Annotated in this window: 53 protein-coding genes and 1 pseudogene (1 of these 54 cut by a window edge); 31 read left to right on the top strand and 23 right to left on the bottom strand. The window is 72.6% G+C overall.

Annotated elements, in window-relative coordinates:
- The 3 genes in view from ABZ321_RS47300 to ABZ321_RS47290 are tightly spaced (at most 21 nt apart) and all read left to right on the top strand, a layout consistent with a single transcriptional unit that may run on beyond the window.
- Positions 1–828, top strand: the 3' portion of a protein-coding gene (locus ABZ321_RS47300) for a glycosyltransferase family 2 protein (RefSeq protein WP_344512907.1). It extends 483 nt beyond the left edge of the window; only the last 828 of its 1,311 coding nucleotides appear in the window; the start codon falls outside the window, past its left edge; the stop codon is at positions 826–828.
- Positions 829–842: 14 nt separating this feature from the next.
- Positions 843–2,012, top strand: a complete 1,170-nt coding sequence (gene wecB, locus ABZ321_RS47295) for a UDP-N-acetylglucosamine 2-epimerase (non-hydrolyzing) (protein ID WP_354902941.1) — start codon at positions 843–845, stop codon at positions 2,010–2,012.
- Positions 2,013–2,033: 21 nt separating this feature from the next.
- On the top strand, positions 2,034–3,635 hold the full coding sequence (locus ABZ321_RS47290) for a polysaccharide deacetylase family protein (RefSeq protein WP_354902939.1): 1,602 nt from the start codon (positions 2,034–2,036) through the stop codon (positions 3,633–3,635).
- Between the two features lie 141 nt (positions 3,636–3,776).
- Here the strand turns inward: ABZ321_RS47290 and ABZ321_RS47285 are convergent, their stop codons facing one another.
- Positions 3,777–4,160, bottom strand: a complete 384-nt coding sequence (locus ABZ321_RS47285; protein WP_344512901.1) for a hypothetical protein — start codon at positions 4,158–4,160, stop codon at positions 3,777–3,779.
- A gap of 61 nt (positions 4,161–4,221) precedes the next feature.
- Here ABZ321_RS47285 and ABZ321_RS47280 point away from each other — a divergent pair, with 61 nt between their 5' ends.
- Entirely contained in the window at positions 4,222–5,535 is a 1,314-nt protein-coding gene (locus ABZ321_RS47280; RefSeq protein ID WP_354902936.1) for a hypothetical protein, read from the top strand.
- Complete coding sequence (locus tag ABZ321_RS47275; RefSeq protein ID WP_344512897.1) at positions 5,532–6,287, top strand: 3-ketoacyl-ACP reductase; 756 nt, start codon at positions 5,532–5,534, stop codon at positions 6,285–6,287. Before ABZ321_RS47280 ends, ABZ321_RS47275 begins: the two co-directional genes overlap by 4 nt.
- Here ABZ321_RS47275 and ABZ321_RS47270 read toward each other — a convergent pair.
- From ABZ321_RS47270 to ABZ321_RS47250, 5 genes are read right to left on the bottom strand one after another with little or no spacing between them, the layout of a single operon-like run.
- Entirely contained in the window at positions 6,247–7,647 is a 1,401-nt protein-coding gene (locus tag ABZ321_RS47270) for an MFS transporter (protein ID WP_344512895.1), read from the bottom strand. The genes ABZ321_RS47275 and ABZ321_RS47270 overlap by 41 nt on opposite strands.
- Before the next feature lie 48 nt (positions 7,648–7,695).
- A complete protein-coding gene (locus ABZ321_RS47265; RefSeq protein ID WP_344512893.1) occupies positions 7,696–8,409 on the bottom strand; it encodes an ABC transporter permease subunit in 714 nt (237 codons plus the stop codon).
- Positions 8,409–9,320 (bottom strand): ABC transporter ATP-binding protein, encoded by a 912-nt coding sequence (locus tag ABZ321_RS47260; protein ID WP_344512891.1) that lies wholly within the window; start codon positions 9,318–9,320, stop codon positions 8,409–8,411. The genes ABZ321_RS47265 and ABZ321_RS47260 overlap by 1 nt, the downstream gene beginning before the upstream one ends.
- A complete protein-coding gene (locus ABZ321_RS47255; RefSeq protein WP_344512889.1) occupies positions 9,320–10,189 on the bottom strand; it encodes an ABC transporter permease subunit in 870 nt (289 codons plus the stop codon). Before ABZ321_RS47255 ends, ABZ321_RS47260 begins: the two co-directional genes overlap by 1 nt.
- The gene (locus ABZ321_RS47250; protein WP_344512887.1) at positions 10,173–11,129 is read right to left on the bottom strand and encodes an ABC transporter ATP-binding protein; all 957 of its coding nucleotides are present in this window, start codon (positions 11,127–11,129) and stop codon (positions 10,173–10,175) included. Before ABZ321_RS47250 ends, ABZ321_RS47255 begins: the two co-directional genes overlap by 17 nt.
- A 165-nt stretch (positions 11,130–11,294) precedes the next feature.
- Here ABZ321_RS47250 and ABZ321_RS47245 point away from each other — a divergent pair, with 165 nt between their 5' ends.
- The 10 genes from ABZ321_RS47245 to ABZ321_RS47200 all read left to right on the top strand — a co-directional run bounded on the left by ABZ321_RS47245 (position 11,295) and on the right by ABZ321_RS47200 (position 20,492).
- Positions 11,295–12,332: a GGDEF domain-containing protein gene (locus ABZ321_RS47245; RefSeq protein ID WP_344512885.1), complete on the top strand. Its 1,038-nt coding sequence runs from the start codon at positions 11,295–11,297 to the stop codon at positions 12,330–12,332.
- Between the two features lie 234 nt (positions 12,333–12,566).
- Positions 12,567–12,824 (top strand): hypothetical protein, encoded by a 258-nt coding sequence (locus ABZ321_RS47240; RefSeq protein WP_344512883.1) that lies wholly within the window; start codon positions 12,567–12,569, stop codon positions 12,822–12,824.
- Between the two features lie 115 nt (positions 12,825–12,939).
- Positions 12,940–13,524 carry a membrane protein insertase YidC gene (gene yidC / locus ABZ321_RS47235; RefSeq protein ID WP_344512881.1) on the top strand — a complete coding sequence of 195 codons (585 nt, stop codon included), beginning with the start codon at positions 12,940–12,942 and terminating at the stop codon, positions 13,522–13,524.
- Positions 13,525–13,691: 167 nt separating this feature from the next.
- Positions 13,692–14,807, top strand: coding sequence for an inositol-3-phosphate synthase (locus ABZ321_RS47230; RefSeq protein WP_354902929.1), 1,116 nt, complete (start codon positions 13,692–13,694; stop codon positions 14,805–14,807).
- Positions 14,804–15,676 (top strand): SCO3242 family prenyltransferase, encoded by an 873-nt coding sequence (locus tag ABZ321_RS47225; RefSeq protein ID WP_344512877.1) that lies wholly within the window; start codon positions 14,804–14,806, stop codon positions 15,674–15,676. The genes ABZ321_RS47230 and ABZ321_RS47225 overlap by 4 nt, the downstream gene beginning before the upstream one ends.
- Positions 15,673–16,533 carry a sugar phosphate isomerase/epimerase family protein gene (locus tag ABZ321_RS47220; RefSeq protein WP_354902927.1) on the top strand — a complete coding sequence of 287 codons (861 nt, stop codon included), beginning with the start codon at positions 15,673–15,675 and terminating at the stop codon, positions 16,531–16,533. Before ABZ321_RS47225 ends, ABZ321_RS47220 begins: the two co-directional genes overlap by 4 nt.
- Positions 16,530–17,135 carry an EboA domain-containing protein gene (locus tag ABZ321_RS47215; RefSeq protein ID WP_344512873.1) on the top strand — a complete coding sequence of 202 codons (606 nt, stop codon included), beginning with the start codon at positions 16,530–16,532 and terminating at the stop codon, positions 17,133–17,135. Before ABZ321_RS47220 ends, ABZ321_RS47215 begins: the two co-directional genes overlap by 4 nt.
- Complete coding sequence (locus ABZ321_RS47210) at positions 17,135–17,986, top strand: TatD family hydrolase (protein ID WP_344512871.1); 852 nt, start codon at positions 17,135–17,137, stop codon at positions 17,984–17,986. The genes ABZ321_RS47215 and ABZ321_RS47210 overlap by 1 nt, the downstream gene beginning before the upstream one ends.
- A complete protein-coding gene (eboE, locus tag ABZ321_RS47205) occupies positions 17,986–19,122 on the top strand; it encodes a metabolite traffic protein EboE (RefSeq protein ID WP_344512962.1) in 1,137 nt (378 codons plus the stop codon). Before ABZ321_RS47210 ends, eboE begins: the two co-directional genes overlap by 1 nt.
- Positions 19,119–20,492: a nucleotide pyrophosphatase/phosphodiesterase family protein gene (locus ABZ321_RS47200; RefSeq protein ID WP_344512869.1), complete on the top strand. Its 1,374-nt coding sequence runs from the start codon at positions 19,119–19,121 to the stop codon at positions 20,490–20,492. Before eboE ends, ABZ321_RS47200 begins: the two co-directional genes overlap by 4 nt.
- Before the next feature lie 77 nt (positions 20,493–20,569).
- Here the strand turns inward: ABZ321_RS47200 and ABZ321_RS47195 are convergent, their stop codons facing one another.
- Both ABZ321_RS47195 and ABZ321_RS47190 read right to left on the bottom strand, forming a co-directional pair.
- Positions 20,570–21,487, bottom strand: coding sequence for a diacylglycerol kinase family protein (locus ABZ321_RS47195; RefSeq protein WP_354902921.1), 918 nt, complete (start codon positions 21,485–21,487; stop codon positions 20,570–20,572).
- A gap of 96 nt (positions 21,488–21,583) precedes the next feature.
- Positions 21,584–24,331 (bottom strand): AAA family ATPase, encoded by a 2,748-nt coding sequence (locus ABZ321_RS47190; protein WP_354902918.1) that lies wholly within the window; start codon positions 24,329–24,331, stop codon positions 21,584–21,586.
- A 740-nt stretch (positions 24,332–25,071) separates the two neighbouring features.
- Between ABZ321_RS47190 and ABZ321_RS47185 the strand changes: the two genes are divergently transcribed.
- The gene (locus ABZ321_RS47185) at positions 25,072–25,833 is read left to right on the top strand and encodes a DUF72 domain-containing protein (RefSeq protein ID WP_354902915.1); all 762 of its coding nucleotides are present in this window, start codon (positions 25,072–25,074) and stop codon (positions 25,831–25,833) included.
- Between the two features lie 298 nt (positions 25,834–26,131).
- Here the strand turns inward: ABZ321_RS47185 and ABZ321_RS47180 are convergent, their stop codons facing one another.
- Entirely contained in the window at positions 26,132–27,109 is a 978-nt protein-coding gene (locus ABZ321_RS47180) for a hypothetical protein (protein ID WP_344512859.1), read from the bottom strand.
- A 273-nt stretch (positions 27,110–27,382) separates the two neighbouring features.
- Here ABZ321_RS47180 and ABZ321_RS47175 point away from each other — a divergent pair, with 273 nt between their 5' ends.
- Entirely contained in the window at positions 27,383–27,841 is a 459-nt protein-coding gene (locus ABZ321_RS47175) for a MarR family transcriptional regulator (protein WP_344512857.1), read from the top strand.
- A 241-nt stretch (positions 27,842–28,082) separates the two neighbouring features.
- The gene (locus ABZ321_RS47170; protein ID WP_344512855.1) at positions 28,083–29,468 is read left to right on the top strand and encodes a serine/threonine-protein kinase; all 1,386 of its coding nucleotides are present in this window, start codon (positions 28,083–28,085) and stop codon (positions 29,466–29,468) included.
- Between the two features lie 116 nt (positions 29,469–29,584).
- Here ABZ321_RS47170 and ABZ321_RS47165 read toward each other — a convergent pair whose 3' ends face one another.
- From ABZ321_RS47165 to ABZ321_RS47155, 3 genes are read right to left on the bottom strand one after another with little or no spacing between them, the layout of a single operon-like run.
- Positions 29,585–30,403: a sugar phosphate isomerase/epimerase family protein gene (locus ABZ321_RS47165; protein WP_344512853.1), complete on the bottom strand. Its 819-nt coding sequence runs from the start codon at positions 30,401–30,403 to the stop codon at positions 29,585–29,587.
- Positions 30,400–31,563, bottom strand: a complete 1,164-nt coding sequence (locus ABZ321_RS47160; RefSeq protein WP_344512852.1) for a Gfo/Idh/MocA family oxidoreductase — start codon at positions 31,561–31,563, stop codon at positions 30,400–30,402. Before ABZ321_RS47160 ends, ABZ321_RS47165 begins: the two co-directional genes overlap by 4 nt.
- 8 nt (positions 31,564–31,571) lie before the next feature.
- A complete protein-coding gene (locus tag ABZ321_RS47155; protein WP_354902910.1) occupies positions 31,572–32,279 on the bottom strand; it encodes a cupin domain-containing protein in 708 nt (235 codons plus the stop codon).
- A gap of 86 nt (positions 32,280–32,365) precedes the next feature.
- On the opposite strand from ABZ321_RS47155, the gene ABZ321_RS47150 reads away from it, so the two are divergent.
- Positions 32,366–33,382: a LacI family DNA-binding transcriptional regulator gene (locus tag ABZ321_RS47150; RefSeq protein ID WP_344512848.1), complete on the top strand. Its 1,017-nt coding sequence runs from the start codon at positions 32,366–32,368 to the stop codon at positions 33,380–33,382.
- A gap of 86 nt (positions 33,383–33,468) precedes the next feature.
- Here the strand turns inward: ABZ321_RS47150 and ABZ321_RS47145 are convergent, their stop codons facing one another.
- Together ABZ321_RS47145 and ABZ321_RS47140 are read right to left on the bottom strand one after the other, a co-directional pair.
- Positions 33,469–34,200 carry an isocitrate lyase/phosphoenolpyruvate mutase family protein gene (locus ABZ321_RS47145; protein WP_354902907.1) on the bottom strand — a complete coding sequence of 244 codons (732 nt, stop codon included), beginning with the start codon at positions 34,198–34,200 and terminating at the stop codon, positions 33,469–33,471.
- Positions 34,193–35,113, bottom strand: coding sequence for a hypothetical protein (locus ABZ321_RS47140; RefSeq protein WP_354902904.1), 921 nt, complete (start codon positions 35,111–35,113; stop codon positions 34,193–34,195). The genes ABZ321_RS47145 and ABZ321_RS47140 overlap by 8 nt, the downstream gene beginning before the upstream one ends.
- Before the next feature lie 65 nt (positions 35,114–35,178).
- On the opposite strand from ABZ321_RS47140, the gene ABZ321_RS47135 reads away from it, so the two are divergent.
- From ABZ321_RS47135 to ABZ321_RS47115, 5 genes are all read left to right on the top strand, one after another.
- Positions 35,179–35,865: a winged helix-turn-helix domain-containing protein gene (locus ABZ321_RS47135; RefSeq protein WP_344512843.1), complete on the top strand. Its 687-nt coding sequence runs from the start codon at positions 35,179–35,181 to the stop codon at positions 35,863–35,865.
- A 47-nt stretch (positions 35,866–35,912) separates the two neighbouring features.
- On the top strand, positions 35,913–36,101 hold the full coding sequence (locus tag ABZ321_RS47130; protein ID WP_344512841.1) for a hypothetical protein: 189 nt from the start codon (positions 35,913–35,915) through the stop codon (positions 36,099–36,101).
- A gap of 92 nt (positions 36,102–36,193) precedes the next feature.
- On the top strand, positions 36,194–36,961 hold the full coding sequence (locus ABZ321_RS47125) for a crotonase/enoyl-CoA hydratase family protein (protein ID WP_354902901.1): 768 nt from the start codon (positions 36,194–36,196) through the stop codon (positions 36,959–36,961).
- 117 nt (positions 36,962–37,078) lie between these two features.
- Entirely contained in the window at positions 37,079–38,014 is a 936-nt protein-coding gene (locus ABZ321_RS47120) for a serine/threonine dehydratase (RefSeq protein ID WP_354902898.1), read from the top strand.
- Between the two features lie 10 nt (positions 38,015–38,024).
- Positions 38,025–38,576 carry a QsdR family transcriptional regulator gene (locus ABZ321_RS47115; RefSeq protein ID WP_344512835.1) on the top strand — a complete coding sequence of 184 codons (552 nt, stop codon included), beginning with the start codon at positions 38,025–38,027 and terminating at the stop codon, positions 38,574–38,576.
- On the opposite strand, the pseudogene ABZ321_RS47110 reads toward ABZ321_RS47115, so the two are convergent.
- A pseudogene (locus tag ABZ321_RS47110) lies at positions 38,556–39,673 on the bottom strand (alkaline phosphatase D family protein). The gene ABZ321_RS47115 and the pseudogene ABZ321_RS47110 sit on opposite strands and share 21 nt — an antisense overlap.
- Positions 39,674–39,828: 155 nt before the next feature.
- Here ABZ321_RS47110 and ABZ321_RS47105 point away from each other — a divergent pair.
- From ABZ321_RS47105 to ABZ321_RS47080, 6 genes are all read left to right on the top strand, one after another.
- Positions 39,829–40,515: a response regulator transcription factor gene (locus tag ABZ321_RS47105; protein ID WP_033363396.1), complete on the top strand. Its 687-nt coding sequence runs from the start codon at positions 39,829–39,831 to the stop codon at positions 40,513–40,515.
- Between the two features lie 38 nt (positions 40,516–40,553).
- On the top strand, positions 40,554–41,954 hold the full coding sequence (locus ABZ321_RS47100; protein WP_344512831.1) for a HAMP domain-containing sensor histidine kinase: 1,401 nt from the start codon (positions 40,554–40,556) through the stop codon (positions 41,952–41,954).
- A gap of 416 nt (positions 41,955–42,370) precedes the next feature.
- Positions 42,371–44,371: an RICIN domain-containing protein gene (locus tag ABZ321_RS47095; RefSeq protein WP_354902894.1), complete on the top strand. Its 2,001-nt coding sequence runs from the start codon at positions 42,371–42,373 to the stop codon at positions 44,369–44,371.
- A complete protein-coding gene (locus ABZ321_RS47090; RefSeq protein ID WP_354902892.1) occupies positions 44,368–44,976 on the top strand; it encodes a hypothetical protein in 609 nt (202 codons plus the stop codon). The genes ABZ321_RS47095 and ABZ321_RS47090 overlap by 4 nt, the downstream gene beginning before the upstream one ends.
- Before the next feature lie 121 nt (positions 44,977–45,097).
- The gene (locus ABZ321_RS47085) at positions 45,098–45,307 is read left to right on the top strand and encodes a hypothetical protein (RefSeq protein WP_344512825.1); all 210 of its coding nucleotides are present in this window, start codon (positions 45,098–45,100) and stop codon (positions 45,305–45,307) included.
- Between the two features lie 61 nt (positions 45,308–45,368).
- Positions 45,369–46,457, top strand: a complete 1,089-nt coding sequence (locus ABZ321_RS47080; protein ID WP_354902889.1) for a LacI family DNA-binding transcriptional regulator — start codon at positions 45,369–45,371, stop codon at positions 46,455–46,457.
- A gap of 230 nt (positions 46,458–46,687) precedes the next feature.
- Here ABZ321_RS47080 and ABZ321_RS47075 read toward each other — a convergent pair whose 3' ends face one another.
- The gene (locus ABZ321_RS47075) at positions 46,688–48,202 is read right to left on the bottom strand and encodes an MFS transporter (RefSeq protein WP_344512821.1); all 1,515 of its coding nucleotides are present in this window, start codon (positions 48,200–48,202) and stop codon (positions 46,688–46,690) included.
- 79 nt (positions 48,203–48,281) lie between these two features.
- Positions 48,282–48,854: a TetR/AcrR family transcriptional regulator gene (locus tag ABZ321_RS47070; RefSeq protein ID WP_344512819.1), complete on the bottom strand. Its 573-nt coding sequence runs from the start codon at positions 48,852–48,854 to the stop codon at positions 48,282–48,284.
- A 215-nt stretch (positions 48,855–49,069) separates the two neighbouring features.
- Between ABZ321_RS47070 and ABZ321_RS47065 the strand changes: the two genes are divergently transcribed.
- Complete coding sequence (locus ABZ321_RS47065; protein WP_354902887.1) at positions 49,070–49,912, top strand: hypothetical protein; 843 nt, start codon at positions 49,070–49,072, stop codon at positions 49,910–49,912.
- Here the strand turns inward: ABZ321_RS47065 and ABZ321_RS47060 are convergent.
- From ABZ321_RS47060 to ABZ321_RS47035, 6 genes are all read right to left on the bottom strand, one after another.
- Positions 49,905–50,171, bottom strand: a complete 267-nt coding sequence (locus tag ABZ321_RS47060; protein ID WP_344512815.1) for a GNAT family N-acetyltransferase — start codon at positions 50,169–50,171, stop codon at positions 49,905–49,907. The two genes, ABZ321_RS47065 and ABZ321_RS47060, sit on opposite strands and share 8 nt — an antisense overlap.
- Positions 50,172–51,152, bottom strand: a complete 981-nt coding sequence (locus ABZ321_RS47055) for a pirin family protein (protein ID WP_344512813.1) — start codon at positions 51,150–51,152, stop codon at positions 50,172–50,174.
- Between the two features lie 160 nt (positions 51,153–51,312).
- Positions 51,313–52,461, bottom strand: a complete 1,149-nt coding sequence (locus tag ABZ321_RS47050) for a glycoside hydrolase family 16 protein (RefSeq protein WP_354902883.1) — start codon at positions 52,459–52,461, stop codon at positions 51,313–51,315.
- The gene (locus ABZ321_RS47045; protein ID WP_354902880.1) at positions 52,461–53,708 is read right to left on the bottom strand and encodes a BNR-4 repeat-containing protein; all 1,248 of its coding nucleotides are present in this window, start codon (positions 53,706–53,708) and stop codon (positions 52,461–52,463) included. Before ABZ321_RS47045 ends, ABZ321_RS47050 begins: the two co-directional genes overlap by 1 nt.
- Positions 53,709–53,968: 260 nt before the next feature.
- Positions 53,969–54,553: a bifunctional 4-hydroxy-2-oxoglutarate aldolase/2-dehydro-3-deoxy-phosphogluconate aldolase gene (locus tag ABZ321_RS47040; protein WP_354902877.1), complete on the bottom strand. Its 585-nt coding sequence runs from the start codon at positions 54,551–54,553 to the stop codon at positions 53,969–53,971.
- Positions 54,550–55,842 (bottom strand): extracellular solute-binding protein, encoded by a 1,293-nt coding sequence (locus ABZ321_RS47035; RefSeq protein ID WP_354902875.1) that lies wholly within the window; start codon positions 55,840–55,842, stop codon positions 54,550–54,552. The genes ABZ321_RS47040 and ABZ321_RS47035 overlap by 4 nt, the downstream gene beginning before the upstream one ends.
- Positions 55,843–55,954 lie beyond the last annotated feature (112 nt).

Below are 55,954 nucleotides of genomic sequence, written 5' to 3'. Positions count from 1 at the left end.
ATCCTGACCGAGGTGTCCCGCCAGATGCGCGACCCGCGGGTCGGCGCGGTGCAGACCCGGGTGCGCATCCACAACCGCAACCGCGTCCTCGGCGCCGTGCAGGACCTCGAGTTCGCCGCCATCGCCAACGCCAGCCAGCTGCTCCGCAACGCCGCGGGGACGGTCGGGCTGGGCGGCAACGGGCAGTTCGCCCGGCTGTCGTCGCTGATGCGGCTCGGCGACGCGCCCTGGTCGCACTGCCTCGTCGAGGACCTGGAGCTCGGGCTGCGCATGCACCTCAACGGCGAGCGCATCCGGTACACCTCCATGGCCAACGTCAACCAGCAGGGCCTCGTCGACGTGAAGCGGCTGCTGCGGCAACGCACCCGGTGGGCGCAGGGCAACCTGCAGTGCGTCGGCTACGTGCCGAAGCTGGTCGCCTCCCGGCAGATCCGTAACCACGCTCTGCTGGAGATGCTCTACTACCTGCTCGCACCGTGGATGAACGCCTTCGGCACGGCCGGCGTGTTCGGCCTCTGGGGCTTCGCGATGTGGCGGCTCATCCCCGGCCACGGCGACACCGTCGTCATCCACTCGTGGGCGCAGATGGGGCAGGTCGCACTGTTCTGGGCGCTCGGCATGACCGTCCCGGGCCTCGTCTGGGCCACGGTCCACCGCCTCCAGCTCGGCGACGAGAAGCTCTGGCGGCTGCTGGTCGCCGCCGTCGCCTACCCCTTCTTCCTCCTGCTCGGCCTGGTCTCGACCTGGCGGGCGATCGGCCGGCAGATCAGCCGGCGACAGGCCTGGGCGAAGACCGAACGCCTGGTCGAAGAGCCGGTTCTCTCGTAAAGGACGTCACGCACATGTCTCCCGAAGTCTTCCTCATCGCCGGTACCCGTCCCGAGGCCATCAAGCTGGCGCCCGTCGCCGCCGCGATGCGCGCCGGCGGCCGGCTCACCCCGGTGCTGGTCGCCAGCGGTCAGCACCCGACGATGGTGACCCAGGCGCTCGACGCGTTCGACGTCCAGGCCGACGTGACGCTGCCGCTGCAGCGGGTCACCGGCAGCCAGCCCGAGCTCCTCACCGCGATGATCTCCTCCCTCGACGCGCTCCTGGAGGAGCGCAAGCCGGCCGCGGTCATCGTGCAGGGCGACACCACCACGACGCTCGCCGGCGCCATGGCCGCGTTCTGGCGGCGCATCCCGGTCGTGCACCTGGAGGCGGGGCTGCGCTCCGGCGACCTGGACTCGCCGTTCCCGGAGGAGGCCAACCGCAAGCTCGTCGGCCAGCTCGCCGCGCTGCACCTGGCGCCGACGGCCCTCGCCGCGACGAACCTGCTCGACGAAAGCGTCGCCCCGGCCAGCGTCCTCATCACCGGCAACACGGTCGTGGACGCGGCCCTGGAAATCGCCGCTCGTGAGATGCCGTTCGAGGACTCCCGGATCGCCGCGGCGGTCGACGCCGCCGCGCACGGCGAGGCCCGGCTGGTCCTCGTCACCGCGCACCGCCGCGAGTCGTGGGGCGAGCCGCTGGACCGGATCCTCTCGGCCGTGCGGCGCCTGGTCGAGGCCTACCCCGACATCCGGGTCGTCCTGCCGGCGCACGCCAACCCCGCCGTGCGCGCCCAGGTCGAGGCCGGCCTCGCCGGGGTGCCGCGGGTCACGATCACCGACCCGCTGCCCTACCCGGCGCTCGCCCGGCTGCTGTCCAACGCCTACCTGACGCTCACCGACTCGGGCGGCATCCAGGAGGAGGCGCCGTCGTTCAAGGTGCCGGCGCTGGTCCTGCGTGAGGTCACCGAGCGCGTCGAGTCGCTGCACGCCGGTTGCGCCAAGCTCGTCGGCACGGACGAGGACCTGATCGTCGCCGAGGCGGCCCGGCTGCTCGACGACCCGGCCCTGCGTGACTCCATGACCGCCAACGGCAACCCCTACGGTGACGGGCTCGCCTCGCACCGCACCGAGCAGGCCGTCGCCGCGCTCCTGGGCCTCGCCGCGCACCCCGCTCCCATGCCGTCCACCGTCGCCGCCTGAATTCGAAGGAACTTGTCCGACATGCGTAAGCTGCTCAGCTCTGTCGCGGCGGTTGCCGTCGCCGCGTCGCTCGCCCTGGCCGTGCCCTCGACCCCGGCGTTCGCCGCCGCCCCCACCGCGACCCGCTCCGGCGCCGGCGCCCCCGGCTCCAACGCCGCGACGAAGACGCTCGTCCTCTACGACAACACCGGCCCGTACTCGTGGCTCGGCGAGGACTACGGGACGATGGCGACGAACCTCGTCTCGCACTTCGGGTCCTGGACCGCGCACCCGGTCGGCAGCTACAAGGCCGGCGAGATGGCGGCGTACTCGGCGGTCGTCTACGTCGGCTCCACCTACGACGAGCCGCTGCCCACCGCGTTCCTCGACGACACCCTCGCGGGCACCAAGCCGGTCGTCTGGATGTACAACAACATCTGGCAGCTGACCGCCCGCTCCGCGGACTTCGTCGCCAAGTACGGGTACACCTGGAAGGGCTACGACACCTCACCCGTGTCGCAGGTCGTCTACAACGGCACCACGATGACCCGGGACGTGCGCAACGCCGGCGGCATCATGGACTACGTCGTCTCCGACCCCGCGAAGGCCGTCTCCGTCGGCACCGCGGTGCGCGCCGACGGCACCACGTTCCCGTGGGGCATCAAGTCCGGCAACCTCACCTACCTGGGTGAGATCCCGCTGTCGTACATCACCTCCAACGACCGCTACCTGGCGTTCTCGGACCTGCTCTACTCGGTGCTCGCGCCGCAGACCGCCGCCCGTCACCGCGCCCTGGTCCGCATCGAGGACGTCGGCCCCGACGCCGACCCGGCGGAGCTGCGCGCCATCGCCGACTACCTGTCCTCGAAGAACGTCCCCTTCACCGTCGCCGTCTACAGCCGGTACCGCGACCCGAAAGGTGTGAACAACAATGGCAAGGCCGAGGACTACACGCTGCGCCAGCGGCCACTGGTGGTCAGCGCCCTGAAGTACATGCAGAGCAAGGGCGGCACCCTGCTCCAGCACGGCTACACGCACCAGCTCGACGCGCTCAACAACCCGTACGACGGCGTCAGCGCCAACGACTTCGAGTTCTTCAGGGCGCACGTCGACGCCAACGACGCGGTCATCTACGACGGCCCGGTGAAGAACGACTCGGCGCTCAACGTCACCGCCCGGGTCCTGGCCTCCCGCTCCGACTGGGCCCTCGCCGGCCTGAAGCAGCCGACCATCTTCGAGTTCCCGCACTACGCGGCGAGCGCACTGGACTACAAGACGATCAACACCCTGGTCGGCGTCCGCTACGAGCGCGGCCTGTACTTCCCCGGCGTCCTGTCCGGCGGCACCGTCGACAACAGCACGGCGCGCATGGTCGGGCAGTTCTTCCCCTACACCGTCCGCGACGTCTACGGCTCGACCGTCATCCCCGAGAACATCGGCAACATCGAGCCCGAGCCGTTCAACCAGCACCCGGCGGTCCTGCCCGCCGACCTGATCGCGAACGCGAAGACCAACCTGGCGGTCCGCGACGGCGTGGCGAGCTTCTTCTACCACCCGTACCTCGGCACGGCCTACCTGAAGCAGACCGTGGAGGGCATCCAGGGCCTCGGCTACACGTTCGTCTCCGCCGCCGCGATGTCCTGAAGTATTGAGTTGTCAACGGCCGGGTCCCTTCGGGGGCCCGGCTTCTGGCTTCTCCCCTCGCCTGCACAACGGTACGGCGCAGGCGCCCCGGGTGGGGGTGGCGGCCCGGAGCAACCGCGTTGCAGGCGCGGTGCGGCCGCCCTACGTCTCCAGGAGGAGCTCGGGCATCAGGCGTTCGACGGCGTAGAGGTCGTAGACCCGGCGGACCTCGGCGATCAGGCCGGTCGGCGTCACCACCAGGAACTCGGCGAGGCGGAACTGCTCGGCGTCGACCACGCAGTCGTACACGAGCGCGACGCGCTGGTCGATGACGGTGCGGGTGAAGACCGACACCGAGGTCAGCGCGGCGGCGAAGCCGGTGAGCTTCTCGATGAAGTCGCCGTCGGGGTCGAGGTTGGACTCGACCCGGGCGCCGGCGGCCAGCAGCGTGAACAGGGTGCTGGTGCGGCCGGTGGTCCAGGCGGCGACCCAGCGATCGGTGACTTCCTCAACAGCCGTCGCGTCCATCACGCGCCATCCTGCCATGCGGCAAACCCCCGGCACCCCGGGGTTCTCAGGAAAGCGCTTTCCCCTTATCCTCGGGGGCATGTTGCGCATCGATGACGGGCTCGCGCCCAAGGATCTGCTGGCCGCGACCGGGCGGATGTGGGAGCTGTCCGCCGGGAAGATCGACGCGATCGACGCGTCCTGCCCCCCGGGCGGCAGCCAGGGAGCGCCCGTGTTCACCGTCGAGGGGCGGTACACGGCGCGCGGCTGGACCGAGTGGACGCAGGGGTTCCAGGTGGGCTCGGCGCTGCTGCAGTTCGACGCGACCGGCGACCCGCACTTCCTGGAGCAGGGCCGCCGGCACACGTTCGGCGTGATGGCGGCGCACGTCAGCCACATCGGCGTGCACGACCACGGGTTCAACAACGTCAGCACGTACGGGACGCTGCGCCGCCTCATCCTGGAGGGCCGCGCCGACGCCGGGGACCTCGCCTTCGCCGAGCTGGCGCTGAAGGTCAGCGGCGCCGTGCAGGCCGCCCGCTGGAGCCGGACCGCGGACGGCGGCGGCTACATCTACTCGTTCAACGGGCCGCAGTCGCTGTTCGTCGACACCATCCGCTCGTGCCGGTCGCTCGCCGTCGCCCACTCCCTCGGGCACGTGCTGATGGGCGAGCACGACGAGCGGATCGACCTGCTCGAGCGGCTGACGCAGCACGCGGCGAGCACCGCCCGCTACAACGTCTACTTCGGCGAGGGCCGCGACGTGTACGACGTCCGGGGCCGGACGGTGCACGAGGCGCTGTTCAACGTCAACGACGGCCGGTTCCGGGCGCCGAGCACCCAGCAGGGCTACTCGCCGTTCTCCACCTGGACCCGCGGCCTGGCCTGGGCGATGCTCGGCTTCGCCGAGCTGCTGGAGTTCCACGAGTCCGACCTGTTCCGCACCGCCGCGCAAGCCACGTGCGACTTCTACATCGAGCACTCCCCCGCCGACGGGATCCCGTACTGGGACACGGGCGCGCCGGGCCTCGTGCACCTCGACGTCGACGCGCCCGCCGACCCGTACAACGCCCACGAGCCGGTCGACTCCAGCGCCGCCGCGATCGCCGCGCAGGGCCTGCTCCGCCTCGGTCGCGCGATCGGCGACGACCGGTACACCCAGGCGGGGCTCACGGTCGCGAGGACGTTGCTGCAGGAGCCCTACCTGTCGACGGACCCGCGGCACGAGGGGCTGCTGCTGCACTCGGTGTACCACCGCCCGAACGGCTGGGACCACGTCGCGCCGGGCCAGTCGGTGCCCAACGGCGAGTCGAGCATGTGGGGCGACTACCACCTGCGGGAGCTGGCGCTGTACATCGGCCGGCTGGTCGACGGGCCGTACTACACGTTCTTCGGCGACGGGGTGCGGCGGTGAGCGCGGCGCTCGTCACCGGGGCGTCCCGCGGGATCGGCCGGGGCATCGCCCTCGCCCTCGCCGGCGCCGGCTTCGACGTGGTGGTGAACTACGCGTCGAACCTCGCCGCCGCCGAGGACACCGCCGCCGACATCGAGAAGCTCGGCGCCCGGGCCGCCCTCGTCCGTGCGGACGTCGGCGACGCCGAGGACCGTGCAAGGCTCGTGCAGGAGGCGCACGACGCTTTCGGCGGCCTCGACCTCCTGGTGAACAACGCGGGCGTGGCCCCGAACGTCCGCGCCGACCTGCTGGAGGCGACCGAGGAGTCGTTCGACCGGCTCGTCGGCATCAACCTCAAGGGCCCCTACTTCCTCACCCAGCAGGTCGCCCTCCGGATGATCGACGCCGGCGTCCGCGGCAAGATCGTCACGATCTCGTCGATGAGCGCCTACACCGCGAGCGTCAACCGCGGCGATTACTGCGTGACGAAGGCCGGGCTGGGCATGATGACGAAGCTGTTCGCGGCCCGGCTCGCCGAGCACGGCATCACCGTGTTCGAGGTGCGGCCCGGCATCATCGCCACCGACATGACCGGCGCGGTGAAGGAGAAGTACGACAAGCTCATCCTCGCCGACGGCATCACGCCGATCCGGCGCTGGGGCACCCCCGAGGACGTCGGCCGCGCCGTCGTCGCCGTCGCCACGGACCTGCTGCCGTTCTCCACCGGCCAGGTCATCGACGTGGACGGGGGCTTTCATCTGCGGACGCTGTAGCGCGCGCCCGCAGCAGCTCGTGCACCGCCTCGATGTCCGCCGGGGCGGTGCGCGACGCCAGCCAGTACATGACGCCGGTGGGCACGAAGAAGACCTGGAACGCGGCGAGCCCGACGGCGAGGTTCGTCGGCGGCGGGAAGCTGCGCGCGAGCGCGGCGAACACCGCCCCGACGAGCCCGTTCCCGGCGGCCCGCCCGACCCCGTTGACGAGGTTGCCCAGCGAGTACACGGTGCCGCGGTGCTCCGGCGGGTTCACGTCGGCGATCAGCGCGAACCAGTTCGGCGAGTTCGCCGACGTCAGCGCGAGCGCCAGCAGCGCGCACAGGAACGCCGCCAGCAGGCTCGGCGTCGTGAACAGCGCCTCGAGCACCAGCGTCGTCGCCGGCCGCCCGTCCGGCGCGGGCAGCGTCAGCGGGGCGAAGAACAGCAGCACGTACAGCGGCACCCCGGCGAGGATCCCGATCGCGGCGACCTTCGCCCGGCCGCCCTGGTCGCGCCGCTGCCAGCGGTCGCCGATCATCCCACCCACGACGGACAGCACGCCGCCGAGCTGGAAGAGGATCGCCAGGACGCCACCGATCGCGATGGCCTGCTGCTCGTCGTAGCCCTGCGCCTCCGCCTTCGCCTGGAACAGCCGCGGCAGCCAGACGAGGGACCCGAACGCGGCCTGCGCGGTCAGCCCCTGCAGGATCAGCCACACGTTGGTGCGGCGGGCGACGATGCCGGGCAGGTCGGCGCGGGAGATCCGGTGCTCGTACTCCTCACCGGCGGCGAACACCGCGGCGAGGTCCGGTTCGCTCTGCCCCCGACGGATGTCGGCGGTCGTGAAGTACGCGGCGGACGCGAGCACCCCGAGCACCGCGAGGACGTAGAACGGCCGCCGCCAGTCCGCGCCGCCGAGCTGGCTCGCGACGAGGACGCCGGCGAGGGTGCCGACGCCCTGCGACAGCCCCCACAGGCTCATCACGAGGCCGCGGCGGCGGGGCGAGATCAGGTCGCTGACGACGGAGAACCCGACGGAGCCGACCGCGCCGAGGCCGACCGCCGCGACCATCTGCGCGGCGAAGAACGTCCAGTAGCCGCCGGCGAGGACCGTGGCGACCGTGCCGCCGGCCCAGATCAGGGTGCCCGCCATGAGCACCGGCTTCCGGTCGGTCCGGTCGCCGGTGTACGCCCAGCCGACGGCGGCGACCGCGGTCACGAGGTACCCGACCGCGGTCACCACGCCGAGCGCTCCCTCGCCGACGCCGAGGGAGCGGCTGATCGGCGAGTAGAGCGGCGGCACCAGGCTGATCGCCACGTTGTCCAGCGACGCCAGCACGATGAAGACGGCGACGCTGTAGACGCGGTGGAAACTCACCCGCGGACGGTAACCCGTCGCGCCGGCTGCGGCGACGTCAGGGCGACGTCAGCCCGTCTCGCCGGCGACCGCGAACGTGCGCAACTTCTGCACCGCGAGCGCCGTCATCCCGACGGTGAACACGCCCGCCATGACGAAGCTCACCGGCACCGACACGGACCCCGCGAGCACGTCGGTCGGGGCGAGCCAGTCGACGATCGTCTTCACGTACTGCTGGATGCTCAGCTTCGCCGTGCCGGACAGCAGGTTGCCCAGCAGGCCCTCCCACAGCACCACGTAGACCAGGCCGAGCAGCACCGGCCGGCGGGTGATCACGCTGATCGCCAGGAACAGCGCGCAATAGGCGAGGGCCCCGACGAACGCGCCGACGACGAGGGCGAACGCGAGCGGTGTGGACTCGGCGAGCAGCCCGACGATGAACAGCGGCACGGCGGCGAACCCGCCGGTCACCCCGACCGCCACGGCCAGCTTGGTGAACACGATCTCCGAGCGCGGGATCGGCTTGGACAGGATGTGGGTGATCGTGCCGTCGTCGATCTCGGAGCCGAGCACGCCGGTGCCGACGATGAGCGCGATCACCGGCAGCACGGCGGCGAAGCCGAGGCCGACGATGACCGGCTCACCCCATTCGGCCGGCGGCTCCCCGAAGGCCCGGGCCGCCGCTGCGAAGCCGGCGAGGATGACCGGCAGCGGCACCAGCAGCCAGATCCGGCGGCGGCCGAGCAGGCCGCGCAGCGTGATGCGGGCGATGGTCGGATTCATCAGGCACCCACCAGGTAGGAGAAGACGCTTTCCAGGGACTCGTCGGCGGGCAGCAGCTGCCGCACCCGCACGCCCTCCTTGAGCGCGATGCGGGGCAGCGCCCGGGTGAAGGTGCCGTAGTCGGACGCGCGGACCTGCAGGCCCGTTGCGTCGATGTCGACACCCGCGACGGACGCCTCGCCGATGAGCGCCACCGCGAGGCGGCGGTCGTCGCTGGAGCGGATGGAGAACACGTGCGGCCGGTTGGTCATCAGCCGGCGGATGGTGCGGAAGTCGCCGGAGGCGGCGAGCCGGCCGGCGACCATGACCTGCACGGTGCCGGACACCTGCTCGACCTCCTCCAGGATGTGCGAGGAGAACAGCACGGTGCGGCCGTCGTCGCCCATCTTGTGCAGCAGGTCCATCATGTGGAAGCGCTGGCGCGGGTCCATGCCGTTGAACGGCTCGTCCAGCAGCAGCACGCCCGGGTCGTGCACGAGCGCGGCCGCGACCCGGATCCGCTGGCGCATGCCCTTGCTGTACGTGTCGATCCGCCGGTCCTGGGCCGGCTCCATCTCCACCATCGCCAGGGCGCGGCGGGCGGCCTCCTCCGGGTTCGCCAGGCGGAACAGCCTCGCGCTGGCGACGACGAACTCCTTGCCGGTGAGGAAGCCGTGCACCGCCTCCCGCTCGCTGACGAGGCCGAGCGTGCGGTACACGTCGGGGTTGCGCCACGACGGCGCGCCGTCGACGGTCAGCGTGCCCTTCGACGGGGCCAGGAAGCCCGACATCATGTGCAGCAGCGTGGTCTTGCCGGCGCCGTTCGGGCCCAACAGGCCCGTGACGCCCGCCCCGAGGGTCATCGTCACGTCGTTGACGGCGACGACGTTGCCGTACCAGCGGGACACGTGCTGAAGATCGACGGTGCCCATCAGGCGGCCACCTTCCGGTAACGAAGCAGCAGCAGGCTGACACAGCCGGCGAGCACGACGGCGGTGCCGACGCCGTACGCGGGACCGTAGTCGCCGACCGGGACGCCTTCGGGCACCTTGCCGAAGATCCACTGCTCGAGGCCGAGCAGGAGGGTCATCGGGTTGACCAGGAACGCGAGGTAGCTCAGCGCGCTGCCCTGACCACCGATGACGTTGAGGATGCCGACCATCGGCGCGGTGATGATGAACACGCCCACGATGAACGCCGCCGCGAACGCCCGCCGGCCGGTGAGCGACGCGACCAGCAGCGCGATCGACGCGAGGACCAGCGCCCGGATGACCGCGCCGGCGAGGCCCGGACCCATGTCGCCGAGCTCCTTCATGGCGCCGGAGAACCCGTCGGTGCGGGTGAACACCGCCCCGATGTAGATGAGCAGCTGCGGCACGGCGAGCAGCACCAGCACGACCGTCGCCAGGGCCGCGTACTTCGTCAGCGCGTAGTCGGAGCGGCTGAGCGGCCGGCTGAAGTACAGCGGCAGCGTCCGGTCCCGCAGGTCACGGGAGACCAGCTCCGGCGCGACGATCGCCAGGAACAGCATCACCGGGAACGTGATGTTGGCGGCGTACGACCGGTAGCTCATGAGCGGCTCGCCGGTCAGCGACCGGACCGCGATCGCGATGACGGCGACGCTGAGCGCGATGCCGATCACCAGCCACGGGAAGATCTTCGCCTTGGCGCCCCGGCCGATGCCGAACGCGGTGCGCAGGCTCTGCTCGTAGAGGGAACGGTTGGCGTACCAGCGACCGAGCCTCGGGCCCGTGTAGCGCTGGTAGCCGATGTCGTGGATGACGCTAGTTGGCTGCGCCATGGCCGACCTCCTGTGCTGCCGGTCCGGTCGGCCCGGTCACGGACGGGGTTTGGAAGAGCTCAGCGACGCGGTGGCGGCGCTGGTCGAGACGGTGCAGCGGCAGGTCCAGCTCGGCGACCGCGACGAGGATGCGGTCGTACACGTCGTCGCTGTCCATCGGCACCATGAGCGAAGCGCCGTCCCGGGACACCGGCAGGCCCTGCTCGCTGAGCCGGGCGACGAGCTGCTCGACGCCCTCGCTCACCTCGACGGTGAGCACGTCGCGGCTGGTCGTCATGTCCGACACCGTCGCGGAACGCAGCAGCTTGCCACCGTCGATCGCGATCAGCGACGTGCAGATCCGCTCGACCTCGCCGAGCAGGTGCGAGCACACGACGATCGAGATGCCGAACTCGGTGCCGATGCGGTGCACCAGCTCCAGCATCGCGTCGCGGCCGGCCGGGTCGAGGCCGTTGGTCGGCTCGTCCAGCAGCAGCAGGTCCGGGTCGTGCGCGAGCGCCTGCGCCAGCTTGACCCGCTGCTTCATGCCGGTGGAGTAGCCGCCGATCTGGCGGTACCGCTCCTCGTAGAGCCCGACGTGCCGCAGCGCCTCGGAGGCCCGCTCCCGGGCCGCGTTGGCGGGCAGGCCGCTCATCCGCGCCAGGTGGGTCACGTACTCGGCGGCCGAGGTCTCGCTCGGCAGGCAGTCGTGCTCGGGCATGTACCCGACGCGCTGCCGCACCTCCACCGACTGCGTCGCCGGGTCGAGCCCGAGGACCCGCAGCTCACCCCCGGACGGCTGAAGCAGGCCGAGCATGATCTTGATGAAGGTCGACTTGCCGGCGCCGTTCGCGCCGACCAGACCGATGATCCCGGGCTCCACCGCCAGGGAAAGTTCCGAAAGGGCGGTGACGCCACCCCCGTAGCGCTTCGTCAGCGCACGCGTCTCGATGAGTGCCACGACGCCGACCTTACGGACCGTGAACCCTGAGGACTATCCGGAACGCACCTGAAAGCCGCCACCTAGGGGTTCAACCTGAGATTCTCCTCAGCTTCGCTCAGATCCTTCTCAGGTTTCGGTCCCCGGTCCTCCTCAGATCCGGTTACTGGCGGTCGACGTCAGAGCGTGGATCTGCCCCTGCACCGCGTCCGGCGCAGCATCGAGTGGGCCGGCCTGATCAGCCGGTCGGTCTCGGTGCTGTGGATCGTCGTGTCCATCGCGGTGATGTCGCTGCCGCCCCTGACGACCATCTGGGTGCTCCCGCTGATCCTCACCAACCTCGTCGCCGTGTACGCGCTGCGCAGCGTCGCTCACCCCCGGTACCGCACGCTCAACCCGCTGCTGGTCGCGCTGGACACGGCCACGTGCGTCGGCGCGGTCCTGGCGACCAGCCGCTGGGCCTCCGACGTCGGCCTCTGGCCGATCTTCGTCATCTCCATCGTCATCGGCGCCTTCCGCTGCCAGCTCGCCGGCGCCCTGCTGACCTGGCTCGCGACCGCCGCCGGTGGGGTCGCCCTCTACGTCTGGGCCGACCAGATCGCCGGCCGGCCCATGCCCGCCGACCTCGTCACGATGGCGCCCGCGCTGCACCTGGTCGTCGCCGTCCTCGCCGGCCTGCTGGCCCGGGGACACCGCAACCAGCTCCGGCAGCTCGGCGAGGCCCGCGCGAAGCTGCGCCACCTGGCACTCCACGACCCGCTGACCGGCCTGGGCAACCGCAACCTGCTCGACGAGCACACCCGCACCGCGCTCACCCCCGGCACCCCCGCGTCGGTGCTGGTCCTGGACCTCGACGGCTTCAAGGCCGTCAACGACACCCTCGGCCACGCGGCCGGCGACGAGCTGCTGCGGATCGTGGCCGCCCGCCTGCGCACCCACGCCCGCGAGGGCGACCTGGTCACCCGCCTCGGCGGCGACGAGTTCGTGGTGCTGCTGCCGGACACCCCGGCCGCGGCGGCGGACGAGGTCGCGGCCAGGCTGCGCGCCGCGCTGCTCGACCCGATCACCATCGACGGCCGGCCGGTCCACATCGCCGCAAGCATCGGCGCCGCGACGGACACCGACACCACCCTCGACGCCCTGCTACGCGCGGCCGACGCCGGCATGTACCGCGAGAAGGCGACCCGCCGCCTCCACCCCGTCCCCGCCATGCACGCCGCCTGACGACGTCGGACGCATCAGGCCACTGCGAGGTGCGTGCCCGGCAGTTCTACTGGCACTCTACACACGCTGGAAAAATCGATCTCCGACATCTCGCGCTCCGCAGTCCACCCCACACCGATCGTGACGTGTCCGTCCCGGCGGGCGTGCCGGAGCGGTCCCGGCCGGCGTGACCGGGGGGTGTGACAGCACCGTCGAGGGCGGCGCGGGGGTGGTGCCGTGTCGTATTCTCGGGGCGTGTCGTGGTCGCTGACCACTCTGCTCGCCGCGTGGTCCTCGGTGACCTCGCCGGCCGACGCTGTCGCCGTGGCGACGGCGGTGCTCACGGCGCTCGCGATCGTCCTCGCGGCACGACTGCTCACCGGCGCGCCCATGGCGGCGCGGCGGGTGATGCCCGTCCCCGCCCGGGCCCGGTCCCGGCGGGCGCAGCCCACCCGGGCCATGGACCCCGACGCGGCCGGCCGGCCCCGGCCACGCGCGCCCGGACAGCGGTAGTCCGACTCCGAGTCCGACTCCGTTCGTCCACCTCCCGCGCGCCCTCCTGCCCTGCCGACGACCCGTGCGGCGGCCGGCGCGTGCGTGCGCGCGTCCAAGCCGAAGGGCTCCCACCGTGCTGCACCATGTCCTCACCCTGCTCGCCACCTCCACCGGGTCCGTCGCCGCCGCCATCGTCATCGCCACTCTCGCCGTCCGGGCCGCGCTCCTGCCGCTGAGTCTCCGCGCGTACCGCGCCGAGAAGGTCCGGGCCAAGCTCGCGCCGCAGCTGGCGAAGCTGCGGGAGCGGCACGGCAAGGATCCTGTCGTCCTCGCCGAGAAGACCACCGAGCTCATGCGGGCGGAGGGGTCCGGGCCGCTCGCCGGCCTGCTGCCGATGCTGGCTCAGGCGCCGTTCATCTGGCTGCTGTACCGCGAGTTCACCGGCGACGCTGTCCGCGGGCACACCCTGCTCGGCGCCGACCTGACCGCCCGGCTGCTCGACCATCCGGCGATCGCCGCCGGATGGCTGATCGCCGCCGCGCTCACCGCCATCGCCATCTGGAACGTGCGCCAGTTGCCTGAAGGCTCGCCCGTACTGGTCCGCCTGCTGTCGTTCGGGACTGTGGCGTTTTCCGTGATCACACCCGTCGCGGCCGGGATCTACCTGGTCACGTCGGGGGTCTGGACGGCCGTCGAGCGGGCCGTCGCCCGGCGTTGAGACCGGCGGCCTTTTGCACGTACACGTGCGAAGTTTTTTTCGTTTGTATAAAAGTTCGGTTGCCACTAGCGGAAGGCGGACACGCGTTCTACGCTGCCAAATCAGCGACAATCGGCGATGTCGCCCCCAAGATCGTCACACAATTCCAACCGCCTTTGGAGGGCCCGGTGCAAACGGGTGTGTGGCTGGTAGGCGCGCGCGGCTCTGTCGCCGTCACCAGCATCGTCGGTGCCGCAGCAGTGCGCGCCGGGCTCACCGAGCCGATCGGTTGTGTCACCGAGCATCCCGTGCTGCGCAGCGACGCGCTGCCGGGGTTCGGCGAAATCGTCTTCGGCGGGCACGACATCGCCACCATCTGCGTGGTGAAGAAGGCGGAGGCCCTGGCCGAGGCCGGGGTCGTGCCCGCCAGGCTGGTCGCGACGCTGCACTCGGAGCTGTCGGCGGTGGACGAGGAGATCCGTCCGCTGCCGCACGGCACCGCGGCCGAGGTCGCCGCCGCCGTCACCGCCGACCTGCTGGACTTCCAGCGGCGGCACAACCTGGCCCGCGTGGTGGTCGTCAACGTCGCCTCGACCGAGGCCGCCGTCACGCCGCACCCTGCGCACGCCTCGCTGGACTCGCTGCGCGACGCGCTGGACACGCTGCCACCGAGCTCGCTGATGGCGTACGCCGCGTTCGAGGCCGGCTGCTCGTTCGTCGACTTCACCCCGTCGACGGGCGCCCGCCTGCCCGCGCTGCACGAGCTGGCGCAGGCCCGCAACGTCGTGTACGCGGGCCACGACGGCAAGACCGGCGAGACGCTGATCAAGTCGGTGCTGGCGCCGATGTTCGCGATGCGCAACCTGCGGGTGAAGTCCTGGTCCGGCACCAACCTGCTGGGCGGCGGCGACGGCGCGACCCTCGCCGAGCCGGCCGCCAACGCGGCCAAGTCCGCCAGCAAGCAGCGCGTGCTCAGCGAGACCCTCGGGTACCAGCCCGACGGCCACACCCGCATCGAGTACGTGCCGGACATCGGCGACTTCAAGACCGCCTGGGACCTCATCACGTTCGCCGGCTTCCTCGGCACGCCGATGCGGATGGAGTTCACCTGGCACGGCTGCGACTCCGCGCTCGCCGCGCCCCTCGTCCTGGACCTCGCCCGGCTCGCCGCGGCCGCCCACGCCGCCGGCCGGGCCGGGCCGCTGACCGAGCTGGCGTTCTTCTTCAAGGACCCGCTCGGCGAGGTCGACCACGCCCTCGGCGCCCAGTTCGAGGCCCTCGCCGCGTTCGTGCGGTCGCTGTGAACCCCGCCCGACCCGACTGGCGGACCCTGGCCGAGCTGGTCCGCGCCCCCGCGGCGCTGAGCGTGCCCGGTGACGTCGTCGCCGGCGCGGCCGCCGCGGGCACGCTCGGGCCACGCACGCCGGTCCTCGCCGGATCGTCGGTCCTGCTGTACTGGGCGGGCATGGCGGCCAACGACTGGGCCGACCGGGACCTGGACGCCACCGAACGCCCCGAGCGGCCGATCCCCTCGGGGCGCATCACCCCCGGGACCGCGTTCGGCGTCGCCGCCGGACTGACCGCCGCCGGGGTGGCCCTCGCCGGGCTCGCCGGCGGCCGCCGCGCCCTCGCCGTGGCCGTGCCGCTCGCCGGCGCGGTCTGGGCCTACGACCTGAAGCTGAAGAACACCCCGGCCGGCCCCGCCGCGATGGCCGCCTGCCGCGCCCTCGACGTGCTGCTCGGTGCGAGCGGTGGGCGGCTGCGCTCCGCCGTGTACCCCGCGGCGACGGTCTTCGCCCACACGTACACCGTGACCGCACTGTCCACAGCGGAGGTCCACGGCTCCACGCCGGCGTTGCCCGCGGCCACGCTCGCCGGATCCGCCGCGGTCGCCGCCGCGGCGGCGCTGCCGGCGCGACCCGTCGGCCGGTGGTCCTGGATTCCCGCCGCGCTGTCGGGCTGGTACGCGAAACGCTACGGCGAGGCGCAGCTGAAGGCGCTGGAGAAGCCGACGGCGGGCAACATCCGCGCGTCCGTCGGCGCCGGCATCGTGAACCTGCCGACGCTGCAGGGCGCGCTCACCGCCCGGGCCGGCGCGCCCCTCGCCGGGATCGCCGTCGCGGCCGCCGCGCCGCTCGGCCGGCACCTCGCGAAGCGGCTGTCGCCGACATGAGTCTCCGATTCGGGTACGGCACCAACGGTTTCAGCAACCACCGGCTCGACGACGCGTTGACCGTCATCGCCGGGCTCGGCTACACGGGCGTGGCGCTGACCCTCGACCACCATCATCTGGACCCGTACGACGCCAACCTCTGGCGGCACGTCCGCGCGCTCGGCCACCGCCTCACCGAGCTCGGCCTCGGTGTCGTCATCGAGACCGGTGCCCGGTTCCTGCTCGACCCGTGGCACAAGCACGCGCCGACGCTGCTGGACGACGAGCCCGAGGCGCGGATCGACTTCCTGAGCCGGGCCGTGCGGATCGGCTCGGACCTCGGCGCGGAGGCGGTCAGCTTCTGGGCCGGCGTCCGCCCGCCCGGGGTGGCGCCGGACCTCGCGTGGCGGCGGCTCGTCACCGGCAGCGCCGAGGTCCTCGCCGCCGCCGAGGGCGTGGAGATGATGCTCGGCTTCGAGCCCGAGCCGGGCATGCTGGTCGAGTCGATCGACGACTGGGAGCGGCTGCGGGCCGACCTCGGCGCGCCCGTCCACTTCGGACTGACCCTCGACATCGGCCACTGCCGCTGCCTGGAGCCGATCTCCGCCGAGGACTGCGTGCGCCGGGTCGCCGGGTCGCTCGTCAACGTGCAGATCGACGACATGGTTCGCGGCGTGCACGAGCATCTCGAGTTCGGCACCGGCGAGGTCGACTTCCCGGCGGTGCTGCGCGCCCTCAACGACACCGACTACGGCGGCCTCGTCGCCGTCGAGCTCCCCCGCCACAGCCATGCCGCGCCCGCGGTGGCCCGTGACTCCCTCGCCTTCCTGCGCGCCGCCGAAGCGCAGTCACTGGACCGATTCCAGGAGGTGCCATGAACCTGTACGACTCCCTCACCGCCGAGCTGACGGACACGGTGTGGCTCGACACGGCCCTGGAGACCGTGGCCCGCCAGCCGTCGGCGATCGGCCGGCTGTTCCCCGCCGCGGGCCGCCGCTGCGGCCGGTGGGCCCTGAACGGCGCAGGCGGGCTGCCCGGATGGACGGTCGACGACGCCGCCCGGGTCCTCCTGTTGACCCGGCTGCCCGAAAGCGCCTTGCAGACCGAGCTGGAGCCGCTCTACCGGTTCGGTGACGCCGCCGAGAAGCGCGCGGTGCTGCGGGCGCTGCCGCTGCTGCCGGTGCAGGACTCGTTCCCGGGGCTCCTGCTCGACGCGTTGCGCACCAACGACACCAGGCTCGTCTCCGCCGCGCTCGGGCCGGCCGCCGCGTGCCTGCCCGCCGCCGCGTGGCGGCAGGGTGTGCTGAAGGCCGTCTTCATGGGCCTGCCCCTCGCCGACGTCGCCGACCTCGACACCCGCGCCGACGCGGAGCTCGCCACCATGCTCGCGGGGCTCGTCGAGGAGCGGCACGCCGCCGGCCGCGCCGTCGCCGACGACGCCACCGCGCTGCTGCACCGCCTCCAGGAAAAGGTCTCGTGATGCGCATCTTCGACCCGCACATCCACATGACGTCCCGCACCACCGACGACTACGAGCGGATGGCCGCCGCCGGCGTCCGGGCGCTGGTGGAGCCGGCGTTCTGGCTCGGGCAGCCGCGCACCAACGTCGGCTCGTTCACCGACTACTTCGACTCCCTCGTCGGGTGGGAGCCCTTCCGGGCCTCGCAGTTCGGCATCCGGCACCACTGCACGATCGCGCTCAACCCGAAGGAGGCCAACGACCCGCGCTGCCGGGACGTGCTGTCGGTGCTGCCGCGGTACCTGGAGAAGGACGGCGTCGTCGCGGTCGGCGAGATCGGCTACGACTCGATGACGCCGGAGGAGGACGAGGTGTTCGCCGCGCAGCTCGCCCTCGCTGTCGAGCACGACCTGCCGGCGATGGTGCACACCCCGCACCGCGACAAGGCCCGCGGCACCGACCGGACCATCGCCGTGGTCCGTGAGTCGGGGATCGACCCGGGCCGGGTCGTCGTCGACCACCTCAACGAGGTCACCGTCGCGCGGGTCGCCGAGAGCGGCTGCTGGATGGGGTTCTCCATCTACCCGGACACGAAGATGACGCCGTCGCGGATGGTGTCGATCCTGCAGGAGCACGGCATGGACCGGGTCCTGGTCAACTCGGCGGCCGACTGGGGCCGATCCGACCCGCTGCTGACGCTGCGGACCGGCGAGGCGATGCTGGCCGCCGGGTTCAGCGACGACGACGTCGACCGGGTGCTGTGGCGCAACCCGGTCGAGTTCTACGGGCAGTCCAAACGCCTCGACGTCTCGGACCTCGCTTCCGCCGACGCCACCTTCGAGGGGAACTCGATCCTCCGCGGCGGGTCGTGATGCGGCTGCGGCACCCCGACGGCCAGGTGGTCCACCTGGCCTACGGGACCAACGTCCACCCCGCGGAGGACCTGCCCGGGATCCTGACGCAACTCGATGTCTACGCGGCGCGGGTCAGGTCGTGCCTCGACACGCCGGTGCTCGGCCTCGGCCTGTGGCTCGCCGCTCCGGTGGCCGCCGCCCTCGCCGGTGACGCCTCGCTGCGCCGGCAGCTGCGCCACGAGCTGGACGTCCGCGGGCTCGAGGTGGTGACCCTGAACGGGTTCCCGTACGAGGCGTTCCAGGCGCCGGTGGTGAAGAAGGCGGTGTACCTGCCGGACTGGGCCGACCCGCGGCGGCTGCGGTACACGATGGACCTCGCCCGGGTCCTCGTCGACCTGCTGCCCGACGACGCGGAGCGCGGCTCGATCTCGACGCTGCCGCTCGGCTGGCGCGACCCGTGGGACGGCCCGCAGGTCGCCGCCGTCCAGCGGGCCCTGGACCAGCTCGCGTACGGGCTGTCGTTCCTGGACCGGCCGATCCGGGTCGCGTTCGAGCCGGAGCCGGGGTGCGTCATCGAGAACACCCTCCAGGCGACGGTGCACCTGGCCCGGATCGACCCCAGGTACCTCGGGGTCTGCCTGGACCTCGCGCACCTGGCCTGCGCATGGGAGGACCCGGTCACCGCGGTGCAGCGGCTCGCCCGGACCGGCCTGCCGGTCGTGAAGGTGCAGGTGTCGGCGGCGCTCGCGGTCGACGACCCGTCCGTGCCCGCGCTCGCCGACTACGTCGAGCCACGCTTCATGCACCAGACCCGCTCCCGTGGCTGCGCGGCGTCCTTCGACGACCTCGACGAGGCCCTCGCCAGCGGCGACGGCGGCCCGTGGCGGGTGCACTACCACGTGCCGCTGCACGCCTCGCCGGAGCCGCCGCTGCAGGCGACCACCGACGTGCTGCGGGCCGGCCTCGCGGCGCTGCTCGGCGGGCCGGTCGCCGGCTGCGACCACCTCGAGGTCGAGACCTACACGTGGGGCGTGCTGCCGGAGTCCCAGCGGCCCACCGGCCCCGAGCAGCTCGCCGCGGGGATGGCCGCCGAGCTCGCCTACGCCCGCGACATCCTGCACGACCTCGGTCTCAAAACGTTGGAGCCTCGATGAGCAAGCCCCTGCTGGTCCTCGACGTGGTCGGGCTGACGCCCAGGCTGCTGCCGCACATGCCGCACCTGTCCGCCGTCGGCGCCGCCGTGCCGCTGCGCCCGGTCCTGCCCGCGGTCACCTGCTCGGTGCAATCGACGTTCCTCACCGGGGCGATGCCCTCCGACCACGGTGTCGTCGGCAACGGCTGGTACTTCCGCGACCTCGGCGAGATCTTCCTGTGGCGGCAGCACAACGCGCTCGTCGGCGGCGACAAGCTGTGGCACGCGGCCCGCCGGGCCGAACCCGGCTACACGGTCGCGAACGTCTGCTGGTGGTACGCGATGGGCGCCGACGTCGACTGGACCGTCACCCCGCGCCCCATCTACTACTCCGACGGTCGCAAGGAGCCGGACTGCTACACGTACCCGCCGGCGCTGCACGACGAGCTCACCACCCGGCTGGGTGAGTTCCCGCTCTTCACCTACTGGGGTCCCGGCGCCGGCATCCCGTCCTCGGAGTGGATCGCCAGGGCGGCCGAGCAGATCATGGTCGAGAAGTCGCCGGACCTGACCCTGGTGTACCTGCCGCACCTCGACTACGACCTGCAGCGCTTCGGCCCGTCCTCGCCGGAGGCCGCCGCGGCCGCCACGGCGCTGGACAACGTCGTCGCTCCCCTGCTGGCCGCCGCGGCAGCCCGGGACGTGACCGTCGTCGTCCTGTCCGAGTACGGCATCACCGAGGCCAGCCGGCCCGTCGACGTCAACCGCCTCCTGCGCGCCGAGGGCCTGCTCAACGTCTACACCCAGGACGGCATGGAGTACCTGGACCCGTGGACCTCGCGGGCGTTCGCCGTCGCCGACCACCAGATCGCCCACGTCTACGTGCGCGACGAGGCGGACCTGCCGGCGGTGCAGAAGTTGTGCGCGGCCCTGCCCGGCGTCGGTGAGGTCCTCGACGCCGCCGGCAAGGCACGGACCGGGCTCGACCACGAGCGCGCCGGCGAGCTGGTCCTGCTCGCCGAGCCCGACGCTTGGTTCACGTACTACTACTGGCTCGACGACGCCCGCCGCCCCGACTTCGCCCAGCTCGTCGAGATCCACCGCAAGCCCGGGTACGACCCGGCCGAGCTCCTCTTCGACCCCGCCGCCCCCGGCGCGGCGAAGGCCCGTGCGGGGGTCGCACTGGCCCGCAAGAAGCTGGGGCTGCGGTACATGATGAACGTGGTCGGCCTCGACGCCGGCGCCAAGGCGGTCAAGGGCTCCCACGGCCTCCTCCCCTCAACCGTCGAAGACGGCCCGGTCTGGATGTGCGGCGACCCGTCGCTGTCCCTGGACTCGGTCGACGCGACGGAGGTGAAGGGCCTGTTGCTGCGCCTGGCCGGCCTGGCCTGACCGCTCCGGCGGCTTGGTGGACGACCGGGTCGAGCGGTACCCACGACTCGGTCGTCCACCTCTCGAAGGGCCGGCGGTCAGCGGACGAGGAGCCAGGCGCCCTGGGCGACCGTCCAGCGGCGGCTTCGGAAGGGGCCGGTGAGCTCGCCGTCGGCGTTGACGTGGAACGGGTCGCCTTCGATGTGGATGTCGCGGCCGCGGCGGTGGATGACGTCGTCGCGGCCCGGGTGGCGGCCCTTGCGCAGGGCGAGGGCGTAGCCGACCCGGGCGAGCGGGCCGACGGCGAACGACACCGTGATGTCGGCCAGGCCGTCCGTCGGGTCCGCGTCGGGGGCCAGCTCGCCGGTGCCGCCGGCGATGGTCGGCGCGTTGGACAGGCCTGCCATCAGGACGCGGCGGCGGCCGCGGGACACCACCGTGCCGTCGACGGTGACGCGCAGGCGCCAGCCGCTGGCGGTGAACCCGGCGAGGACCGCGCCGATCGGGAACGCGGCGATCTTCAGATGCTTCTTGAGGGGGCGGGCCTTCAGGGCCGCCTCGGCGCCGGCGCCGACGTGGACCGCGTTGATGACGACGCCGTCGCCGTCGGCGACGATCAGGTCGATCGGGCCGGCGATGCCGGCGGCGGCGATCCGGGCGGCGGCGTGCAGGTCGTCGACGGGGATGCCGACGCCGCGGGCGAAGTCGTTGCCGGTGCCGAGGGGGATGAGGGCGACCTCGCAGGTGGCGGCCTCGCCGCGGCGCAGCAGGGCGCCGACCATCGTGTGCAGCGAACCGTCGCCTCCGACGACCACCAGCCGCCGGCCGCGCCGGGCGTCGAGGATTCTGTCGACGTCGCCCGCATGGCCGCAGGTCATGGTCTCGACGTCGCCGGTTTCGCGCAGGACGCCGAGGACGGATTCGACCGCCTCGGCCTCGGTCCGGCCGGCGAGCTCGTTCGTGACGACCAGCACCCGCCCACCATACGGCGCCCAGCCGCCCAGCTTCAGCAGCACGGATAGACGTCGCGCGATCAACCTGCAAAGAACAGCTGCGGCGCGGAGAACGGAGATGGGCGGGCGGCGTACGCCGGCGGCAGGACGAGGCAGGAGTCAGCTGCCGGCGCGGACCCAGGCGGCGATCTGCGTGCGGGACTCCAGGTTGAGCTTGCTCAAGATGTTGGAGACGTGCACGGCGGCGGTGCGGGGGGAGATGTAGAGGCGGCGGGCGAGCTCGGCGTTGGTCAGGCCTTCCGCGAGCAGCACCGCGACCTCGCGCTCGCGGGGTGTCAGCGCCTGGTCGCCGGCGACGGGGGCGGCGAGGCCCAGCCGGCCGCGGAGGGCGGAGAGCTCCGCGACGCGCCAGCCGGACCAGCGGGCCAGGAGGGGCTCGGCGACGCGGACGTGCTGGCGGGCGGCTTCGAGGTCGCCGAGGGCGAGCAGGCAGCGGGCGGCGCCGACGTGCCCGGAGCCTTTGGTGGCGGGCAGGAGCATGGACGGCTCGGCGACGGCGCGGCGGTACCCGGCGAGCGCGGCCTTGTGGTCGCCCGCGGCCTCGGCGATCTGGGCGTCGGCGAGCCAACGCCACGCGTCGTCGAAGAACGGGTCGTCGATGGCGGCGGCGACCGGGCGCAGCTCGTCGACGGCGAGGCCACCGACGAGGCCGGCGGAGATGAGGTCGTGGGCGAAGTCGCGGCCGGTGACGCCGGTGGCGCGGACGGCGTCGAGGACCGCGCGGAGCAGCTCGCGGGCCTGTTCGGTCTGGCCGCGGCGGGCCGTCAGGTGGAACTGCAGGCCGGGCACCGACGTCTGGGTCAGCATCGTGTACGTGTCGGTGGCCTCGACCATGCCGCGGATGACGGCGTCGGCGCGGTCGAGCTCGCCGGCCTCCAGGAGCAGGCCGGCGAAGAAGACGCCGTGGTAGTCGATGCCGTTGCGGGTGCGCAGCAGGCCGCGGTCGCGGCGGCGGGCGGACTCCAGCTCGGCGAGGGCGCCGCCGAGGTTGCCCTCCTGCACGGCGAGCCGGGCGCGGCCCTGGAAGTACGCGGCGACGGCGAGGGAGTCGAAGCCGGCCCGCTCCGCGAAGGTGCGCATGCGCTCCAGCGCCGCGGCCCAGTCGGCGGGGCCGCCGGGCAGGAGGCTGTACAGGTTGTTGAGCGACCGCGCGGCGAGCAGCCACTCCCCCGCCTGCTCCGCTTCCTGGGCCGCCTCGTTGAGCAGCTTGATGCCGTCGTCGACGCCGGCGGCGAAGTTGACCAGCGCGGAGCCCTTCTCGACCTTGCCGGCGAGCCAGACGCCGGGCAGCCCGAGCCGCTCGCCGAGGCCGATCGCCTTGTCGGCCCATTCGATGGCGCACTCGGTGTTGTCCATCAGCATGTACGCCTGCGCGATCGCCGCGTATGCGTACGCCTTCGACGGCCCGTCGCCGAGGTGCTCGATCTCGGCCCGCAGCTCCTCGGCGCGCTCCTGCATGCTGCCGCTGCTGCCGACCTCCCAGCTGAGCCGCACGAGCAGGCGCAGCGCGTCGGCGCGCTCGTCGCCGGTGCCGGCCGCGGCGAGCCAGCGCCGGCCGAGCTGCTGCGCGTCGTCGAGGAGCCCGGCGAGCCAGGCGGCGCGGGCGCCGCACGACAGCAGCTCCACGTCGTCGGGCAGCTCGTCGAGGCCCATCTCGGCCAGCTGCAGCGCCTGGTAGGGCGAGCCCATCGCCAGGTACTTGGAGAGCCCGCGCCGGGCGGCCTCGACCATGTCGAGGTAGCGGCCGGCGCCCCGGGCGTGGTGCGCCACCAGGGCGTAGTCCTTGCTGCCGGTCGACAGCAGCGTCTCCAGGGCCAGCTCGTGCAGGCGGCGGCGCTGCCGGGCGAGCAGCTCGTCGGCGAGCGCCTCCCGGGTCAGCGCGTGCCGGAAGCTGAACTCGTCGTCGCCGGTCTCCACCATCAGCCCGCGCCGCACCAGGTCGCGCAGGGCGTCGATGAGCTCCGGCTCGCTGTGGCTCGTCACGGCCGCGAGCAGGTCGAACGGCACCTTGCGGCCGAGCACGGCGGCGGCCTCGACGATCCGCTTCTCGGTCGGGTCGAGGTCGTCGAGCTGCCTGCGCAGGGCCTCCGCGACGTTCCACGGCAGCGGCCGGTCACACAGCGTGTCGAGGTCCTCGTCGCCGTTGGCCTTGATCAGCTCTTCGAGGAAGAACGGGTTGCCGCCGGTGCGGTTGTGCAGCGACAGCGCGGTCCTGTACGCCGGAGGCCGCCCGGTGACGGACTTGAGGAACTGCGACGTCTCGGCGAGGTTGAGCCGCTCCAGCCGCACGTTGGTCACCATGTACCGCCGTTCGAGGCGGGTCAGCAGGTCGGCGAGCGGGTGCCGGCGGGTGACCTCGTCGGGCCGGTACGTGCCGACGAGCAGCCTGGTGCCGGGCAGGTCCGCGATCCGCTCGAACAGCGCCACGCTCTCCGAGTCGGCCCAGTGCAGGTCCTCGAACACCACCACAGACGGTCCCGACGTCGTCAGCTGCCGCACGATCTCCAGCCCGGCCTGAATCCGGTCGATCATGGACCGCGACGCGTCGGTGACCGTCACGAGCAGCTCCGGGTCGAGCCCGGCCGAGCGGTGGCCGCTGTCGATCGCGTCGAGCAGCACCTCGAACGGCCGGCTGAGCGTGCCGGGATCGGCCTGCCCGTCGAGCACCGGCACCGTCTCGGGCAATCCCGTGATCAGCTCCTGCACCAGACGGCTCTTGCCGATGCCCGGCTCGCCGCCGAGCATGGCGATGGAAGGCTCGGACCCGTCGAGAAGCCGGCGCAACCTGCGCAGCTCGTCGTCGCGGCCGACCATCACCTGGCTCACTCCGCTACGGCTGGCCCGCACGCAACCAGCCTACCGGCGGGCGGCCTGTGCGTCGGCTGTGACGCACGCGACCTGCGCCACCACGGCCGGTCGTCCTCACCGGCCAGCCGCCGGCGCCGGCCCAGGCCGAGCAGGCTCTCCTGACGGTGCTGGACCTGGACGAAGAGGAACACTGGGTGCATCATGGCCGACTCCTTGGCTCGGTGATGTCTCCATCCTGGTCGTGTAAGGAGCCGTTTCCATCTGTACCTGTTACGTATCTTGGGCGCCGCCGCGATACCTAGCCGGGCCGGACGCACGTAGTCACCTGCTACGCATGAGGAAGAAGTTCATGGCTCAGGTCCGCCGCCGGGGGTGGTGGACGCACGGCAGCCCCGGACCGGTCGACGTCCGCGCCACCCGGAGGGATTGGGTGGCCGGGACGCCGAGGTCCGGGGCTGCTGGGTTACGGCGGTGCGGGCCGGTCAGGCCGCGGTGCCGGAGCGGTCCGCTCTCCGGCGGAGCTTCACTCGGCTTGACCAGTGTTTGGCCTCGTCGAGCATGTGCAGCTGGCGCTGGCGGACGAGCTCGGTCAGAAGGATCGGGTGGACGTTCACTGCGGGCTCCTCTGGATCGTTGTGACACCATCCTCGCGCGGTAAGGTCCGCGCAACATCGGTAACACTTACCTAAACGCCTCCGGGCGACATACGTAGTCGGCCGGGCGACCGACGTACGTACACGTAGGCGACAGTGCCCCGGGTTTCTGGGTAACCGGTCGGCATGATGCTCATCGGCACGTCGGGCTGGCAGTACCGCGACTGGAAGGGCCGCTTGTACCCGGCCGACCTGCCGCAACGGTGCTGGCTGGAGCACTACGCGACCACGTTCGGCACGGTGGAGGTCAACAACGCGTTCTACCGGCTGCCCGAGCGGTCGACGTTCGAGGCGTGGCGGGAGCGGACACCGGACGACTTCGTGGTCGCGGTGAAGGCCAGCCGGTACCTGACGCACGTACGCCGGCTGCGCGACCCGGAGGAGCCGGTGCGGCGGCTCATGGACCGGGCCGGCGGGCTCGGTGGCAAGCTCGGCCCGGTGCTCCTACAGCTGCCGCCGACGATGAGGCTCGACGTGGCGGCGCTGGACGCGACGCTGGCCGCGTTTCCGGCCGGCGTACGGGTGGCGGTCGAGCCGCGGCACGAGACCTGGTGGGTGGACGAGGTGCGGCAGGTCCTCGACGCCCGCGGGGCGGCGCTGTGCTGGGCGGACCGCCACAGCCGGCCGGTGACCCCGCTGTGGACGACCGGCGGCTGGTGCTACCTGCGGCTGCACGAGGGCCGAGCGGCGCCGTGGCCACGGTACGGCCGGTCCGCCCTCGACACCTGGGCCGGCCGCCTGGCGGACTCCTGCGCGGACTCGTACGTCTACTTCAACAACGACCCGGGCGGTGCCGCCGTCGAGGACGCGGTCACGTTCGCCCACCTGGCCAGGCGCAGGGGTCAGGACACCACCCGGGCCGGAGATCTGGCCGGCCACGGACGCTGAATCACCCCTGCCCGAGCAGGGACGCACACCGGCGCCAAGGACGCAGGCCGAAGGACGGTGGCCGGAAGCAGGGAGCCGGAGGCAGGGTGAGGGCGGGGGCCGCCGTACGCTGTCGCGATGGCCAAGTTCCTGTGCGTGATCATGCTGTTGATCGCGTTGTTCGCGTTCCTGATCTGGCAGCGCAACCGGCTGCTGCGGCGCGGCCACCGCGACCAGGACTGATCAGCGACACCCGCGACCGGGACCGAACAGCCTCCGACCGCGGCGAGGCCCGTCGGCGCCGGCCGAGGGAGCGCGGTCAGCAGGGGTCCAGGTCGAGGGACTCGGTGGTGGCGGCGACGAAGAGGCCCGGCTTCGGGCCGCCCGGCAGCGTGAACAGCGTGCTGCCGACGGTCACCACCGCCAGGCCGTGCCGCGGGTTGGGCATCGGCGGCAGGGCGCGCCACCGGTCGGCGGCCGGGTCGTAGAGCTCGACCTGCGGAAACGTCTCCTTGCCCTCGCCGCCGGCGGCGATGACCCAGCCGTGGCAGGTGCCGGTCGCGGCCAGGCCGCCGCGCGCGGTCGGCAGGTCGGGGCGCTTCGTCCACGCGCCGGTGGCCGGGTCGAAGGACTCGACGGCCGCCCGGAGCTGCCCGCCGACGCGGCCGCCGACGGTGTAGAACCGGCCGCCCGCGGCCGCGCCGCCGAGGTGCTCACGCGGTGTGGGCGGTCCGGGTGCGGAGCGCCACCGGTCGGCCACGGTGTCGTACACGAGCATCGACGCGGCCAGGAGGTCCTTGCCGGGGCCGATCCCGCCGGCCACGAAGATCGACGTGCCCAGTGCGGCACTGGCGCCGGCGCCGCGCGCCTCCGGCAGGTCCGCGACCGACTCCCAGCGCTGCGCGCCGGCGGGCAGGCGGAACGCCGCGGCGCTCGGGGTGCCGTCGGCGAGGAACCCGCCGAACACGTAGACGGCCCCTCCGGCCGCGGCGGCCATCGCGTGGTTGACGGCGAGCGGCAGCGGCGGGCCGGCCGTCCAGGCGCGGGCGGCGGTGTCGTAGATCTCGACGGTGCTGACGCTGCCGCCGTCGCGCTGGTACCCGCCGGCGACCACGATCTTCGCGCCGGTGACGGCGGCGGCGACCTCGGTGCGCTCCGACGGCGCGTCCGGCAGGCGCTGCCACGGCGAGGCGGTCTGGTGCTGCTGCGTAGGCTCGGCGGGCCCGCCGCACGCGGCCGCCCCGCCGCTCACGGTGAGGCCGAGCAGCGTCGTGACGGCCAGCAGTGCGACCCGCATGGTTCCAGTGTCGTCGATGGACGCCTGGATCGGTACAGTCGGGCACTTCAGAAGTTTCAATTCATCTGATAGCCGATAAATTGTGACGACAAAGCGGGCAAACAGCACGAAGACGGTCTACGTTTCGCGTTCATGGAATTGCTGTGGGTGATGACGGGGCAACGGAACCGCTATGTTTTCGATATTCTGTGTGTTCTATGGGGACCGGAGGGGGGCCGCCCACATGGGCATGCGAGGTGTCGTGTCGAGACATGAGCGGTTGCGTGACGACAGGTGACCGCTACGCAGGACGTCGCCGCTGACTCGACGGCGACGGAGACCGTGCTGCACCTGCACCGGGCGGCCAACGCCGTCAGGCAGCACGTCGAGCAGGTGGTGCTGCGTCCGCGGCAGCTGACGTGGACGGGGTTCGTGGTCCTGCGCACCGTGTGGGCCGCGCGCAGGATGGAGACCAGGCACGTCGCCGAGCAGGCGGGCATCTCCAAGGCGACGCTGACCGGCGTCGTCGACACGCTGTCCGGCCGTGGGCTGGTGCGCCGCAGCCCGCATCCCGACGACGGCAGGCTCGTGGTGCTGCAGCTGACCCGCAAGGGCCAGCGCCTCATCCGCGAGCTGCTGCCGGAGTCGCAGAGCGCGGAGGTGTTCGCTCTGTCGTACCTGGAGCCGGCCCAGCTCGCGGTCGTCACGACTGCGCTGCGTGGAATGATCGCTCACCTGGAGCGACCACGCTGATCTCAGCGCGGGCCGCGTCATCTCATCGGGCGTCATTCGTTGAACGCTGGGGGTCGAAGGTGTGACCTCCGGCGCGGACGTCCGCGCGGATCTCGACTAATGTCGAGGCACCATGCGCGGATGCCGCATGGGCGAAATCTGCCCGAACGGGCACGAGGGTTGCATCCAGGGTGGTCTTTTCATCTCGCGGTGGACGGACCAGACTGCATGGAACCTGTGCCGAGTGGCTGGAAGGACCCCGATGACCGAGGCTGGCACGCACGACGGCGCCGGTGAGTCCGGCACGCCGGACCTGCCGCTGCGCTCGGCCGCCCCGGCACGCCGTGCCACCATCGGCGACCTCACGGCCAACGACCCGATCCGCATCGACGACTACCGGCTGATCGGTCAGCTGGGCGTCGGTGGCATGGGCACCGTCTACCTGGCGCAGTCCTCCGACGGCTCCCGCGTCGCGGTGAAGCTGGTGCACGCGCACCTCGCGCGCGACCCGAGGTTCCGGGTGCGGTTCGCCGGCGAGGTCCGGGCCGCCCAGCGGGTCCCCGGCTTCTGCACCGCCCGCGTGCTCGACTCCGGCATGCACGAGGACCGGCCGTACCTGGTCACCGAGTACCTCGAGGGCATCCCGCTGTCGCGGCTCGTCGCCGACGACGGCCCGCTCGACCCGGCGATGCTGCACAGCGTGGCGCTCGGCGTCGCGGCCGCGCTCGCCGCGATCCACAACGTCGGCCTGGTCCACCGCGACCTGAAGCCGAGCAACCTCATGGTCACGCTCGGTGGTGTCCGGATCATCGACTTCGGCATCGCCCGCGCGATGGACGCCGCGAGCGACATCACCGGCACCGGCAACATCGTCGGCAGCCTCGGCTGGGCTTCCCCCGAGCAGCTGCGCGCCGAGGAGCCGTCGGCCGCCATGGACATCTTCGGCTGGGGCTGCCTGGTCGCGTTCGCGGCGACGGGGCGCCACCCGTACGGTGGCGAAGAGGCCGCGGCCCGCGCCTGGAAGATCCTCGAGGGCGAGCCCGACCTCAACGGCATCCCCGACCCGGTGCGGGACCTCGTCGCGGCCGCGCTCAGCCGCGACCCGCTGGACCGGCCCGACGCACGGCAGCTGCTGCTCGGCCTCGCCGTGGACGACCTCGACGTCGCGCCGCTGCCGACGCAGAAGCGCTGGCTGCGGGGCACGACCCAGATGTCGCGCCGCCGGGTGACGTCGATGGCGATCGCGGTGCCGATGGCGCTGGCGCTCGTCTTCGCCGCCGCGGAGACCACGACCGACATGATGGGCGGCAAGTCCGACTCCGGCACGCACCGCGGCAGCACCACCGGCGACCAGGTCGGCACCAACCTGTCGCCGGCGCCGAACCCGCAGGTGACCGCCGTGCAGCGGCCCAACCCGGGCGCCACGGCCGGCGGGGGCAACCCGACCAACGGCCCACTGGTGCCCCCGACCGCGTCCGGGGTCGTGTCGGCCACGTCGACCGCCGTGCCCACGACGACGGTGACGACGCCGACGCCGGACCCGACGACCGACCCGACCACCACGCCGCCGACGACGCCGCCCACCACCACGCCGCCGACCTCCGACCCGGTCTCGGACCCGCCGGCCGCCGAGGGCAACCGCGGCTGACCCGGCCCGGACAGCGCACAGCCCGGACAGCGCACAGCCCGGACAGCGCACAGCCCGGGGGCGACACACGGCCGGGGCGACGCCGGGAGAACCCGGACGCCGCCCCGCGCGGGTGGTCACAGCACGTGCGTGAGGTAACCCTCGATCGACTCGGCCAGCACGTCGGCGCCGGGGCGCGACCACACGGTGTCGTGGAAGACCTCGACCTCGATCGGGCCGGTGTACCCGGTGGCGTCCACCGCCTCGCGGAACCGGCGCAGCTCGACGCAGCCGGTGCCCGGCAGGCCGCGGCCGAGCAGCACGCCCTCCGGCAGCGGCGTGATCCAGTCGGCGACCTGGAAACACGCGATGCGCGACTCGGCGCCCGCCCTGGCCAGCTGGGTCCAGACCTGGTCGTCCCACCACAGGTGGTAGGTGTCGACGGCCACCCCCACCGCCGCGGCGGGGAACGGCGACGCGAGGTCCAGGGCGTTCGACAGGGTGGACACGACGCAGCGGTCCGAGGCGAACATCGGGTGCAGAGGCTCGATCGCCAGTCGTACACCTGCCGCGACCGCATGCGGGACCAGCTCACCGATCGCGTCGCCGACGCTCCGGCGGGCCGCGTCCAGATCGCGGCTGCCGTCGGGGAGACCGCCGCTGACCAGGACCAGCACCGGCGCGCCGAGGACCGCGGCCTCGTCGATCGCGCGGCGGTTGTCGTCGAACCAGCCCGGCGTGGTGAAGAAGCCGCCGCGGCACAGGGTCGTGACGCGCATGCCGGCGGCGCGGACCAGGGCGGCGGTCCGTTCGAGGCCGAACGTGTCCACCTGGTCGCGCCACAGCCCGATCTGCGTCACTCCCTGCTTGACGCAGCCGGCGATCGTCTCGTCGACGGGCCAGCGCTTGGTGGTGGCCTGGTTCAGCGAGAACCGTTCGAGCTGCCGGGTGCTCACAGGTCGAGGGCCGGGATGTCGAGGCGGCGGCCCTCGCGGGCGGACTGGAGGCCGAGCTCGGCGAGCTGGACGCCGCGGGCGCCGGCGGCGAAGTCCCACGGGAACGCCGCGCCGTTCTCCGGGCCGTCGACGACGTGCCGCAGGAACAGCTCCCACTGCGCCTTGAAGCCGTTGTCGAACGGCTCGTTGTCCGGCACGGACTGCCACTGCGCGCGGAACGGCTCGGTGACCGGCAGGTCCGGGTTCCACACCGGCTTCGGGGTGGTGCCGCGGTGCTGGACGTGGCACTCGCGCAGCCCCGCGACGGCACTGCCGTGCGTGCCGTCGACCTGGAACTCGACCAGCTCGTCGCGGCGGACGCGGACCGCCCACGAGGAGTTGATCTGCGCGACGATGCCGCCCTCCAGCTCGAACGTGCCGTAGGCCGCGTCGTCGGCGGTCGCCTCATACTCCTGGCCGACCTCGTCCACCCGGGTCGGGATGTGGGTTGCGATGGTCGCCTGCACGGAGCGGATCGGGGCGAAGAGCTGCTCCAGCACGTACTGCCAGTGCGGGAACATGTCCACCACGATGCCCCCGCCGTCGGCGGCGCGGTAGTTCCACGACGGGCGCTGCGCGGCCTGCCAGTCGCCCTCGAAGACCCAGTAGCCGAACTCGCCGCGCACCGACAGGATCCGGCCGAAGAAGCCGCCGTCGATGAGGCGCTTCAGCTTGCGCAGGCCCGGCAGGAACAGCTTGTCCTGCACGACGCCGTGCTTGATGCCGGCGGCCCGCGCGGCGCGGCACAGCGCGACGGCGGCGTCGGTGTCCTCCGCCAGTGGCTTCTCGGTGTAGACGTGCTTGCCGGCGTCGATGGCGGCGCGGATCGCCTTCTCCCGCTGCTGGGTCACCTGCGCGTCGAAGTAGATCTGCACGTCGGGGCGGGCCAGCGCGGCGTCGAGGTCGGTCGTCCACTCGGTCAGGCCGTGCCGCTGGGCCAGCTGCTCCAGCTTGTCGGCGTTGCGCCCGACCAGGACGAGCTCCGGCCAGATCAGCGAGCCGTCGCGGGACGGCAGGCCACCCTCTTCGCGGATCGCGAGCAGCGAGCGGACCAGATGCTGGCGGTACCCCATGCGGCCGGTGACGCCGTTGAGCACGATACCGATCGGGATGCGGGACACAGGACTCCTCAGGCGGCGGTGGCGTGGTAGGTGTCGAGCAGGCCGCACATGCCGTGCCGGCCGTGTTCGCTCGGCTGCGGCAGCACGCTGATGCCGCCGTGGCCGAGGTGACTCGCGTCGCCGGCGGCGAGCGCGTCGATCTGCTTCCCCGTCTCCAGCGCGGCCTGGAGCGCGCCGCGCTCCCACTTCTCGCGCCAGGCGGGCAGCTTCGGGGCGATCAGCCGGGCGGCGGCCGCGTGGAACTCGCCGAGCGCGTCGGGGCCCTTGTCGCGCAGGATGAGGAAGCCGGTGACGGCCAGGTCGCGGCGGCGGAAGGCAGCGCTCAGGTCGGTGCCCGGCACGCCGCCCTCGGGCAGCCGCGCGGCCTCCGCGTAGGCGTCAGGGTCGGCGAGGACGTCCGGTGGGAACGTCAGGACCGCGTCGCCGGCCTCGGGCAGGCCGCTGTTCTGCATCACCACGACGATCTGCAGGCCGCCCTGGTTGACGAGGCGGTGGATCGTGCCGGGCGGGAACCAGGCGACGGTGCCGGGCTCGAGTCGCGTCTCGCGGTAGCCGCCGCTGGACAGCGTCTGCACGAGCCCTTCGCCGGCGGTCACCACGTACCCCTCCGAGCAGGTGAGGTGCATGTGCGGGGTCCCGCCGAGCAGCCCGTCGGGGGCGAGCGAGTCGTAGACGGACAGCCGGGAGATTCCGACCGCACCGGGCAGCTGGTCCATCTTCGATCCTCCAGGAAAACGCTTTCCTCTGGTGATGTCGACGCTAACCCGTATGCTGCGAACGAGTCAATGGAAGGGGGCGGATGATGGCGACGCTCGCCGACGTGGCCCGCCGTGCCGGGGTGTCTCCCGCGACCGCCTCGCGGATCATCAGCGGCAGCACGAAGCTCGTCACCGACGAGCTGCGCGAGCGGGTGCTGCGCGCCGTGGACGAGCTGCAGTACGTGCCGAACGCGCACGCGCAGTTCCTCGCCCGCGCGCAGCGGACCGCGGTCGGCGTGATCGTGCACGACGTCTCCGACCCGTACTTCGCCGAGATCACCCGGGGGCTGCAACAGGTCGCCACGGCGAACGGGCGGCTCGTCATCATCTGCAACAGCTACCGCGACCCGTCGCGCGAGCTGGAGTACGTGGAGCTGCTGCGGGCCCAGCAGGTCGCCGCGATCATCCTGGCCGGCTCCGGCTACCACGACCCGGCGTTCACGAAGGCGCTGACCGGCAAGCTCGCCGCCTACACCCGCACCGGCGGCAGGGTCAGCGTCATCGGCCGGCACGAGCTGCCCGGCGACGCCGTCATGCCCGCCAACGCCGACGGCGGGCACCTCGCCGGGGTGGAGGTGTTCGGCGGCGGGCACCGCAAGGTCGGGGTCATCGCCGGCCCGAAGGTTCTGACCACGACCACCGACCGGCTCGCGGGGCTGCGCCGGGCGGCCAAGCAGTACGGGCGGACGCTGCCGCCGCGCCGGATCGTCTTCGCCGACTTCGACCGCGACAGCGGCGCCGACGCCACCCGCCGGCTGCTGGACGACTCCCCCGACCTGACGGCGATCGTCGCCCTGAACGACTCCATGGCCGTCGGCACGCTCAGCGTGCTGCGCGAGCGGGGGATCGCGGTGCCGTCGCAGATGAGCGTGGTCGGGTTCGACGACATGCCGATCGCCCGGGACGTGACGCCGGCGCTGACTACGGTCCGGCTGCCGCTGACGGAGATGGGGGCGCGGGCGATGACCCTGGCGCTGGAGGACCGGGCGCGGACGCCCCGCGTGGAGCCGGCCGCCGCCACCCTGGTGCACCGCGAGTCCTCGGCCCCGCTGGCCACCTGACGCTGTTCTGGTCCTTGCCGCCCCTTGGGGGCGGCCTGGCTCGTGTCGCTTCTTGACGGCGGCCTGGCCCTGTTGTGTTGGCTTTGTCAGCCCGTGGCGGCGATGTCCGCGTACGTCGGCAGGCCTGCGGTGCGCACCGGGGTGCCGTCGCGGACCGCGCGGGCGGCCTCCACGGTCGCGGCGAGCGCCGCCCGGAACAGCAGCGACCCGGTGCTCACCCGCCGCACGCCCAGCGCCGTCAGCTCCGCGAGGGTGGGCCCGCAAGGGTCGTGCAGGACGTTGACCGGCACGTCCACCGCACGGACGACGGCATCGATGTCGCCCGGTTCCCGCAGCCCCGGGACGAACACCCCGTCGGCTCCGGCGTCCGCGTACGCCCGCACCCGCCGCACCGCCTCGCCCAGGTCACCGGCCCGCTGCCAGTGCGTGTCGGTGCGCGCGTTGACGAACAGCTCGGGCACCTCCCGCTTCACCGCCCTGATGAGGCGCACCTGCGTCTCGACCGGCCCCATCGCGTCCTCGACGTTGACCCCGGCGGCCCCCGCGGCGGCGACCGCGACCGCCAGGCCCACCGAGCCACGCTCGATGTCGACCGTCACGTGGCAGGGCAGCCCGGCGATTCTCCGGACGAGCCGCAGCGCGTCCGCGTCGGTGGCACCTTCCCCGTCGGGCACGCCGTTCGCCGCGGCGACTCCGAGGCTCGTCGTCCCGACCGCCACGAACCCCGCCCGCACCAGCATCCTGGCCGACGCGACGTCCCAGACGTTCGGCAGGACGAGCGGCGCACCCGGGCGATGCAGGGACCGGAAGTCACTCACCGCCCACCTCCCGGGTCTCCGCCACCGAGGCGCTGACGACCCCTTCGGCGATCGCGATCGCGTGGGCACGGCCCGGACAACGCCGCGGACCCGCACCGAACGGGATGCCCTGAAGACTGACGCGCACCACCTCGCCCGCCTCGACCCGGATGCGGCCCGCCTCGTCCCGGGTCCCGGAACGCTCGCCCGGCTCAACGTGGACTCCGGGACGCCCGTCCGGACCGACGCGGACTCCAGGGCGGCCACCCGGCTCGACACGGACCTCGGGGCGGTCACGGTCGGCCGGGTCGGCGGCGGCCGTTCGGTTGCCTGGTTCGGCGTGGGTGCCGGAGGGGTCGACCAAGTCGGGGTGGCCGGCTGTGAGGGTGACCGGCCGGGTGGCCATGCGCTTCGTGGCCGGGACCGGTGGGGTGTCGCGGAGCGCCGCTTCCAGGCCCGCGGCCCGGGCCCGGGCGATCAGGGCGGCCGTCGCGTCGCAGGCCTGGACCAGCAGGCCGATCCGCGCGGCGGTGGTCTCGTCCGGTACCCCGCCGCACAGGTCCACCAGCGCGCGCACCGCCTCGTCGGCGGCGGGCTCGTCGCCGGTGCCCGGGTGGTACGCGGCAGCGACGACGCGGACCGTGGCGAGGGTCGTCCGTGAGGAGGAGGGCAGGCCGAGGGCGGTGCACAGGAGTTGCACGGGGTGAAGGTGCGGGGATGACGCGGCGGCGTCCCGGAGCGCTGCAGGGTCCACTGTGGACAGCAGGGACTCGCTGAGGGCACGGCGGCGGGTGTACGCGTCGCCGTCGCTGAACCGGCCGACGGCGGATCGCAGCCAGGCGATGCCGTGGGTGGCGGCGGGCACCGGCGGGACCACGAACGCCGGGTCGTCGAGCACGGCGAGGGCGGCGCCCGGGTCGTCGATCGTCTGCATGGTCCGACGGTAGGACCGCGACCGTTCGGCCCGGGACGAACTGACCTGCGCGGACAATCGGGGGTATGACCGCACCGTCCTCGCTCGCGCAGCTCGCCGCGCTCCTCGCCGACGAGACCCGGGCCGCGATGTGCCTGGCGCTGCTCGACGGCCGGGCATGGACCGCAGGCGAGCTGGCCCGGCACGCCGGGGTCGCGCGGTCCACCGCGACCGAGCACCTGCACCGGCTGACGGCCGGCGGGCTGCTGGCCGAGGAGCGGCAGGGGCGGCACCGGTACGTCCGGCTCGCCGACGCCTCCGTCGCCGCGCTGCTGGAGGACATGTCGGCGCGGCTGGCGCCGGACGCGACGCGGCCCACCGGGCTGCGCGCGGCGACGGCCTCGGCGGCGCTCGCACGCGGGCGGACCTGCTACGACCACCTCGCCGGGCGGCTCGGCGTCGCGGTCACGGACGCGCTGACGGCGCGGGGGCTGCTGGACCAGTCGGGAGGTTTCGCGCTGACGGAGGCGGGCCTGCGCTGGATGGCCGGCCAGGGCCTGCGGCTCGACGGCGGCAAGCGGCCGGTGGCCCGCGCCTGCCTCGACTGGACGGAGCGGCGCCCGCACCTCGCCGGGGTCGCCGGGGCACGGCTGTGCGAACGCTTCCTGGCCCGCGGCTGGGTCGCGCGGATCGGGTCGGGACGGGCCGTGCGGGTCACGCCGGACGGCCGGGTCGCCCTCGCCGACCTGCTCGGCATCGACGGCGTCGATTAGGTTTCGCGGGCGTTGGGTACTCAGCGATCACTACGAAGGAGGCCGTTGTGTTCGCTGTGATCGCCGCGATCCTGTTCGCTGTCGCGCTGCTGATGGACCTGTTCGGGGCCGACGCCGGGCCGGTGCTCGACGTGGGGACCCTGAGCCTGGCCGGGTTCCTGTGCGTCGCCCTGCACCTCGCCGGCGCGGGCACCTGGCACACCCGCTACGGAAGCTACCGCCGGCGGCGCCGCTGAGCGTGCTCGCCGCACGGGCCTTGCACGGCCGCGTCCGACCCGGGAACGGGGTCCGGGCGCGGCCGTCGTCCATTCCGGCGACACTGGCCGGTATGAGTGTGCGCATCGAACGGTCGGGACCCGTGTGGACGGTCGTGCTGGACCGGCCGGAGACCCGCAACGCCGTCGACCGGGACACGGCGGAGCGGCTCGCGGCGGCGTTCCGCGAGTTCGACGCCGACGACACCGCCGCGGTCGCAGTACTGTGGGGCGCCAGCGGCACGTTCTGCTCCGGTGCCGACCTGAAGGCCGTCGCGGCGGGCACCGGCAACCGCGTCGAGCCCGACGGCGACGGCCCGCTCGGCCCGACCCGGATGCGGCTCACCAAGCCCGTGATCGCGGCGGTCGCCGGGCATGCTGTCGCGGGCGGCCTGGAGCTGGCGATCTGGTGCGACCTGCGGGTCGTCGAGGAGACGGCGACGTTCGGCGTGTACTGCAGGCGCTGGGGCGTGCCGCTGATCGACGGCGGAACGGTCCGGCTGCCGCAGCTGATCGGGGTCGGCCGCGCCCTCGACCTGATCCTGACCGGCCGGCCCGTCGACGCGGCGGAAGCGCACCGCATCGGCCTCGCGGACCGTGTCGTGCCGCCCGGCGAGGCCAGGCGCGCGGCGGAGGCCCTGGCCGCGACGCTCGCCGACCTGCCGCAGGAGTGCCTGCGCAATGACCGCCGTTCGGTGTACGACTCGCTGGGCCGCCCCCTCGAAGACGCCCTCGCGATCGAGCACCGTCTCGGCGTCGCCTCGCTCCACGCGGGTGCCACGGGCGGCGCCGCCAGGTTCGCTTCCGGCGAGGGCCGCGGCGGCCGCCCAGCCGGCCTCTGACCCGCACCGACACTTGCCGAACAAAGCCACAAATTCGGGTATTGGCCAGCCTCTGCGGGGTGGTGGTGGGCGGCGGATCGACGGTGGGTGCGGGGGGCGTGGACGTAGGGTGGGCGCATGGTCGACAGGGACGCGGTGGAGGCGGCGGCGCGGCGGATCGAAGGGCATGTGCGGCGCACCCCATCGGTCGAGGTGGCGCCCGGGCTGTGGTTCAAGCTGGAGCTCCTGCAGCACAGCGGCTCGTTCAAGGCGCGCGGTGCGTTCAACCGGATCCTCGCCGCGCGGGAGGACGGTGAGCTGCCGGCCGCGGGGGTCGTCGCGGCGTCGGGTGGCAACGCGGGGCTGGCGGTGGCGTTCGCGGCGGCACGGCTCGGCATCCCGGCGGAGGTGTTCGTGCCAGAGGTCGCGCCGGCGGTGAAGGTCCGCAAGCTGCGGCAGCTCGGCGCCGTCGTGCACCAGCACGGGCGGGAGTACGCGGAGGCCTACGCGGCCTCGACGATCCGGGTGGCGGAGACCGGGGCGCTGTTCGTGCACGCGTACGACCAGCCGGAGATCGTCGCCGGGCAGGGCACGCTCGCGCTCGAGCTGCCCGAGGTCGACACCGTCCTGGTCGCCACCGGCGGCGGGGGGCTCGTCGGTGGCGTCGCGGCGGCGGTCGGTGACCGGGCGCGGGTCGTCGCCGTCGAGCCAGCGGGTGCACCGACCTTGCACGCGGCCCTCGCCGCGGGTCGTCCCGTGGACGTGGTCGTGGACAGCGTCGCCGCGGACTCGCTCGGTGCGCGGCGCGTGGGGACGATCGCGCTCGAGTCGGCCGTCCGGCACGGGGTGCGGAGCGTGCTCGTGGACGACGATGCGATCGTCCAGGCCCGCAAACGCCTGTGGGCGGAGCACCGGATCGTGGTCGAGCTCGGCGCGGCCGCCGCCTACGCGGGGCTCGGGCGGCTCGGCGACGCGGGTCGGGTGGCGGTGGTGCTCTGCGGGGCGAACACCGACCCGTCCGACATCGCCGAGGCGCCCGCTGAGACAGTTCAGGATCTGTCTCAAGGCGTGTAACCTGCCTGGCATGCCGCCCGACGAGATCTTCGATGCGGCCATGCGGCGGTTCCTGGAGCAGCGCCGGGTCGACATGCGCTCGCTCGCGGCCGAGCTGGGCATGGGCCGCGCCACGCTGTACCGGCGCGCCGGCGGCCGCGACCAACTGCTCGGCGCGGTGCTGTGGCAGCTCACCCAGCGCAGCCTCCAACGGGCCGTGAAGCACGCCGAGGGCCGCCGCGGCGCCGACCGGATCGTCGCGGTGATCGGCAACTTCCTTGCCGGCGTCATCGAGCAGCCGAGCCTGCGGCACTTCCTCGCCGCCGAGCCCGAGGCGGCGCTGCGCATCCTCACGTCGAAGCACGGTGTCGTCCAGCCGGGGGTCCGCGCGCACCTGGAGGGCCTCCTGCAGGAGGAGATCGCGGCCGGCGCGTTCACCCCGAGGATGGACGCGCGGACCCTGGCCTTCGTCCTGGTCCGCATCGGCGAGAGCTTCCTCTACGCGGACGCGATCGCCGACGGCGAACCGGACGTCGAGCAGGCGTTGCAGGTGATCGGGCGGCTACTGGACGACCAGCCGTGACGCGCCGCTGCGCACCGCGTAGGCCTTGACCCGGCGGGCGGTGGTGTCGCGGTCGGTGCGCTCCCGGACGTGGAACCACTCCATCCGGCACGCGTCGGGGCGGATCTCCAGCACGCCGTAGCCGTGCCCTTCCAGCTCGGCCCACTTCACGTGCCCGTTGGCCGCCTGCACCAGCGACGCGGCGACCGGGCCGACGAAGCCGGGCGGGACGCCGAGGAAGTCGTTGACGTTGTCGCTCGTCACGGACGGCACGACGAACTCGACGGCGGTCGGCGAGCCGACCGTGGACCTCGTGACCAGCTCGTTGGCCCACGACGTGTGGATGTCGCGGGGTCGTGGTTCTCCGCGCCGCCGGCCCACATGTCGTTGGCGACCTCGTGGTCGTCCCAGGTGATAACCCACGGGACGGCGGCGTGCAACGCCTGTGCGTCGGGATCGGTCTTGTACTGCGCGTGCCGGATGCGGTAGTCGGCGAGGCTGACGATCTCGTGGGCCGGTTCGGTGCGACGCACCGTGGTGCCGCCGGCGGTGAAGCCTCCCGTCGCGTACTCGTAGATGTAGTCCCCGAGGTGGACGACCGCGTCGAGGTCGCCGCGGGCGGCCAGGTGCCGGTACGCCGCGAAGTAACCGGCCTCCCAGTTGGAGCAGGAGACGACGCCGAAGCGCAGCAGGGCCAGGTCGGCGTCGGCGGCGGGCGCGGTCCGGGTGCGGCCGGCCGGCGACCAGACCCCGGCGACGCCGAAGCGGTAGTGGTAGGTCGTCGCGGGGGCCAGGCCGCGGGCGTCGACCTTGACGGTGTGGTCGCGCTCGGGCCCGGTGGTGACGGTGCCGCCGGCGACCACGTCGGCGAACCCGGGGTCGGTGGCGATCTGCCAGGTCACCGCGACCGACGGCCCGGCACCCGAGCCGGGGGTGGCCGACGGCGTGGGGGTCACCCGGGTCCAGAGCAGGACGCCGTCAGGCAGCGGGTCGCCGGAGGCCACGCCGTGCAGGAAGACCGGGGTCGCGGCGTGCGCGCCGGCGGCCGTGACCACGGCGACCGCGGTCGCGCCGCCGGTCACCAGCAGGGCGCGGCGCGTCAATGCATCGACAGTCATGCTCGGCAGTTGTACGGCACCCGGTTACCCACAGGTACCCGTACGAACGGAAGTCCCGGCGAACGGAGGATGACCGCCTCCGAAAAACCCGGACATGTCGGATTCGTCCATCGACCGCGAGAGCTGGCACTTGCGCCAGGACGTATGTTCTTCGCATGGCCACGGTGCTGCTGGTTGAGGACGACCATGTCGTGCGGGGCGCCCTGCTGCGCTCGTTGACCGACCGGGGTCACACGGTGCACGCGGTCGGCACCGCGCTGGAGGCGCTGCGGCGGTTCGCCGCCGAGACGCCGGACCTGGTGGTGCTCGACCTCGGGCTGCCCGACCTCGACGGCGCCGACGCGCTGCGGATGCTGCGCGGCATCGCCGACACGCCGATCATCATCGCCACCGCGCGCGACGACGAGGCGGAGATCGTGCGGCTGCTCAAGGCCGGCGCCGACGACTACATGATCAAACCGTTCACCTCCGCCCACCTCGACGCCCGGATGACCTCCGTGCTGCGCCGCACCGGACGGGCGAGCCGCGAGGAACCCACCGCCATCGAGGTGGGAGGCTTGCGTGTCGACATCGGACAACGGCAGGCACACTTGCACGGTGAGCCGCTGACGCTGACCCGCAAAGAGTTCGACCTGCTGGCGTACCTCGCCGCCCGGCCCGGACGGGTGGTCTCACGCCGTGAGCTGTTGGAGGAGGTATGGCGGCAACCCTCAGTGGGCGAGGACCAGACGATCGACGTGCATCTGTACTGGCTACGCCGGAAACTTGGCGAGAGCGCCTCGGCGCCCAGATACCTGCACACCGTGCGGGGCGTGGGCTTCAGGTTCGCGGCGCCGGACTGAGGCGGACCCTCGCCTACGTCTGCGCCGCGGTCACCACGATGGTGGCCCTGGCGTTCCTGATCCCCCTCGGGCTGGTCGTGCAGCAGCTCGCCCGCGAGCGCGCCTTCGCCGACGCCGAACGCCAGACCGCCGTGGTCGTGGCGGTCCTCACCGTGACCACCGACCCCCTGGCGATCGAACGGGCCATCGCCAGCACCGGCGGCCCGGCGGTCAGCCGCGTCTCGGTGCACAACCTGGGCGAGGAAGGCCTCGAGATCGGCACGGGGCACGCCGCCCCGAAGGACCTCGCGCGCGCCGCCGACCAGGCGGCCCCGGTCACGGCGACCGTCACCGGCGGGGTGTCCTACCTGGAGCCGGTGGACGTCGGGTCGGGCCGCACGGCGGTTGTGGAGGTCTTCATCCCTTCCGACGAGCTGTCCAACGGGGTGAGCGGCGCCTGGTGGGCGCTGACCGCCGTCGCGCTGGGGCTCGTCATCGCCTCCGTCTGGGTCGGCGACCGCCTCGCCGCGAAGGTCACCGCGTCGGCCCGCCAGCTCGCGGGCGCCGCGGGGGCGCTGAGCGAGGGATACCTCGACGTGCGCCTCGACCCGTCGGGGCCGCGGGAGCTGGCCGAGGCGAGCTTCGCGCTCAACGTGATGGCCGACCGCATCATGGCGCTGCTGACCAACGAACGCGAGCTGGTCGCGGACCTGTCGCACCGGCTGCGCACGCCGCTGACCGCGCTGCGGCTGGACGCCGAGACGCTCGACGACAGCCAGGACGCCGAGCGGATCCGCGACGCGATCGCCGCGCTCGAGGTCGAGATCGACAAGCTCATCCGCGCGATGCGGGAGCCGATCGACGCGCACTCCCCCACTCCCGACCGCGGCGAGCGCAGCGACGGCGCCGCCGCGTCGACCGGCGAGCAGGGCTGCGACGTCGCCGAGGTCGTCCGGGACCGGATGATGTTCTGGTCGGCGGTCGCCGGTGACCAGGAGCGCGACTGCAAGGCGATCGGCACCGAGGGGCCGGCGCCGGTCCACGTCGCGAAGAGCGAGCTCGCCGCCGCGCTGGACGCGCTGATCGGCAACGTCATCCGGTACACACCGCAGGGCGTGCCCTTCGAGGTCGCGGTCACCCGGCGCGACGACGGCTACGTCGTGCTGCGGGTGGAGGACGGCGGCCCCGGCATCCCGGACCCGGAGCTGGCGCTGCAGCGCGGCGAGAGCGGCCAGGGCTCGACCGGGCTGGGCCTGGACATCGTGCGGCGGGTCGCGATCGAGGGCAACGGCACCGTCAACATCGGCACGTCCGCCACGCTCGGCGGCGCCAGCGTGGTCATCGTCATGGCCGACGCCGACCCGGCCCCGAAGGAGCAGCCGCCGCAGAGCCGGTTCGGCCTCGTCGGCCGCCTCTCCAGGGAGCCAAACGAACGCCGCCGCCGCGGCAAGTCCGCCTGAGCCCGCCTCCCACCTCCGGACCTCCGATCGAGCTGATCCGGAAGACTCTGTGCTGCTCCGACGACACAAAGGGAGCGGGCGCACACCCGCCGCGAACAGGTAGGACGCCTGCCTGTTCGCCGCCGGTCGGGACCGCGGGACGTGAAACGCCATCTGGCGAAGCGGCAACGTAGGACTGCCACAAGTCTCGGTTATGAGTCCCTTAATTGGGTCGTTCGGGCTGGAACGGCACGTTGACGGATCGCTATGGTCAGCCCGTTCCCACGTGGACGGACCGGCACTCACCCGCCTTGCCACCCTCGAAGGCCGGCCGTCCCGCGCGCGGCGGGGACGGGTACCTCTGCCCTGTGCCCGTCCCCGCCGCGCCCCCTTTTTCCCCTCCGGAGGAACCGAGCGTGTCTCGAGTCTTGCGCCGCGTGGCTGTGACCGTGGCGGTCGCGGTGGTCGGCACGGGTGCGGCGATCGCCGGACCAGGTGCGATCGACGACCTGTTCAACGAGAAAGGTCCGGCCGCGATCAGTCGCGTGCCGGCCGACAACCCTGAGCTCGGCCTGGTGTACGCGGGTCTGACGCCGGCGAAGAAGGGCCAGCCGTGCGTCGGCGGGTACCAGCTCACCGAGCGCGGCCAGTGCAGCCACGGCCCTGACGTCCCGCCGTCCGGCCTGACCGTGCGGGGCACGATCGCCCCGATCACCGCGGCCGGCCCCACGCAGGTCGTCCCCGAGACGGACACGGCGGCCGCCCCGCTGGAGCAGACGGTCACCGCCGAGGACGGCTCAGTCGCCTCCGAGGGCGGTTTCGCTCTGGTCCCGGAGGCCGGCGCCGACACCGCGCTGGGCTACACGATCGGCGCCTCCGGCGTGGCGTGCGACGGCGACGGCGTGGCCGGCAAGCGCGTGCAGGTGCTGTACGTGCGCGACGCCAGCACGGCGAGCCGGTTCAACCAGTACCTGGAGAGCTTCCGCACCTGGAGCGCCGGCGTCGACGCGATCTACAACACCAGCGCCAAGGAGACCGGCGGCGAGCGGCACGTCCGCTTCGTGACGACCGCCGACTGCAAGGTCGACGTCCGCGAGGTCGAGCTGCCCGCGGGTGGCCTCGCCACCTTCGACGCGACGATCCAGGGACTCAAGGCCCTCGGGTACAACCGGACCGACCGCAAGTACATGATCTTCGGCGAGTCGAAGGTCTACTGCGGCATCGGCACCTTCAACGGCGACACCCAGCCGGGCGTGAACAACCGCAGCAACGGCGGCCCCGGCTACGGCCGCAGCGACTCCGGCTGCTGGACGGCGAGCGTCGCCGCGCACGAGCTGGGGCACAACCTCGGCGCCGTGAACAACAACGCGCCGAACTCCAGCAAGGCCGGGCACTGCCTCGATGAGTACGACATCATGTGCTACAACGACTCGGGTGGCCTGAAGACGTCCGTCCGGGCCGGTTGCACCGACAAGGCCGGTGAGAACCGGATGGACTGCAACCACGACGACTACTACAACACCAACCCGAGCCCGGGCAGCTACCTCGCGAACAACTGGAACGTGGCCAACAACCAGTTCCTGATCGCGGGCCCCGGCGGCACCACGCCGCCCCCGCCGTCGCCGACGGCGTCCCCCACCCCGACGAAGACCGCCTCGCCGACGCCGACGCCCACGAAGACCACGTCGCCCTCGCCGTCGAAGTCGGTCTCGCCGACACCCACGAAGACCGCGTCGCCGACTCCGACTCCGACGAAGCCGCCGACGGGACTCAAGGAGCTGCGGGTCAGTGACACCACCGCCAACTCGGTGCGCCTGTCCTGGGACGCGGCCGCGGCCGGCAGCCGCTACGCGGTCGTCCTCAATGGACGCTCCATCGGCCAGGTCGGCTCGACCAACGTCCGGATCGTCGGCATGCGCCCCGACACCGACTACCAGATCGGGATTTCGCTCGCGCAGAACGGCGCCCTGACCCCGTGGACGACGACCGTGAAGGTCCACACCGCGGCGGCCCCGGCGCCGACGGCCGGCGCGTGGATGGTGTTCGGCAACAGCCTGACCGGCGGGGTGGCCGACGTGTTCGGCGCCCGCAGCGCGGCCGGCACGCCGATCATCATCTACCGCCAGCACGGCGGGGCGAACCAGCAGTGGAAGCTGGAGCAGGTGGCCGGCGGCAAGTACGTGGTCCGCTCGAAGGCGACGAACGCCTGCATCACCACCACGGGTGACAAGGACGTCGCCGGTGCGACCCTGGTCCAGGGCGACTGCGCGAAGGCCTTGCAGTGGACGATCACCAAGACGGAGTTCGGTGTCTCGGTGCAGTCCGCGAGCGGCCTGGTCGTCGGCGTCGGCAACAACCAGTACTTCGGCAGCCGGCTGCTCGTCCTGCAGAAGCCGAGCGGCGCCAAGTACCAGAGCTGGCTCCCGCAGCGCGCGTGAACCGGTCCTCAACCGATCGCGGCCCGGCGCCCCTGTGGCGCCGGGCCGCGGCCTGCGTGGCGGCGGCCCTGGCCCTCGCCTCCGGCACGGTGCTCGGCACCGCGAAGCCGGCCGCCGCCCATGACGGCGTCATCCTCACCCTGCACGGCGACGGCCGCGGCTCGGTGTGGGTGACGGCGACCTGGCAGGACGGCCACCCGGTCACCGAGGCCGTCGGCATCACACTGCTGGCCACGACCGCCGACGGGCGCCGTGAGGGCCCCGCCGGCCTGCGCCGCAACGGTGACGCGCTCACGTTCGCCGGCACGCTCGCCACCGGCGACTGGACGGTCGTGGCCGAGATGGGCACGCCGGCGATCGGCCGCTGCCAGGGCGTGCTGCACGTGGCTCCCGGCGGCGCGCCGCAGGACATCGTCTGCGCGCCGCCCCCGGCCGCGGCGGCACCACCTCCGGCGCCGGCACCACGGACGTCGTACACCTGGGTCTGGTACGTGCTGGGCGTCGCGGCGCTCGCCGGCGTCGCCGCGTGGCTGTTCCACCGGCGGTCGGCGGCGACCGCGAAGCGCAGGCCCTCCTCCCGGAGGACGACCCCGCGCCGCAAGTGACGTGCGTCGCTGCCTCCGACGACCCGAATTCGCTTGACCGGTACAGTGCCAGTCGGTACTGTACCGGTATAGGCACTGGACCGGTACAGTACCGGGCAGGCCTGGTCCGAGGAGGTCGGCCGTGTTCCCGTTCGCGATGATCGAGTCTCAGAACGCGATGGCCCACGAGGTCCGCAGCGCACTGCCCCAGGCGCCCGTGGTCGCGCCCGCCGCGCCGCTCATCGGCGGCCGGGCGGACAGGTCGCGCCGGGTCCGCGCGGCACTCGCGGCGACCCTGCACCGGGCCGCCGACGCGGTCGCCCCGGCCGCCGCGTGCAGCCCCGCGAACTGAGACAGGATATCGTCGGCGGGTCCCCCTGACGGGGCCCCGCGACGACAGCCGGGAGGTGCGCATGGCGAGGGTCACCTTGCAGACGATCGCCGACCAGGTCGGTGTGAGCCGGATGACCGTCTCCAATGCCTTCTCCCGGCCGGACCAGCTCTCCCCCACCCTGCGCGACAAGATCCTGGCGGTCGCCTCGGAGCTCGGCTATGTGGGCCCCGACCCCGCGGCCCGCGCCCTGGCCCGCGGCACGACCGGCGCCGTCGGCGTCCTGCTGACCGAGTCGCTGCGGTATGCGTTCAACGACGAGGTGGCCACCACGTTCCTCGGCGCGATCGCGGAGGAGCTGGCCCCGACGGGCCTGGCCCTGACGCTGCTGACCGCCGCCGCCCGCGACGACGTGGTGCCCGCCAGGGACGTCGCCATGGACGGCGCGATGGTCTACTCGTGCGACCCGGCGTCCACGGCCGTGGACTGGCTCATCCGGCGCAGGATCCCGCTCGTCTTCATCGACCAGGTGCCCGCCGACGGCATCCCCTGCGTCAACGTCGCCGACCGCCCCGGCGCCCGCGCCGCCGCCCAGCACCTCGTCGACCTCGGTCACCGCCGCGTCGCCTTCGTCACCAGCGGCGTGCGCGGCGCCCACGGCCTGCTGCCGGCCGGCTCCGTCATCCCGGGCGCCGCGGTCGACGAGGACGCGGCGGTCATCGACGGGTACGTCGCCCAGCAGCGCATCCTCGGCTGGCTCGACGCGCTGACCCCGGCCGGCATCACCCCGCCGGTCGTGCGGCTCGCGCACGGCCAGCCCGAGGACGGCTACGACGGCGCCAAGGTCCTCCTCACGCAGGACCCGCGCCCCACCGCGATCCTCTGCTTCTCCGACGCGATCGCCCAGGGCGTCGTCCAGGCCGCGCACGACCTGGGCCTGCGGGTGCCCGAGGACCTGTCGGTGGTCGGGTTCGACGACAGCCCGCTCGCCGCCCGGATGCGGCCGGGGCTGACCACCGTGCGCCAGGACGTCCTCGCGAAGGGCCGGGCGGCCGCGGCCGCGCTCACCCGGGCGATCGCGGAGACCCGCGCCGGCACCGAACCGACCGCCGAGCAGATCCTCGTCCCGGCCGACCTCATCGTCCGCGAGAGCACCGCCCCACCCAGCTGAAGCGGCCGGCGCCACACCTCGCCCGAGCGCCGTCCGGCCCAGGCGAAGCGGCCGGCGCCGCAGACGCCCGAGCGCCGCCCGCCCGACTGAGGCGACCGGCGCCGGGACACGCGCGAGCGCCGTCCGGCTGACCGGACGGCGCACGACCCGCCCGGGACCTGGCGACCTGAGGTGATGCCAGGGCCCGGGCGTTGTGCCCGAAAGGGTTATGGCTTGTCGTACAGGCGACGTCAATGCACCAGGACCGGCACCTGCTCCTGGTCGGTGGCGGTGCTGGCGTCGGCAGGGGTGCGCCGGATGAACAGGATCACCAGCACGGCGGCGACGCCGAGAAGGACCGCGCTGGCGGTGAAGGCCACGTTGTACCCGTGGATCGCCGCCTCGGCCTGCTGGAGCGGCTCCGCGCCGTGGGTGGTGAGGTAGCCGGTGACGGCCGTGGTGAAGATGGTGTTGAGCAGCGCGGTCCCGAGGGAGCCGCCGACCTGCTGGGTGGTGTTGACCAGGGCGCTCGCCACGCCGGCGTCGTGGTTGGCGACGCCGGTGAGGGCGACGCTGCTCAGCGGGACGAAGACGAGGCCCATGCCGACGCTCATCGCGATGAACGCGGGCAGGATGTCCACCACGTAGTCGGAGTGCAGGTCGAGACGGGTCAGCCAGATCATCGCGGCGGTGCCCATGACCCCGCCGATCGACATGATCACGCGCGGGCCGACGCGGGGCAGGAAGCGCGCCGCGAGGGTGGCGGCGACGATGATGCCGGCGGAGAACGGCAGGTAGGCGACGCCGCTCTTGAGGGCCGAGTAGCCCATCGTCTGCTGCAGGTAGAACGTCATGAACAGGAACATGCCGAGCATGCCCGCGCCGACGAGGACCGACACGACGAACGAGGTGCCGCGGTTGCGGTCCCACAGAACGCGCAGCGGCAGCAGCGGGTGCTTCGCCCGCGACTCCCACACGACGAACGCGGCGAGCAGGACGCCGGCGGCGACGAGCCAGCCGATGGTCACGCCGGAGCTCCAGCCGTCGGTCGCGGCCTTCGTGAAGCCGTACACGAGCGCGACCTGGCCGAGGGTGGCGAGGACCGCTCCCGGGATGTCGTACTTCGTGTCGCCGGTGGCCTTGCTCTCCCGCACGACCGGCAGCGCCGCCACGAAGGCGATGATCGCGATCGGGATGTTCACCAGCAGGGTCCAGCGCCAGTTCGCGTACTGGGTGAGCAGGCCGCCGGAGATGAGGCCGATGGCGGCGCCGCCGCCGGAGATCGCGCCGAAGACGCCGAACGCCTTGGCCCGCTCCTTCGCCTCGGTGAAGGTGACCGTGATCAGCGACAGGGCGGCGGGCGCGAGGAGCGCGCCGAAGGCACCCTGCAGGCCGCGGGCGGCGTAGAGGGTCTCGGCGTTGACCGCGGCGCCACCGAGCGCGGAGGCGCCGGCGAAGCCGAGGAGGCCGATGAGGAAGGTCCGGCGGCGGCCGAAGAAGTCGGCGATCCTGCCGCCGAGGAGGAGCAGGCCGCCGAAGGCCAGGGTGTACGCGGTGACGATCCACTGACGGTCGGCGGTGGAGATGTGCAGGGCCTCCTGCGCCGACGGCAGGGCGATGTTCACGACGGTGGCGTCGAGGACCACCATGAGCTGCGCGACGGCGATGACCGACAGGGCGAGCCAGCGTTTGGGGTCGGCCGTGGCCTCACCGGTCGCGCGTTTGGGGTTGACCGCGACGGCCGAGTCCCCCGATTGGTTCGACATGAGCTTGTGCCTCCCAAGGCATGGTTGATCGCGACCGCACCCGGCCGGCGGGCGGGCCTTCAACAGGCAGGAATACGGGTCAGGCAGGCTGGCGCAGGACGGGCAGCAGCACCCGGTCGACGACCCGCGTGGCGAACGCCTCGTCGAGCGGCCCCTCGTGCCACATGGTCCGGTTGAGCACCAGCGCGTGCAGGACTTCTTGCAGCAGGTCGGAGGTGGCTCCGGCGGGCAGCTCGCCACGGTCCACCGCGCGTCGCACGATGGTGTCGTACGCGGAGCGCTTCGCCTCGTAGACGCAGCGGCGGAACGTCTCGGCCAGCTCCGGGTTCCGGGTGACCGCGGTCAGCAGACCGGTCATGACGTCGCCGTCGGGACTGTTCGCCACCTCGCACGCCGCGGTGAGCAGCGCCATCAGGTCGCCGCGCAGCGTCCCGGTGTCCTGCGGCTCGTACGAGCCGCCGAACCGGTGCTCGAAGGCGTCCATCACCAGGTCGGGCTTGTTGGGCCAGCCCCGGTAGATGGTCGCCTTGCTGGCGCGGGCCCGCGCCGCCACGGCATCCATCGACATGCGGTCGTATCCGACCTCGCCGAGCAGCTCGAAGACCGCTTCGCAGATCGCTTCACGGCGTTCGGGCTTCGGCGCGGGAGACATGACCACTTCCTAAGGTGCGAGGGCCGGGTTCCGCAAGTCCTGGATCGCAGGTGTACGGAACCGTTTCGTACACGAACCCTACTCCCGGCCCGGGAGAGTACGAAACGGTTCCGTACACCTCACCCCCGTGAACGACGTCACAGCCGTTTCCGGGAATGCCTGGTGTGAAAAAGTCCCCCGCTCCGCCGGGCGTGTTCGCGTATACCGTCAGGTCCATGACAGAGTTGTCGACCGAACGTCGCATGTGGAGCCTGTTCGAGCCGGTCCACGCGGTCACCTACTTCGCCCCGGACGCCCTGGCCGCGTTCGAGGAGGCGGGCCTGCGCGGGTTCTGGCGGGGGTACTTCGCCGGCCGCAGCGCCCCGCTCGGCGCGGTGCCGGCCGGGCCGGTGATCGCGGCGTTCTACGGGTTCGCGCCCCGGATGGTGACCCGGGCGCTGCCGGACGTGTGGACGCGGATCACGCCGGAGGCGGCCCTCGCCGCGCGGCTGGAAGGGTCGCGGCGGGTCCTGCTCACGGTGGACGGGGACCTGACGGAGGTCGCAAGCCTGTTGCGGGCGGCGGCGGAGGCGGCCGACCTGCACGGCCGGGTGCTGGGCGCGGCCAACGCGATGCTGCCGTGGCCGGAGGACCCGGCCGGCGTGCTGTGGCAGGCGGCGACGGTGCTGCGGGAGCACCGCGGCGACGGGCACCTCGCGGCGCTGCTCGTCGAGGGCCTGGACGGGGCCGAGTGCAACGTGTGGCGGGTCGCGCTGCTCGACGGCGCCGGCCGGGAGTTCTACCAGCCCGCCCGCGGCTGGACCGACGAGGAGTGGGCCGCGGCGATCGACCGGCTGCGCGGCCGTGGGTGGCTGGACGCGGAGGGGAAGGCGACCGGCCGGGCGCGGGAGGCGTACACCTCCGTCGAACGCACGACGGATGCCCTGGCCGCGGCGCCGTGGCGGGCCCTCGGGGAGACCGCCACGGCGCGCTGTGCCGAACTGCTGCGCCCGATCGCCGTGCAGGCGTCGGCGCTGCTGCGGCACCCGAACCCGATCGGGCTGCAGCCGCTCAGCTGAGCTCTGGGTGCCGCTTGAGGTAGGCGGCGATGAAGGGGCACTGCGGGACGACACGCAGTGCCCGCTCCTTCGCCGCGTTCAGGGCGCCGGCGGCGAGCTTGCTGCCCAGGCCCTTGCCCTCGTACTCCTTGTCGACCTCGGTGTGGGTGAAGACGATCTCACCCGGGTGCAGCCGGTAGTAGGCCGCACCCGCGTGCGCTCCGTCGACCCGCAGCTCGAAGCGGTGCTGCTGCGGGTCGTCGACGACCTCGATGTCCACTTAGGACGCCTCTCCTTGCACTGCGGCGTGCGCGGCCGGGATCGTGCCGAGCCGGCCGGCCTGGTAGTCCTCGAACGCCTGGACCACCTCGGCCTTGGTGTTCATGACGAACGGACCATACGCCACGACGGGCTCGCGGATCGGCTTTCCACCGAGGAACAGCACGTCCATCGTGGGGTGGCGCGGGTCCTGCTTCGCGTCGGCGGTGACGGTGATGCTGTCACCTTCGCCGAAGACCGCGAGCTGGCCCAGCTCCACCGGCCGGCCCTTCGTGCCCACGCTGCCCTTGCCCGCGAGGGTGTAGGCGAGCGCGTTGAAGTCCTTGCGCCACGGCAGCGTCAGCGACGCCCCGGGCGAGATCGTCGCGTGGATCATCGTGATCGGCGTGTAGGTGTTGCCGGGGCCGGCGTGGCCGTCGAGCTCACCGGCGATGACCCGCAGCAGCGAGCCGCCGTCGGGCGAGCTGAGCAGCGCCACCTGGCCACCACGGATGTCCTGGTAGCGCGGGGCGGCGAACTTGTCGGCGCGCGGCAGGTTGACCCACAGCTGGAAGCCGTGGAAGAGACCGCCGCTGACGACGAGATGCTCGGGCGGGGTCTCGATGTGCAACAAGCCGCTTCCGGCGGTCATCCACTGCGTGTCGCCGTCACGGATGACGCCGCCACCACCGTGCGAGTCGTTGTGCACGAACTCGCCGTCGATGATGTACGTGACGGTCTCGAACCCCCGGTGCGGGTGCCACGGGGTGCCCTTCGGCTCGCCCGGGGCGTATTCGACCTCGCCCATCTGGTCCATGTGGATGAACGGGTCGAGGGTGCGCAGGTCGACGCCGGCGAACGCGCGCCGGACGGGGAAGCCTTCGCCCTCGAATCCCTTCGGCGCCGTCGTCACCGACACCACCGGGCGGGGGCGCGCCGACACAGGGTCCGGGGTGGACACGCGCGGCAGCGCAAGGACGTTTTCGACGGTGATCGCGGGCATCTTGTGCCTCCAGGGCTGAGCGGGTTTGTCGCCTGCTGCAACGGTACTTGCCGAGCAAGTATTCCGCAAGTCAACAATCTCCGCTCCGGGGCCCGCGACGTGGCCGCGCCGGTCGCTCGCGGGCCTGCGGCGTGGCCCGGTGGGCGACCGGCGCGGCGGCTCACACCCGGACGAACCTGACCGCGTCGGCGCGGGCGCAGCCAGTGCCCGAGCTGGTCAGAATGACCGCGGTGCCGGTGCCGGCGGGCAGGGCGAAGGTGCCCAGGTCGACCCAGCCGGACGGGCCCGAGGTGCCGTTGACCGTCGTCTGGGTGCCGGCGACGGCGAGCTTCGCGGCAGGGTCGCTGTTGGCGGCCGTCACCTTGTAGTAGGAGACCTTGTAGGTGCCCGCCGCACGGAGGTTGGGGCGCCAGGTCGCGGTGTTCCCACCCGAGCTGCAGGCCGCGTAGCGGGTCGGCGAGCCGGTCGTCCAGCCGGTCAGCGTCGACGGCGACCAGGTGCCGGTCTCGCTGTAGCCGTACGCGGCCGGCCCGTCGTCGTCGACGTAGTAGTCCTTCTGCCAGTAGCGCACGTAGTCGAACTGCACGGCCGACGGCAGTTTGCTCGCGTCGGGGACGCTGCCGTAGGCGATGCTGGTGAGCCAGATGCTCGTGTAGTCGTGCGTCCAGTCCGTCGGCAGGTAGGGCGCGGTGTACTTGAGCACGCCGTCGACGTAGAACTTCGTGCTGGTCTCGGACCAGTCGATGCCGTAGACGTGCCAGTCCCTCGAGTCGATCGTGTCGCTGGTGTACGTGGTGCCGTACGACTTCCCGGCGGACACGCCGTTGCCCTTCCAGGTCAGCACGCCGTGGTGGATCCGGGTCGGGCTGATCGAGTCGATCTCGAAGCCGTCGATCTCGGTGCGCTGCGACGCCGGGAAGGTCGTCGAGCCGTCGCCGGACATGAGCCAGAACGAGCTGTGCCAGCCGGCGCCGTCGTTGAGCTTCGCCCGGGTCTCGTAGTAGCCGTAGCGCAGCGTCTGCTTGCTGACCACGCCGCCGCCGGTGTAGTCCTTGCCGCCGTACGTCTCCTTCTTCAGGGCGATGTTCAGCGCTCCCCCGCTGACGGACACGTTCTGCGGGCGCTGGGTGCTGTACGCCTTGGAGTCGGTGCGGTAGTTCCACTTCGCGGTGTCGACCGCGGTGCCGTTGAACTGGTCCTCGAAGACGAGGGTGTAGCCGGTGCCGGCGGGGTCGGCGTGGGCGGCCGTGGCGGTTCCCAGGCCGACGGCGACAGGCACCAGCAACACGATTGCAAGCAGGCGGCGCATCAGTTCCTCCCGTAGTACAGGCGAAGGTTGGTGAGGTCGACGAGATAGAGCACGTCGACGCCGGCGGTGGTGCGTTCGACCGCGAAGCGCTGCACGGGGATCCCGGGCGCGACGGCGGCGGCGGTCCACGCGGTGCCGGGCTTGGTCGCCACGTACATCACGCCGGCCGCGGTGGTGTAGTAGACGCGCTTCTGCTCCGTCGGGTGCCAGGTGATGTCGATGGCGGCGCTGGTCTGCGCGGCGGAGTACACCGTGTCCCGGACCCAGGTGGTGCCTGAGACGTACGCGTAGCGGACCATGAAGTTCGTCGCGCTCCGGTAGCGGTACGCGACCTTCGGGCTGGTGCCGTCGACCGTGAGCTTCGCGCTCTGCACGGCCGGTCCCGTGCCGTCGTTGCCCTGGTACACCTCGCCGGCCTCGACCGGCTGGATGACGTCGGCGGTGGCGGTGCTGACGGGCACGGCGACCGCGGCACCGGTGTGGTCGGCGAACGTGCCGGTCGCGGGCTTGTACAGCAGGTAGCTGAGCTGGTGGCGGAACGCGGTCGCCGGGTACAGCCCCCACTCCCACAGGACGTGGAGGTTGCCGGCGGTGTCGAACTGCAGGTCGTCTGGGTAGACGGCGCGGTTGGCGGACTCGGCGAAGACGGCCACCCGGGTCCACGTCGCGGCGGCGTTGTTCCACCGGTACAGCCGGCCGGAGCGGGCGGTGCTCCCGTCGAGCCGCGCGATGAGGTACAGGTCGCCGTTCGGCGCGGTGGTCAGCACCGGGTACGTGACGCCGATCCCCTGGTCCGGCAGGTCCGCGGCGTGGTTGGTGGGCGCGCCGCCGACGGTGTCGGAGCGGAAGTAGCGCCAGGCGTTGTTGTGCATGCTGGCGAACACGTGCAGCCGGCCGCTGCCGTCGCGCGCGACCGACGGCTGGTTGTGCCCGATGTCGTCGGCGTACTCGGCCTGGGCGGCGCCGTTCATGACGGGCAGCCTCGTCCAGCCGCCGGCGGTGTCGCGGCGGGCGATGGCGACGCGGTGCGTGCCGGCGGTGGAGCCGGGCTCGTTGAACGCCAGATACGCGTAGTCGTTGCCGGGGGTGTACGTGTCCAGCGGCGACCACCAGGCGGCCTGGTTGGAGCTGTCGATGCCGTACGGCACCAGGGTGACGGTGGCGGGGGCGGCGTGCACGGCGGTTGCGGGCACGGTGACGAGGGCCGTCGCCATGGCGGTGGCGGCGACCAGGGCGGCTCTGTGCATGGGCCTCTTCCTCGGGGCTTGCTCACGTGGCGCCGGCGCGGCCAGGCACACCACCGCGTGCGGCACGGCGCACCATCGGCGGCGCAGCACACCGCTTGCGGCGTAACGCACCGCCGTGTGCGGCGTGGCGCACCGTCTGTGGCGCAACGCATCGCTGCGTGCGACGCGGCGCACCGCTTGCGGCGCAGAGCACCGGGTGCGGTGCGGCCGTGCCTCGGAGGTGTGGCTGGTCCGCGGCGGCGCCTCGGAGCGTGGGTCGGTCAGGTTCGGCGGAGGACCTCCAGGAGCGGTGGCAGGCCGCCGTCGGTGGTGACGGCGCCGCCGACCCCCAGCGCGCGGGCGCCGGCGGCCAGGTATTCGGGTGCGTTGTGGGCGCCGATGCCGCCGGTGGCGACGAACTTCGCCTCGGGGAACGGGCCGCGCAGCTCGCGCAGCCAGGCGGGGCCGAGCGCTCCGGCGGGGAACGCCTTGAGCCACTCGCAACCCGCTTGCAGCGCGTGGTGGACCTCGGACGGAGTGGCGACGCCCGGCAGGTGCGGCAGGCCGGCCGCCTGGCTGGCCCGCACCACGTCGAGGTCCAGGCCGGGCGCGACGGTGAACACCGCGCCCGCCTCGGCGGCGGCCTCGACCTGCGCCGCGCTGCGGACGGTGCCGGCGCCGACGGGGTGCCCCTCGGCGGCGAGCGCGCGCAGGCACTCGACCGCCTCGGGGGTCTGGATCGGGACCTCGACCACGCCGAGGCCGCTGTCCCACACGGCGCGGGCGATCTCGAGGGCCCGCGCAACCGGTACACCACGCAGGATCGCCACCAGTGGGCGGCCGCGGAGCAGGTCGTCGAAGCTCATTTGATGAGGGCGTTCATCCGGTCGCGGGCGGACATGAGCGCGTCCTTCGGCGACTTCTTGCCGATGAGGATCGACTGGACCTCCTCGGCCAGGACCTTCTCCATCTGGGAGAACTGCGGGTAGACCCAGAACGGGCTGGCGCTGGAGTTGGCGCCGATCTGGCTGGTGAAGTCGGTGGCGAACTTGTCGTTCTTGACGGCGGAGTCGGCGAGGCCGGCATTGGTGGTCGGCGGCAGGCCCGTCTTCTTGAACCAGTCGACGTTGTACCCGGGGTCGGTGGTGACGGTCCTGGCGTAGTTCGCGGCTGCGGCGGCGCCGGCACCGTTCATCACGGCGATCACTTGCCCCCAGGCGAGGTGCCGCGGTTTGTCGCCTTGCTTGAGAACGGGCCGGGCGACGGGGACCATCTTCGTGCCGAGGTCCTTGTCGGGCGAGGATTTCGTGACGGCGGCGCGGCCGCCGATGGCGTCCTCGTAGAAGGCGGTCTTGCCCTGGGACATGAGGGCGCGGGCGTCGACGCGGTTGACGTCGGGGGCGATGAGCTTCTGGTCGTAGAGCTTCTTGTACCAGGTGAGCGCCTCGACGCTGCCGTCGTCGCCGATGACGACCTTGTTGTTCTCCACGATCGGGGAGCCGAACTCCCACATCCACGGGATGATGTCCTTCAACTGGTCGACCTTCGTCATGCCCGCCCACGGCACGACCCCACCGCCGAGGCCCTTGACGGCGGTGAGCGCCGCCTCGAACTCGGCGACCGTCTTCGGCGGGCTGGTCACCCCGGCCTTCGTCAGCAGCTCGTTGTTGCTGATGAGGCCGATGCCGGCGAAGGTCCACGGCAGGCCGTACTGCACCCCGCCGGACTGCCCGAGCGCCAGGGCCGCCGGGGAGTAGTCGAGGCCGCCGGCGACGCTCTTGAGGTCCAGGAGCTTGCCGGTGGCGGCGAGGGTGGCGAGCCAGGCGACGTCGAGCTGGACGGCGCCGGTCAGCTGCCCGCCCTGCACCTGCAGCAGCAGCTGGTTGAGGTAGTCGTTGTACGGGTACGACGGCGTGCTGATCTTCGTCCCGGCGTTGGCGGCCGTGTACTTGTCGATCTGGGCCTGGATCGGTTCCTTGGTGACCGCCTCGTTGAACGACCAGCTGGTCAGGGGGAACTCTTTGACGCCGTCGTCCTTGAGGCCTTCGGTGCCGGCGGGTGCGGGGGTGTTCGTGGCGGGGGCGCAGGCGGCGAGGGTCGTCCCGAGGGCGCCGAGACCGCCGATCTTGAGCATGGTGCGGCGGGACAGAGACATGTGGATCTCCTGGACTGGGCGGGGTGTTCAGCCCTTCACGGCGCCGGCGGTGAGGCCGGCGACCAGATAGCGCTGGAGGATGGTGAAGCCGATGACGACGGGGAGGGACACG

The organism is Dactylosporangium sp. NPDC006015 (assembly GCF_040614215.1).
GTDB classification, from domain to species: Bacteria; Actinomycetota; Actinomycetes; order Mycobacteriales; family Micromonosporaceae; genus Dactylosporangium; species Dactylosporangium maewongense.
Note: the sequence above shows the minus strand (reverse complement) of the source record. Positions and strands in the feature narration are given on the sequence as shown.

Coding starts and splice junctions, on each gene's coding strand:
- ABZ321_RS47120 (WP_354902898.1), top strand. CDS start 37,079: ATGGTCGACAGGGACGCGGTGGAGGCGGCGGCGCGGCGGATCGAAGGG.
- eboE (WP_344512962.1), top strand. CDS start 17,986: ATGCGGCTGCGGCACCCCGACGGCCAGGTGGTCCACCTGGCCTACGGG.
- ABZ321_RS47040 (WP_354902877.1), bottom strand. CDS start 54,553: ATGAGCTTCGACGACCTGCTCCGCGGCCGCCCACTGGTGGCGATCCTG.
- ABZ321_RS47075 (WP_344512821.1), bottom strand. CDS start 48,202: ATGTCGAACCAATCGGGGGACTCGGCCGTCGCGGTCAACCCCAAACGC.
- ABZ321_RS47185 (WP_354902915.1), top strand. CDS start 25,072: ATGATGCTCATCGGCACGTCGGGCTGGCAGTACCGCGACTGGAAGGGC.
- ABZ321_RS47170 (WP_344512855.1), top strand. CDS start 28,083: ATGACCGAGGCTGGCACGCACGACGGCGCCGGTGAGTCCGGCACGCCG.
- ABZ321_RS47065 (WP_354902887.1), top strand. CDS start 49,070: ATGACAGAGTTGTCGACCGAACGTCGCATGTGGAGCCTGTTCGAGCCG.
- ABZ321_RS47200 (WP_344512869.1), top strand. CDS start 19,119: ATGAGCAAGCCCCTGCTGGTCCTCGACGTGGTCGGGCTGACGCCCAGG.
- ABZ321_RS47050 (WP_354902883.1), bottom strand. CDS start 52,461: ATGCGCCGCCTGCTTGCAATCGTGTTGCTGGTGCCTGTCGCCGTCGGC.
- ABZ321_RS47280 (WP_354902936.1), top strand. CDS start 4,222: ATGTTGCGCATCGATGACGGGCTCGCGCCCAAGGATCTGCTGGCCGCG.
- ABZ321_RS47260 (WP_344512891.1), bottom strand. CDS start 9,320: ATGGGCACCGTCGATCTTCAGCACGTGTCCCGCTGGTACGGCAACGTC.
- ABZ321_RS47100 (WP_344512831.1), top strand. CDS start 40,554: ATGGTGGCCCTGGCGTTCCTGATCCCCCTCGGGCTGGTCGTGCAGCAG.
- ABZ321_RS47210 (WP_344512871.1), top strand. CDS start 17,135: ATGCGCATCTTCGACCCGCACATCCACATGACGTCCCGCACCACCGAC.
- ABZ321_RS47080 (WP_354902889.1), top strand. CDS start 45,369: ATGGCGAGGGTCACCTTGCAGACGATCGCCGACCAGGTCGGTGTGAGC.
- wecB (WP_354902941.1), top strand. CDS start 843: ATGTCTCCCGAAGTCTTCCTCATCGCCGGTACCCGTCCCGAGGCCATC.
- ABZ321_RS47265 (WP_344512893.1), bottom strand. CDS start 8,409: ATGAATCCGACCATCGCCCGCATCACGCTGCGCGGCCTGCTCGGCCGC.
- ABZ321_RS47115 (WP_344512835.1), top strand. CDS start 38,025: ATGCCGCCCGACGAGATCTTCGATGCGGCCATGCGGCGGTTCCTGGAG.
- ABZ321_RS47180 (WP_344512859.1), bottom strand. CDS start 27,109: ATGCGGGTCGCACTGCTGGCCGTCACGACGCTGCTCGGCCTCACCGTG.
- ABZ321_RS47155 (WP_354902910.1), bottom strand. CDS start 32,279: ATGGACCAGCTGCCCGGTGCGGTCGGAATCTCCCGGCTGTCCGTCTAC.
- ABZ321_RS47220 (WP_354902927.1), top strand. CDS start 15,673: ATGAGTCTCCGATTCGGGTACGGCACCAACGGTTTCAGCAACCACCGG.
- ABZ321_RS47135 (WP_344512843.1), top strand. CDS start 35,179: ATGACCGCACCGTCCTCGCTCGCGCAGCTCGCCGCGCTCCTCGCCGAC.
- ABZ321_RS47285 (WP_344512901.1), bottom strand. CDS start 4,160: ATGGCAGGATGGCGCGTGATGGACGCGACGGCTGTTGAGGAAGTCACC.
- ABZ321_RS47150 (WP_344512848.1), top strand. CDS start 32,366: ATGGCGACGCTCGCCGACGTGGCCCGCCGTGCCGGGGTGTCTCCCGCG.
- ABZ321_RS47035 (WP_354902875.1), bottom strand. CDS start 55,842: ATGTCTCTGTCCCGCCGCACCATGCTCAAGATCGGCGGTCTCGGCGCC.
- ABZ321_RS47055 (WP_344512813.1), bottom strand. CDS start 51,152: ATGCCCGCGATCACCGTCGAAAACGTCCTTGCGCTGCCGCGCGTGTCC.
- ABZ321_RS47255 (WP_344512889.1), bottom strand. CDS start 10,189: ATGGCGCAGCCAACTAGCGTCATCCACGACATCGGCTACCAGCGCTAC.
- ABZ321_RS47140 (WP_354902904.1), bottom strand. CDS start 35,113: ATGCAGACGATCGACGACCCGGGCGCCGCCCTCGCCGTGCTCGACGAC.
- ABZ321_RS47105 (WP_033363396.1), top strand. CDS start 39,829: ATGGCCACGGTGCTGCTGGTTGAGGACGACCATGTCGTGCGGGGCGCC.
- ABZ321_RS47290 (WP_354902939.1), top strand. CDS start 2,034: ATGCGTAAGCTGCTCAGCTCTGTCGCGGCGGTTGCCGTCGCCGCGTCG.
- ABZ321_RS47045 (WP_354902880.1), bottom strand. CDS start 53,708: ATGCACAGAGCCGCCCTGGTCGCCGCCACCGCCATGGCGACGGCCCTC.
- ABZ321_RS47215 (WP_344512873.1), top strand. CDS start 16,530: ATGAACCTGTACGACTCCCTCACCGCCGAGCTGACGGACACGGTGTGG.
- ABZ321_RS47125 (WP_354902901.1), top strand. CDS start 36,194: ATGAGTGTGCGCATCGAACGGTCGGGACCCGTGTGGACGGTCGTGCTG.
- ABZ321_RS47070 (WP_344512819.1), bottom strand. CDS start 48,854: ATGTCTCCCGCGCCGAAGCCCGAACGCCGTGAAGCGATCTGCGAAGCG.